General features: G+C 70.0%; 53 protein-coding genes and 1 pseudogene (2 of these 54 cut by a window edge). 26 read left to right on the top strand and 28 right to left on the bottom strand.

Annotation, left to right across the window (positions count from 1 at the left end):
- The 3 genes from ABZT74_RS24185 to ABZT74_RS24175 all read right to left on the bottom strand — a co-directional run.
- A protein-coding gene (locus ABZT74_RS24185; RefSeq protein ID WP_356438010.1) for a PhzF family phenazine biosynthesis protein crosses the window boundary here: on the bottom strand, positions 1-774 show its 5' portion. The gene continues 108 nt to the left of window position 1, outside the view; the window shows 774 of its 882 coding nt (coding positions 1-774); its start codon is at positions 772-774; its stop codon lies beyond the left edge, outside the window.
- Positions 774-2354 carry a hypothetical protein gene (locus ABZT74_RS24180; protein WP_356438008.1) on the bottom strand — a complete coding sequence of 527 codons (1581 nt, stop codon included), beginning with the start codon at positions 2352-2354 and terminating at the stop codon, positions 774-776. The genes ABZT74_RS24185 and ABZT74_RS24180 overlap by 1 nt, the downstream gene beginning before the upstream one ends.
- A 141-nt stretch (positions 2355-2495) precedes the next feature.
- Positions 2496-4100: an FAD-binding oxidoreductase gene (locus ABZT74_RS24175; RefSeq protein ID WP_356438006.1), complete on the bottom strand. Its 1605-nt coding sequence runs from the start codon at positions 4098-4100 to the stop codon at positions 2496-2498.
- A 68-nt stretch (positions 4101-4168) separates the two neighbouring features.
- On the opposite strand from ABZT74_RS24175, the gene ABZT74_RS24170 reads away from it, so the two are divergent.
- Positions 4169-4807, top strand: a complete 639-nt coding sequence (locus ABZT74_RS24170; RefSeq protein WP_356438004.1) for a TetR/AcrR family transcriptional regulator — start codon at positions 4169-4171, stop codon at positions 4805-4807.
- 229 nt (positions 4808-5036) lie between these two features.
- On the opposite strand, the gene ABZT74_RS24165 is transcribed toward ABZT74_RS24170, so the two are convergent.
- The gene (locus tag ABZT74_RS24165; RefSeq protein WP_356438001.1) at positions 5037-5966 is read right to left on the bottom strand and encodes an aldo/keto reductase; all 930 of its coding nucleotides are present in this window, start codon (positions 5964-5966) and stop codon (positions 5037-5039) included.
- 94 nt (positions 5967-6060) lie between these two features.
- Between ABZT74_RS24165 and ABZT74_RS24160 the strand changes: the two genes are divergently transcribed.
- On the top strand, positions 6061-6681 hold the full coding sequence (locus ABZT74_RS24160; protein WP_356175461.1) for a TetR/AcrR family transcriptional regulator: 621 nt from the start codon (positions 6061-6063) through the stop codon (positions 6679-6681).
- Between the two features lie 134 nt (positions 6682-6815).
- Here the strand turns inward: ABZT74_RS24160 and ABZT74_RS24155 are convergent, their stop codons facing one another.
- The 6 genes from ABZT74_RS24155 to ABZT74_RS24130 form a co-directional block, all read right to left on the bottom strand.
- The gene (locus tag ABZT74_RS24155) at positions 6816-8351 is read right to left on the bottom strand and encodes a carboxylesterase family protein (protein ID WP_356175459.1); all 1536 of its coding nucleotides are present in this window, start codon (positions 8349-8351) and stop codon (positions 6816-6818) included.
- Positions 8352-8592: 241 nt separating this feature from the next.
- A complete protein-coding gene (locus ABZT74_RS24150) occupies positions 8593-9237 on the bottom strand; it encodes a dihydrofolate reductase family protein (protein ID WP_356175456.1) in 645 nt (214 codons plus the stop codon).
- Between the two features lie 210 nt (positions 9238-9447).
- Positions 9448-9651, bottom strand: a complete 204-nt coding sequence (locus tag ABZT74_RS24145; RefSeq protein WP_081222374.1) for a cold-shock protein — start codon at positions 9649-9651, stop codon at positions 9448-9450.
- Positions 9652-9840: 189 nt separating this feature from the next.
- Entirely contained in the window at positions 9841-10428 is a 588-nt protein-coding gene (gene thpR, locus ABZT74_RS24140; protein WP_356175454.1) for an RNA 2',3'-cyclic phosphodiesterase, read from the bottom strand.
- Positions 10429-10513: 85 nt separating this feature from the next.
- Complete coding sequence (locus ABZT74_RS24135; RefSeq protein ID WP_356175451.1) at positions 10514-12226, bottom strand: aldehyde dehydrogenase family protein; 1713 nt, start codon at positions 12224-12226, stop codon at positions 10514-10516.
- A gap of 225 nt (positions 12227-12451) precedes the next feature.
- Entirely contained in the window at positions 12452-13969 is a 1518-nt protein-coding gene (locus tag ABZT74_RS24130; RefSeq protein ID WP_356175448.1) for a cryptochrome/photolyase family protein, read from the bottom strand.
- A 330-nt stretch (positions 13970-14299) separates the two neighbouring features.
- On the opposite strand from ABZT74_RS24130, the gene ABZT74_RS24125 reads away from it, so the two are divergent.
- Positions 14300-14776 (top strand): NUDIX hydrolase, encoded by a 477-nt coding sequence (locus tag ABZT74_RS24125; protein WP_356175444.1) that lies wholly within the window; start codon positions 14300-14302, stop codon positions 14774-14776.
- Positions 14777-14826: 50 nt separating this feature from the next.
- On the opposite strand, the gene ABZT74_RS24120 is transcribed toward ABZT74_RS24125, so the two are convergent.
- Positions 14827-15723: an NAD-dependent protein deacetylase gene (locus tag ABZT74_RS24120; protein ID WP_356175441.1), complete on the bottom strand. Its 897-nt coding sequence runs from the start codon at positions 15721-15723 to the stop codon at positions 14827-14829.
- 102 nt (positions 15724-15825) lie between these two features.
- Positions 15826-16437, bottom strand: a complete 612-nt coding sequence (locus ABZT74_RS24115) for a TetR/AcrR family transcriptional regulator C-terminal domain-containing protein (RefSeq protein WP_356175438.1) — start codon at positions 16435-16437, stop codon at positions 15826-15828.
- A 145-nt stretch (positions 16438-16582) separates the two neighbouring features.
- Between ABZT74_RS24115 and ABZT74_RS24110 the strand changes: the two genes are divergently transcribed.
- Positions 16583-18076 carry an APC family permease gene (locus ABZT74_RS24110; protein WP_356175435.1) on the top strand — a complete coding sequence of 498 codons (1494 nt, stop codon included), beginning with the start codon at positions 16583-16585 and terminating at the stop codon, positions 18074-18076.
- Positions 18077-18127: 51 nt separating this feature from the next.
- Complete coding sequence (locus ABZT74_RS24105; RefSeq protein WP_356175432.1) at positions 18128-19705, top strand: amidohydrolase; 1578 nt, start codon at positions 18128-18130, stop codon at positions 19703-19705.
- A 73-nt stretch (positions 19706-19778) separates the two neighbouring features.
- Here the strand turns inward: ABZT74_RS24105 and ABZT74_RS24100 are convergent, their stop codons facing one another.
- A complete protein-coding gene (locus ABZT74_RS24100; RefSeq protein ID WP_356175429.1) occupies positions 19779-20336 on the bottom strand; it encodes a GNAT family N-acetyltransferase in 558 nt (185 codons plus the stop codon).
- 171 nt (positions 20337-20507) lie between these two features.
- Complete coding sequence (locus ABZT74_RS24095; protein WP_356437998.1) at positions 20508-21722, bottom strand: glycoside hydrolase family 3 N-terminal domain-containing protein; 1215 nt, start codon at positions 21720-21722, stop codon at positions 20508-20510.
- Positions 21723-22235: 513 nt separating this feature from the next.
- Between ABZT74_RS24095 and ABZT74_RS24090 the strand changes: the two genes are divergently transcribed.
- Positions 22236-23003: an alpha/beta hydrolase gene (locus tag ABZT74_RS24090; protein WP_356437995.1), complete on the top strand. Its 768-nt coding sequence runs from the start codon at positions 22236-22238 to the stop codon at positions 23001-23003.
- Between the two features lie 101 nt (positions 23004-23104).
- Here ABZT74_RS24090 and ABZT74_RS24085 read toward each other — a convergent pair whose 3' ends face one another.
- Complete coding sequence (locus tag ABZT74_RS24085; protein WP_356175420.1) at positions 23105-23545, bottom strand: hypothetical protein; 441 nt, start codon at positions 23543-23545, stop codon at positions 23105-23107.
- A gap of 221 nt (positions 23546-23766) precedes the next feature.
- Between ABZT74_RS24085 and ABZT74_RS24080 the strand changes: the two genes are divergently transcribed.
- The 9 genes from ABZT74_RS24080 to ABZT74_RS24040 all read left to right on the top strand — a co-directional run bounded on the left by ABZT74_RS24080 (position 23767) and on the right by ABZT74_RS24040 (position 32817).
- Positions 23767-24237, top strand: coding sequence for a TrkA C-terminal domain-containing protein (locus ABZT74_RS24080; protein WP_356175417.1), 471 nt, complete (start codon positions 23767-23769; stop codon positions 24235-24237).
- A 6-nt stretch (positions 24238-24243) separates the two neighbouring features.
- Positions 24244-25494: a cation:proton antiporter gene (locus tag ABZT74_RS24075; RefSeq protein ID WP_356175414.1), complete on the top strand. Its 1251-nt coding sequence runs from the start codon at positions 24244-24246 to the stop codon at positions 25492-25494.
- Between the two features lie 237 nt (positions 25495-25731).
- Positions 25732-26718 carry a GlxA family transcriptional regulator gene (locus ABZT74_RS24070; RefSeq protein ID WP_356175411.1) on the top strand — a complete coding sequence of 329 codons (987 nt, stop codon included), beginning with the start codon at positions 25732-25734 and terminating at the stop codon, positions 26716-26718.
- A 119-nt stretch (positions 26719-26837) separates the two neighbouring features.
- Positions 26838-27476: an HD domain-containing protein gene (locus ABZT74_RS24065; RefSeq protein ID WP_356175408.1), complete on the top strand. Its 639-nt coding sequence runs from the start codon at positions 26838-26840 to the stop codon at positions 27474-27476.
- A 59-nt stretch (positions 27477-27535) separates the two neighbouring features.
- On the top strand, positions 27536-28174 hold the full coding sequence (locus tag ABZT74_RS24060; protein WP_356175624.1) for an HD domain-containing protein: 639 nt from the start codon (positions 27536-27538) through the stop codon (positions 28172-28174).
- A 22-nt stretch (positions 28175-28196) separates the two neighbouring features.
- On the top strand, positions 28197-29117 hold the full coding sequence (locus ABZT74_RS24055) for an NADP-dependent oxidoreductase (protein WP_356175405.1): 921 nt from the start codon (positions 28197-28199) through the stop codon (positions 29115-29117).
- 223 nt (positions 29118-29340) lie between these two features.
- The gene (locus ABZT74_RS24050) at positions 29341-30504 is read left to right on the top strand and encodes a 4-hydroxybenzoate 3-monooxygenase (RefSeq protein ID WP_356175621.1); all 1164 of its coding nucleotides are present in this window, start codon (positions 29341-29343) and stop codon (positions 30502-30504) included.
- A gap of 76 nt (positions 30505-30580) precedes the next feature.
- Entirely contained in the window at positions 30581-32281 is a 1701-nt protein-coding gene (locus ABZT74_RS24045) for a methyltransferase (protein WP_356437992.1), read from the top strand.
- A 248-nt stretch (positions 32282-32529) separates the two neighbouring features.
- Positions 32530-32817, top strand: a complete 288-nt coding sequence (locus ABZT74_RS24040; protein WP_356175618.1) for a hypothetical protein — start codon at positions 32530-32532, stop codon at positions 32815-32817.
- A 66-nt stretch (positions 32818-32883) separates the two neighbouring features.
- On the opposite strand, the gene ABZT74_RS24035 is transcribed toward ABZT74_RS24040, so the two are convergent.
- Positions 32884-34539 (bottom strand): SpoIIE family protein phosphatase, encoded by a 1656-nt coding sequence (locus tag ABZT74_RS24035; protein WP_356175616.1) that lies wholly within the window; start codon positions 34537-34539, stop codon positions 32884-32886.
- A 454-nt stretch (positions 34540-34993) separates the two neighbouring features.
- Here ABZT74_RS24035 and ABZT74_RS24030 point away from each other — a divergent pair.
- The 3 genes from ABZT74_RS24030 to ABZT74_RS24020 all read left to right on the top strand — a co-directional run bounded on the left by ABZT74_RS24030 (position 34994) and on the right by ABZT74_RS24020 (position 37150).
- Positions 34994-35802 (top strand): IS5 family transposase gene (locus ABZT74_RS24030; RefSeq protein ID WP_356437988.1). Its coding sequence is split into 2 segments (ribosomal slippage): positions 34994-35333 and positions 35333-35802, totalling 810 coding nucleotides; the frame shifts between segments, so codons are not numbered across the junction.
- A gap of 61 nt (positions 35803-35863) precedes the next feature.
- Positions 35864-36253, top strand: coding sequence for a DUF6086 family protein (locus ABZT74_RS24025; RefSeq protein ID WP_356437986.1), 390 nt, complete (start codon positions 35864-35866; stop codon positions 36251-36253).
- Between the two features lie 93 nt (positions 36254-36346).
- The gene (locus tag ABZT74_RS24020; protein WP_356437983.1) at positions 36347-37150 is read left to right on the top strand and encodes a DUF1963 domain-containing protein; all 804 of its coding nucleotides are present in this window, start codon (positions 36347-36349) and stop codon (positions 37148-37150) included.
- Positions 37151-37257: 107 nt separating this feature from the next.
- Here the strand turns inward: ABZT74_RS24020 and ABZT74_RS24015 are convergent, their stop codons facing one another.
- The 4 genes from ABZT74_RS24015 to ABZT74_RS24000 form a co-directional block, all read right to left on the bottom strand.
- A complete protein-coding gene (locus tag ABZT74_RS24015; RefSeq protein WP_356437980.1) occupies positions 37258-37659 on the bottom strand; it encodes a DUF1622 domain-containing protein in 402 nt (133 codons plus the stop codon).
- Between the two features lie 285 nt (positions 37660-37944).
- The gene (locus ABZT74_RS24010) at positions 37945-38661 is read right to left on the bottom strand and encodes an NAD(P)-binding domain-containing protein (RefSeq protein WP_356437977.1); all 717 of its coding nucleotides are present in this window, start codon (positions 38659-38661) and stop codon (positions 37945-37947) included.
- Between the two features lie 20 nt (positions 38662-38681).
- Complete coding sequence (locus ABZT74_RS24005; protein ID WP_356437974.1) at positions 38682-39713, bottom strand: LLM class flavin-dependent oxidoreductase; 1032 nt, start codon at positions 39711-39713, stop codon at positions 38682-38684.
- On the bottom strand, positions 39706-40755 hold the full coding sequence (locus tag ABZT74_RS24000; RefSeq protein WP_356437971.1) for an LLM class flavin-dependent oxidoreductase: 1050 nt from the start codon (positions 40753-40755) through the stop codon (positions 39706-39708). The genes ABZT74_RS24005 and ABZT74_RS24000 overlap by 8 nt, the downstream gene beginning before the upstream one ends.
- A gap of 117 nt (positions 40756-40872) precedes the next feature.
- On the opposite strand from ABZT74_RS24000, the gene ABZT74_RS23995 reads away from it, so the two are divergent.
- Positions 40873-41343: a MarR family transcriptional regulator gene (locus ABZT74_RS23995; RefSeq protein WP_356437968.1), complete on the top strand. Its 471-nt coding sequence runs from the start codon at positions 40873-40875 to the stop codon at positions 41341-41343.
- Positions 41344-41469: 126 nt separating this feature from the next.
- Here the strand turns inward: ABZT74_RS23995 and ABZT74_RS23990 are convergent, their stop codons facing one another.
- The 4 genes from ABZT74_RS23990 to ABZT74_RS23975 all read right to left on the bottom strand — a co-directional run bounded on the left by ABZT74_RS23990 (position 41470) and on the right by ABZT74_RS23975 (position 45648).
- Positions 41470-42030, bottom strand: coding sequence for a CGNR zinc finger domain-containing protein (locus tag ABZT74_RS23990; RefSeq protein WP_356437965.1), 561 nt, complete (start codon positions 42028-42030; stop codon positions 41470-41472).
- A 123-nt stretch (positions 42031-42153) separates the two neighbouring features.
- A complete protein-coding gene (locus ABZT74_RS23985; RefSeq protein ID WP_356175373.1) occupies positions 42154-42714 on the bottom strand; it encodes an NAD(P)H-dependent oxidoreductase in 561 nt (186 codons plus the stop codon).
- A gap of 436 nt (positions 42715-43150) precedes the next feature.
- Positions 43151-43606, bottom strand: a complete 456-nt coding sequence (locus ABZT74_RS23980; RefSeq protein ID WP_356437962.1) for a MarR family transcriptional regulator — start codon at positions 43604-43606, stop codon at positions 43151-43153.
- A gap of 113 nt (positions 43607-43719) precedes the next feature.
- Positions 43720-45648, bottom strand: a complete 1929-nt coding sequence (locus ABZT74_RS23975; protein WP_356437959.1) for an N-acetylmuramoyl-L-alanine amidase — start codon at positions 45646-45648, stop codon at positions 43720-43722.
- A 466-nt stretch (positions 45649-46114) separates the two neighbouring features.
- On the opposite strand from ABZT74_RS23975, the gene ABZT74_RS23970 reads away from it, so the two are divergent.
- On the top strand, positions 46115-46567 hold the full coding sequence (locus ABZT74_RS23970) for a hypothetical protein (protein WP_356437956.1): 453 nt from the start codon (positions 46115-46117) through the stop codon (positions 46565-46567).
- Between the two features lie 22 nt (positions 46568-46589).
- Here the strand turns inward: ABZT74_RS23970 and ABZT74_RS23965 are convergent, their stop codons facing one another.
- Both ABZT74_RS23965 and ABZT74_RS23960 read right to left on the bottom strand, forming a co-directional pair.
- A complete protein-coding gene (locus ABZT74_RS23965) occupies positions 46590-47045 on the bottom strand; it encodes a MarR family transcriptional regulator (RefSeq protein ID WP_356437954.1) in 456 nt (151 codons plus the stop codon).
- Positions 47046-47111: 66 nt separating this feature from the next.
- Positions 47112-47603 carry a hypothetical protein gene (locus tag ABZT74_RS23960; protein WP_356437951.1) on the bottom strand — a complete coding sequence of 164 codons (492 nt, stop codon included), beginning with the start codon at positions 47601-47603 and terminating at the stop codon, positions 47112-47114.
- A 207-nt stretch (positions 47604-47810) separates the two neighbouring features.
- Here ABZT74_RS23960 and ABZT74_RS23955 point away from each other — a divergent pair, with 207 nt between their 5' ends.
- A complete protein-coding gene (locus ABZT74_RS23955; RefSeq protein ID WP_356175360.1) occupies positions 47811-47987 on the top strand; it encodes a hypothetical protein in 177 nt (58 codons plus the stop codon).
- Positions 47988-48112: 125 nt separating this feature from the next.
- On the opposite strand, the pseudogene ABZT74_RS23950 reads toward ABZT74_RS23955, so the two are convergent.
- Positions 48113-49180 (bottom strand): annotated as a pseudogene (locus tag ABZT74_RS23950) (AI-2E family transporter); the annotation flags it as partial.
- A gap of 342 nt (positions 49181-49522) precedes the next feature.
- Between ABZT74_RS23950 and ABZT74_RS23945 the strand changes: the two are divergent.
- The 3 genes from ABZT74_RS23945 to ABZT74_RS23935 all read left to right on the top strand — a co-directional run bounded on the left by ABZT74_RS23945 (position 49523) and on the right by ABZT74_RS23935 (position 53194).
- Positions 49523-49984 carry a universal stress protein gene (locus ABZT74_RS23945; RefSeq protein ID WP_355880929.1) on the top strand — a complete coding sequence of 154 codons (462 nt, stop codon included), beginning with the start codon at positions 49523-49525 and terminating at the stop codon, positions 49982-49984.
- 130 nt (positions 49985-50114) lie between these two features.
- Positions 50115-50852, top strand: a complete 738-nt coding sequence (locus tag ABZT74_RS23940) for a beta-phosphoglucomutase family hydrolase (protein ID WP_356438083.1) — start codon at positions 50115-50117, stop codon at positions 50850-50852.
- A complete protein-coding gene (locus ABZT74_RS23935) occupies positions 50849-53194 on the top strand; it encodes a glycosyl hydrolase family 65 protein (RefSeq protein WP_356437948.1) in 2346 nt (781 codons plus the stop codon). Before ABZT74_RS23940 ends, ABZT74_RS23935 begins: the two co-directional genes overlap by 4 nt.
- A gap of 64 nt (positions 53195-53258) precedes the next feature.
- Here ABZT74_RS23935 and ABZT74_RS23930 read toward each other — a convergent pair whose 3' ends face one another.
- Positions 53259-54872 (bottom strand): glycerol-3-phosphate dehydrogenase/oxidase, encoded by a 1614-nt coding sequence (locus ABZT74_RS23930; protein ID WP_356437946.1) that lies wholly within the window; start codon positions 54870-54872, stop codon positions 53259-53261.
- Between the two features lie 293 nt (positions 54873-55165).
- On the opposite strand from ABZT74_RS23930, the gene ABZT74_RS23925 reads away from it, so the two are divergent.
- Complete coding sequence (locus ABZT74_RS23925) at positions 55166-55585, top strand: MarR family winged helix-turn-helix transcriptional regulator (RefSeq protein ID WP_356172797.1); 420 nt, start codon at positions 55166-55168, stop codon at positions 55583-55585.
- 106 nt (positions 55586-55691) lie between these two features.
- Positions 55692-56708, top strand: the 5' portion of a protein-coding gene (locus ABZT74_RS23920; RefSeq protein ID WP_356437943.1) for a DJ-1/PfpI family protein. Its footprint extends 45 nt past the window's final position; the window shows 1017 of its 1062 coding nt (coding positions 1-1017); it begins with the start codon at positions 55692-55694; its stop codon lies off the right edge, out of view.

Here is a 56708-nt window from a genome sequence, read left to right as displayed (position 1 = left end):
AGGACTGCCCAGGGAGTCCCCCATGTCGACGGCGATGTCGCTGTCGCCCCGGCGCGCCAGGTGAGCGGCGAGGCAGGCGGTGCTGTTGGCGTTGGCGATGTCTTCCTCGACGCCGATCGACGGGGCGAACATGCGTGCCGCGACGAGGCCGGCGGCGGTCGGTACCGAATAGACGTAGCAGCCCAGGAGACCGAGCCGGTCGCAGGCGGCACGGAGCCGTTCGAAGTCCGGGCCGAGGACGGCGAGGGCCGACCGCGTGGCAACGGGAACCAGCAGCCGCGACCGCCCCACCGAGGCGACGCACGCGCCGGGAGCGAGCGTGCCCGAGGTGACACCGAGTGCGGGCAGGACAAGGTCACACTCGATCGCCGTGGGCTCGCGCAGGTCGACGGGAACGGTGTCGAAGGCGGCATCCGCCTGGGTCGTCCCACGCACGGACCAGCCGGAGAAGACACGTCCTCCCGCGTGGATGGTGGCCCGGAACGTCCCACCGTCGGCGCGCCCGGTCAGGAAGGCAAGGGCGGCGACCGTCCCGTGTCCGCACGCGGGCAGCTCGCCCTCGGAGGTGAAGAAGCGAAGGGAGACCACGGAACCCCGGGGCCGGCCGGCGTGGACGGCGACGAAGACAGCGTGAGACGTGCCCGCCAGGGCCGGAACTCGACGACGCTCCTCGTCACTCAGCGGCACCTCGGGCAGCACCGCCGTGGGACTTCCGCCTCGGCCCTCGCGCAGACAGGCGTGCACGAGCGTCACGGCCAGACCGCGCCCGCCCATCAGCGGCTGTCCTCGTCCCGGCCGTCGGTGCGCGCCCCGCGGCGGACCGCCCTCGCGCGCAGCCCGAGAACCAGCGCGGCACCAGCGAGACACGCGCCGAGCGCCAGGGCCACGATGAAGGGGGAGCCGCCGTCGCCGGCGGACTCGCCGGCGGACTCGGCGTCGGAAGCGAGCGGTTCCGGGCTCGGTTCGGACGGCTCGACCAGGGGGCCGCCGGTGGAACGCACGGCGATGGGCGCCGTGTTGTCCGCCATCCGCGGGTCGTTCGCCGGGCGCTCCGGATCCGGCACCGCTTCGAGCAGCCCCTCGGCCCCGCGTACGCGCCGGTCGATGCGGAATTCGAGGGTCGTCCGCCAGGTGTCGCCGGGCTCCAAGGGGTTCGGAGGGGTGCATGTGTAGATGCGCTCGCGCGAGGCGACGCATTCCCACTGCCACTCCGACTCGTTGTCGGGGTCCGGCGGTGGCGTGGGCTCGACCACGCTCAGGCCTTCCGGGACGGTGACGCGCAGCACCGTGCCCGAGATGCGGCCCGGTCCGGCGTTGTCGAGACGGAACGTGGCCTTGGACGTGCTTCCCGTCGTGCCCACCACGGCGTCGGCGGTCACCCGCAGGTCGACCGTCTGTGAGGTGTGGAGCCGGACGTCGCCGAGGCTGTACTTGTCGCCGAACGCGCCGGCCTCGGCGTCGATGGGCCGCACCGTCAACTCGGTCCCGGTTCCCGGCCGCAGGTCAGGGGCGGTACCGGTGGCGCCCGGGTTCTCCTCCGCGTTTCCCGTCATGCCCTGGAGGTACGGGACATAGGTGAAGCTGCCGTTCACCAACGAGTCCGGTACGTCGACGGAGATGGGCCGGGTGAACTCGTAGGCCTGTCCGGGAGCGAGCTGTTGGTCGAACCAGCAGTCCGCGAAGAGCCCGGGCCCTTGGATCGCGTACCGGCAATTGCTGTACTGCGCCGGGAAGGAGACGCGCGGTGCGGCGAACCTCACGCCGAATCCCCGCGCCGGGAAGCTGCCCGCGTTCCGGATCCGTGGCGTGAAGCCGAAGCTCTCGCCCGCCGTGTCTCCCGTGCGGGGCTTCTCGACGCGCGCTCGGAGATCGGGTCCTTCGATCCGTACGTCCGTCTCGAAGACGGCGTCTTCGGTGCCGGGGGCACTGAAGGTGTAGCGGATCGTGCCGTGACTGCCACGGCGGACGCCCTCGACGGCTTCGATGTAGATCCCGTCCGGGTAGTTGTCCGTGCCGCGAGTGAGGGTGCCGAGCGTGCACTGGACGACCTCGCTCGTACCGAAGGGGTGGTCTCCGCAGTCACGGCGGGTGCGGAGGCGGGCGATGTTCTCCAGTTCCGACGCGTCGACCGTCAACGTCACGTCGGCCTGTGCCGCCCGGCCCGACCCCGGCTGCGGGGAGAGCCAGAGGCGGAAGCCTCCGGTGGGGCTGACGCCTCGCTTGGGCAGATACGCCGTGTCCGGCACCCTCAACTCGACTGCCGAGGCGGCGGCTTGGGCCGTCACCGTGGGCAGGGGAAACGCGGCGAGCAGGAGAACGATCAGAGCCGCGCCCCGGCGACGTATGCGATACACCTGCGGATCCTCTCAGGGACACGGTGGGTACGCGAGACGTCTCACCGGCACACGGGTGGCCGCCTTCTGGCGAAGGCGGCCGGTGTGCGCGGGAGTTCGGCCGCTGTGCCTCCCCGACCGCGCCCGTCCGGTGCCGCACGGTCAGTCGATCAGAACTCCCGGATTGAGGATGTGGTGCGGGTCCAACGCGGCTTTGGCGGCGCGGAGCACCTTCGCGAACGGCTCCGGGCGCTGGAGGTCGTAGGAGGGGCGGTGGTCGCGGCCGACGGCGTGATGGTGGGTGATGGTCGCGCGGTGGCGGTGCAGTACGTCGCCGGCGACCGCCTTGATGTCGTCCCAGACCTCGATCTCCTCGCCGGGCCGACCGGCGACGGCCACGGTGAAGTAGGGGGCCGCGCCATCCGGATAGACGTGGGTCAGACGGCAGTTGATGGTGGCGGGATGTCCGGTCGCCTTGAGGGCGACGGCGCCGACCTCGGTGCGGACGGCGTCGATCAGCGCGGGAATCCTGTCCCAGGTGGCCGCGGTCTCGAAGGTCTCGACGACGGCACCCATGCGGGCCAGCCCGTCGCGGAGGTACGGCATGCGCAGGAATGCCGACCGCCAGTGGCCCACAGCCGAAGCGGCCGTCGTGGCGCGGTCCGCGGTCGCTGTTCCGCCCCGGCCCCCGTGGGCGTGGGCCATGTCGAGAGCGGCGGCGAGCCGGTCGTGGACGGGAGCGGTCGCGGACTCGAAACCGAGGACGAGGACGGCCGAGCCGTCGTGCGACGCACCGGACAGGAGCGCCTCACCGGAGTCCAGCAGACGGCAGTTGGCCGGGGCGAGGTCGGACTGGGCGATGGCGCGTACCGCGTCCAGCGCCTGGTGGAACTCGGCGAAGGCCACAGAGGTCGAGGCCTTGTGCCGCGGCCGCTCCTGCAGCCTCATCCATGCCTCGGTGATGACACCGAGCGCACCCTCCGAGCCGAGGAACAGGCGGTCGGGCGACGGTCCCGCGCCGGACGCGGGCAGCCGCCACGAGGTGCTGACACCCGCGGGCGTGACGACGTTCATCGACTGCACGAAGTCGTCGATGTGGGTGCGGCCGGTGGCGTAGTGACCGCCCGCTCTGGTGGCCAGCCAGCCGCCGAGGGTGGAGAACTCGAAGCTCTGCGGGAAGTGCCGCAGAGTGAGCCCGTGCGGTCGCAACTGGCCTTCCAGTACGGGCCCGAGCGCGCCGGCCTGGATCCGCGCAGAGCGGCCCACGGTGTCGATCTCCAGGACCCGGTCCATCGAGGTCAGATCGAGCGAGAGCACAGCGGGATGGGTGTCGCCGCGGTACTCCACGCCGCCCACCACCGAGGAGCCGCCGCCGAAGGGGACGACGGCCACACCCCGCTCGCCGGCCCAGTCCAGCAGGTCGGCGACCTCCTGGTCGTCGGTCGGCCGGGCGACCAGGTCGGGGATCCTGCCGGGACGGCCGCGAAGGGCCCGGATGACGTCACGGTAGGCCTTGCCCATCGCGTGAGCGGCGCGTACGTCCGGATCGGCGCCGACCAGGTGCGCGAGCGAGGGTGGCGGCGTCACGGCGGGGCGGCCGATGGCAAGGTCGGCGACCCGCGGTATCGGGAGGGGGCGGGCCGCAGTGCCGGGGAGCAAGGCGCCCATGGCGACGCATTCGGCGTCGTCGGGGTGGGCGTCGGCGTAGCCCCAGCCCCACCAGGAGCGCGTGCGGGACGGACCGGGGTCGGACGGTGTGGCAGACATACGTGTGCTCCCAGCGAGGTCCAGGGAATTGACCCAACGGAAAATTACCCTAGGGTAATATCGAGACCATGACAACGCTCCCTGCGAGGGCCGGCACCAAGGGCGTGCCCCGCGCCGCTCGTGAACGCCAGGTCCTGGCCGCGGCCACCGAGGAGTTCGGCCTCCACGGGTACGAGGCCACCACCGTGGCGGCGGTCGCCGCCCGCGTGGGCGTCACCAAGCCGCTGCTGCACCACTACTTCGGGAGCAAGGAAGACCTCTATCTCGCGTGCCTGAACCCGGTCGGCGACGGTCTGCTGGACGCCGTCCGTGACGCGATGGCCGAACACGCCACGGATGCGGCACCCACCCCTTTGCGCGTCATGGGCGCCCTGTTCGCCGCTCTCGACGGGCGGCGCGAGGCGTGGTTCGTGCTGTACGACGGCACGCTGCCACCCGGCAGTGCCGCCGCCCGGCGCGCGGCGTACTACCGCGGAGCCATCGACGACCTCGCCGCGATCGGCACCGCCGACCTCCTCCAGGAGGCGGGGGCCGGAGATCCGCTCGACGCCGACGCGCTCAAGTACGCCTGGCGCGGCCTGTGTACGGCGTTGGTCCGCTGGTGGGCCAACCATCCGGAGCAGTCGCCCGAAGCGATGACGCGACGCTGCGCCCGGCTCTTCGCGGCGAGCCGCTCCATCCTCGCCGTGGACGACGGGAGCACGTAGGGGGACACGTTCCTCCTCCCTCATCGTGTCCGGCCCCGGGACACAACGGGGCCGTCAATGAGCGCTGTTCGGCGACCACGTCGCCAACTGACCGTCGAGGCAAGGTCATCGGGCGTCGCGAACGTCAGGAGTGACCGATGGGCGTCGCGGGGCGCGCACCGCACGCGAACCGCCCCCGTGCGGTCGTCCGCCCGGGGTCGGTTCGGTCGTGCGGCAGCCGGGAACCGGGTCAGCCCGCGGTGACGGCGTCGAGTGCGGCGAGGGCGGACGCGTCGAGCTCCACGGCGCCCGCGGCGACGTTGGCTTCGAGGTGGGAGGCGTCGGCGGTGCCGGGGATGAGGTGGGTGTTGGGGGTGTGGTGGAGGAGCCAGGCCAGCCCGACCTGGGCGGGGGTGGCGTCGAGGGACGCTGCGATGTCCTTGACCACGGGGTGTTCGGACACCTTGGGGAGGCCGGGGAACGCGCTGCCGAGAGGGAAGTAGGGCACCCAGGCGATGTCCTGGTCGGCACAGGCCCGCAGCAGGTCCTCGTCCTCGCGGGCCAGCAGGCTGTACGCGTTCTGCACGCAGGCGATCCCGGCGGGCAGGGCCCGGTTCAGATCGTCGAGGCCGACGGTGCTCAGACCGATGGCGCCGATCTTGCCCTCGTCCCGCAGTTCGGTCATCACGGCGAGCTGATCGTCGAGGTCGACGACCTGGTCGGGCGTGACCTTGAGGCCGAAGCCGCCGGTGGTCGGGCGGCGCAGGTTGACGAGGGGGATCGTGTCGAGCCCGAGGCTCTTGAGGTTGGCCTCGACGTCCGCGCGCAGTTCGTCGGGGTGCTGCGCGTACCGCAGGTGAATGTCGCCGCCGGAGTCGGGTGTGGCTCCCACCTTGCTGACCACGGTGACGCCGTCCTCGGGGCGGATCGCCTCGCGGATCAGGTCGTTGGCGTAGCCGTCGCCGTAGAACTGCGCGGTGTCGATGTGGTCGACGCCGAGCTCGACCACACGGCGCAGGATCGCGAGAGCGCCCGCGCGGTCGTCGCGCAGCCGCGGGAGCTGCATCGCTCCGAAGCCGACCCGGGAGACGACGCGGTCGCCGAGCCGGCCCGGGCCACCGGCCCGCGGAGCGCCGGTGGCCGTGGTGGGGGACGAGGGGATCGGGGCGGGAGAGGTCATGGGATGTCCGTCCTCGGAGAGGCGTGAGAGCATGGTCTAAGTGGAGGAATCCTCCGCCATATCGACCGTAACACATACGGAGGGATCCTCCACTTTGTCTGCGCACGCTTCTCCCGCCGACAGGAATCCCGGCACGCCGGAACCGAGGGCGCCTCGCGCACCCCGCGCCGACGCGCGCCGCAACCGCGACAAGATCATCGAGGCTGCCCGGGCCGTGTTCACGTCCGCGACGGAACCGGTGGCCCTGGAGACCGTCGCCAAGCAGGCGGGCGTGGGCATCGCCACGCTCTACCGCAACTTCCCCACCCGCGACGCACTGGTGGAGGCCGTCTACGCGAACGAACTCGACCAGGTCGCCGCCTGTGCGGCCCGGCTTCTGGAGGAACTGCCCCCACCGGCCGCGCTGCGGGCGTGGATGGACCGCTACATCGTCTTCGCCGCTACCAAGCACGCCATGTACCGCGACCCGCGCACCGGTCCCACGGCGGGGAGGATGCCCGTCATCCCCACCCGTGAACGCATCGTCGAAGCGGTGGAGACGTTGCTGCTGGCCGGCGCCCGGGACGGCTCACTCCGCGCCGACGTCACCCCCGACGACCTCACCACGCTGCTGCTGGGTGTCTCCCTGGCCGCCGTCTCGGGCATCCGGCCCGAACAGACGGCACGCCACCTCGACCTCATCGCCGACGGACTGCGAGCGGGGCCCCGCCCTTGAGCACCGGTCGATCCCGTCCTGGTCGATCCGGTCCCGGTCGAGGTCGGCGGGGCTCGATGCCTGCGGATGTGGCTCGCATGCCCGGCCGATGATCCGGCCGACCGTGCCGAGAGGATCCGGTCTCCCGGCAGGCCCTAGTCGCCCATGAGCGGCAGCGGCGAGAACGTGTGGTCCTGCCAGATCCGGCGGGAGGGCTCCTCCGGGTAGGCGCTGACGGTCGACTCCGTGTCGAAGCACTGGACGAGGCGCCGATCCGCGTCGTACGCAGGCCAGCCGGGATCGCCGTGGGCCGCGAACGAGGTCCACGCCGTGCGCATGCGCGCCGACAGGGCCTCGGCTTCGGGGGAGGGCGCTTCGCCCATCAGCAAGGCGGTCTGCCCCCGGTCCAGGTTGCCGAAGACGAGGGGCACGTCGAGGCCGTGGCAGGCACCGAGAGCGCCTCCCATGCCGGGAGCCGGCCAGGTCAACTCGTAGACGTGCGCCTGCCCGCCGGCCGTCGCTTGTGCCTCGGCGAGGTGGAGCGACGGCATGCGGAACAGCCAGTCGGAGTGGACCAGTTCGTACAGTTCGTCGGGGCGGGCCGTCGGGAAGGCTTCCCGATAGCGCTGTGCGCCGTCGGCTCCGGGGGCAAGGACGTCGAGGGCCTTCGCCGCCTCTTCCTCGCCCACCTCGCCGAGGAGACCGCTGATGGCGGTGAACAGGCGCTGCTCGTCACGGGTGTGGCCGACGAGGAGGTCGATATCGCGTCCGGCACTGTCCGCGAGTGCCTGCCACGGTGTGACGGTCAGGATCTCGCCGTCGATGACCGGTGAGAACGTGATCGACCGGTACGCCGCCCGGCCCCAGCGCGTGGCCCACCGGTCCATCGTGGCGCCGACCGCGTCGGCGGCGACGGACAGCCGGCGTGGGTCGACGGCGGACAGGTCGGCCGTGGTGGGCCGCAGCCCCAGCTCCGCCGCGCAGGCGGCGCTGATGTCGGCCGCGAGTTCGGGCGTGAAGAGGCTCCCCGTCGCGCTCTGCACCACGGCCCGGCGGAAGAGCCCTGCCGCGCGCTCCATCGCCAGCAGCGCGGCGACGGATCCCGCCCCCGCGGACTGACCGAAGACCGTGACCCGGTCCGGATCGCCGCCGAAGCCACGGATGTTGTCGCGTACCCATGCGAGCGCGGCGACCTGGTCGAGCAGCCCCCGGTTGGCGGGAGCCCCCTCGATCCGCGCGAAGCCCTCGAACCCCACGCGGTAGTTGAACGTCACGACGACGACGCCGTCCCGCGCGAGCAGGCCACCGTCGTACTCGGGGAGCCCGGACGTGCCGATCACGTAGCCGCCGCCGTGGATCCACACCATCACCGGCAGGCCCACGCCGGGGGCGGGATCGGGCGACCAGACGTTGACCGTCAGCCAGTCGTCGCCCGACGCGTCCCGCGCGGACGCGTCCCTGCCGAAGTGCCCGCCCTGCGGGGGCGGCGGACCGTACGCCAGTGCCTCGCGCACGCCGCTCCAGGACTGTACGGGTCGTGGAGCGGCGAAGCGCAGGCTGCCGACCGGAGGCTCGGCGAACGGGATGCCGCGAAAGACCGCCGCACCGGATTCCCGGACACCACGCAGCCTTCCCGCCACCACGCGGACCTCGGGCCGGGACTTGGATGCCTCCGGTTCGGCAACGGTCATCACGACCACCTGTCGCGCGAGGGGGAGCGCTCGCAGACGCACGGACCCTCGGGATCCTCCACGGCGGCGGGATGCCGCGCCAGCGATTTACGGCTGCCCCGCGGCCCGAACCGCCGTCCACCGTCCCGGCCACGCGGTGCTCGGACCTCCGGCGGCACACGTGCACGCGACGACCCGAAGAGTGGGACGGACGGAAGGCGAAGGACGAACGGAAGTGCGGCGGCTGCGGGCTCTTCCCGTGTCAGCGCCGCCAGAACAGGTGGTGCACGACCCCGCTCGGACTGGGCGCGACGTCGAGGTGGAACCGGTCGAGCAGGTCGTCGGGCGAATCCCAGAGGCGAAGGCCTGAGCCCAGCTTCACCGGCGAGACCGCCACGTGCAGGGTGTCGATGAGGCCGGCGTCGAGGAACTGCCGGACTGTGGTGACCCCGCCGCCGAGCCGGACGTCCTTGCCCTGTGCCGCTTCCCGTGCCCGTTCCAGGACGGTGACCGGGTCGCCGCCGACAAAGTGGAACGTGGTGTCGGAGAGCGTGATCGAAGGACGCTCGTGGTGGGTCATGACGAACACCGGGGTGTGGAACGGGGGCTCGTCACCCCACCAGCCCTGCCAGTCGTGGTCCTGCCAGGGCCCGCGCTGGGGGCCGAACTTGTTGCGGCCCATGATCTCGGCGCCGACGTTGTGCGCGAAGTCCCGCGTGAAGTAGTCGTCGAGGCCGCGGCTGCCTCCGGGGTCGGAGCGCATGGGCCAGCTCGCGGTGGCGCCGGCCCAGGCGAACAGTCTCTCGGGATGGGGGAGGCCGAACGGGCTCTCGAGAGTCTGATGCTCACCGGCACCGATTCCGTCACTCGAGACGTTGAAGTTCATGACTTTCAGCAGCTGATCCACGTGCTCTCCTCGTCAGATCCGGTCGCATCCTCGTGCGGCGGTGTGCCCCACATCAGGACGTCGAACGGAACATGCCCGGATCGACACGGGCCCCGTACTTTTTCCCAGGGACCGGCGGGGTCCCTGACCGCGCGAGGGCCACTCGCCCCCGACCGGCGGCGAGTGGCCCTCGTGTGCGTCGGGCTGGTGTGCCCGCTCGATACGGCGGTGTCAGACGGGCACCACTTGCTCAGCCTGCGGCCCCTTGGGGCCCTGATTGACGTCGTACTCGACCTTGGCGCCCTCGGCCAGCTCCTTGAAGCCGGTCGTCTGGATCGCGGAGAAGTGCACGAACACGTCGGGACCGCCGTCATCCTGCTGGATGAAGCCGAAGCCCTTCTCCGAGTTGAACCACTTCACGACACCTGTTGCCATCTGTGCATCCTCTGTGACTACGTGCAGATGGCCGCGCCTTGCACACGGCCTGATCGATCTTGCCCCGTGGAGGCGGAAAACTAACGCACCGCATCGGGTGAACGACGTACGGTGACGCGGCTTCGCGTGCGCGCGTCCGATGCCGAGCGCGGTGAGGAGGCCGAGACCGTCGTCGGCCATGTCCCGGGGCTACCCTTCCGTGCCGCCGAGAGGCCATGCCTCGATGTCCCGATAGTGGATCGGTCCGCTGCTGCGGCCCGCGTTGCTGCCGACCAGGTGGAGCCGCTCGGCAGGCCATCGGCGGCCGGTGAAGCCGGCGATCCCCCGGGCGACCTCGGCCGCCGAAGCGTGGTCGCCCCTGCGGGCACGGGCCAGCGTCAGGTGAGGGCGGAGCGGGCGCTCCTCGAAGGCGATCCCGCGGCTTCGTACGGCGCTACGGACATCGGCGGCGAGCTCGTGCAACTCGGTGAGGTCTCCGTCGATTCCGCTCCACAGCACGCGGTCGTCGAACGTGCCGCTGCCGCGCAGGGCCAGCGAGGGCGAGGGGCGTTTCGCCGCCAGTTCGGCGAGGGGTGGCCGCAGCAGGGGGACCGTGTCGGCGGGCAGTTCTCCCAGGAACGCCAGGGTGATGTGCCAGTCCTCGATACGGTTCCACCGCATCGCCGGGTACGACGCGTAGGCGGGGCCCAGCGCCGCGGCCAGCTCCTCTTTCGCCTGGTCGGGCGGGGCGAGCGCGATGAACACACGGACGGTCGAGGGCGGGGTCTGATCCTTCACTGCGTCTTCGTACCGCACCCGGGTCACGGAAGCGAAATGGCGTACGGGCGGGACCACGCCGGCGGGCCCCGCCCCGAGCCCTGGCTCAGCCGCGCAGTGCCGACGCGAAGATCGACGGCAGGCGGCTCCATCCGGGGTCCGTCGTGTAGGCGGTGAGGCGCTGCATGGTGGTGCGTCCGGTGCGGTTGGTGACGTAGTACGGCGGGCGAGGGGAGAGGGAGGGGGAGCCGGTGAACAGGCCGCGGGGCGCGGGGGCGAAGGGCGCGCGCAGCACGGTCTTCTCGATGTCCTCGAGCATGAACGTGTTGTGCACGAAGCCGATGCCGCTGCCGATGTCCCGAGGGGTGTGGCCGGGGTGGGCACCCCATGGGGTGTGGCCGAGGAGGAACCCGAAGGCCGACCAGCAGTTGATGCCGAGGGTGCCGTACCGCAGGGCGGTGACGGCGTCGTCCACCGCGGCGCGGTGCGCGCGCTCCGTCCTGGGGTGGACGAGGAGTGTGGCACCGAGGGTGCCCGGCAGCTTCTGGTTGGCGAACTCCGTTGCCGCCGCGAGGAATTCGGGAGCGTCGGCGCCGGGCAGGCGTACGACGCCCAGGGCGCTGGCGAACACCTCGTCCGTGAGCATCGGGTCGTCGGGGTCGGTGACGTCCGGGACCAGCACGCGGCAGGCGCCGTCGCCGTAGGTCTCGGCCTCCGGGTGGGCCTGCATGACGGCGCCGAGGCGGGTCTCGGCGCCCGGGTAGTAGTCGCCGCGCGGCGGGAGTTGGCCCAGGACCCGGCGGATCTCGGCCAGCAGGCGATCGGTGCCGTCCCAGTCGCGGGGGACGAGCAGTATCTGGCTGGCGACACAGTTGTGGCCGGAGTTGTTGAGCTTGCTGGTGACGATGTGCTCGGCCTGGAAGCGGAAGTCCGCCGCGCTCCAGGGTCCCGGCGTCACGATGCAGGGGCTGATGCCGCCCAACTCACTCGTGAACGGCTTGGTGTTGAGGGGGGTGTTCGCCCGCCGGCGTTCCGCTGCCCTCTCGTCGGTGCCCCAGACGATGGCGTCGTGGGTGCGTTCGCTGCCGGTGACGTGGATGGCGTCGATGCCGTCGTGCCGGGTCAGGTAGGCGCCCTCCGCCTGGCCTCCGTCGACGAAGCGGACCAGGCCTCGCTCCACGAACTCGCCGAACACCGCCTCGAAATGGGGGCGAAGGTAGGCGTTGACCGGGTTCATCTTGGCGATGACGACCTGCCCCTCCGCGTAGAGCTTGTGCAGGATGTCGAGCGGAGTGATGGCCGCTATGTTGCCGGCGCCGAGCACGAGGGCGACGGCGGGGCGACCGGGACGTCCGCGGTATTCGCCCGCGGCCCGCTCCAGGACCCTTTCACGGGAGGTGCCCGGCAGCGTCCACACATCGGCGGTGAACCCGTTGAGCAGAAGGCGGTCGCCGGCGGTGGCGGGGAACACACGCACCAGCGCGCGGTCTTCGTGCGTGCGAACCTGTCCGGCCGTGACCGGGGCCTTTCCGGCGTCCAGGCGCCGAAGCACGTGCAGGTAGGCGCTCACGGTCTGGGCGAGCGCCCAAGGGGCCGAGGCCCAGTCCTCGGTGGCCCATTCCGACCGGTCGTCGTAGCCCTTGGCGCGGGCCGCGGCGGCGACCATCCCCGAGGCCTCGTCACCGATGCGCGGCAACATCCGCTCCAGCAGGCCGATCCGTTCCGTGAGGGAGGTGGCCGTCCAGGAGCCGGCGTGCGCGCGCAGCTCGCCGACCGCGAGGTCGAGGTGGGCGCTGTCGAGAGCGGGTGCGGTGCTCACGGATGCAACTCCTTCGGTGGGGTGCGGGAACGGGTGCGACGGGATCGGCCGAAAGCCCGGTCAGTCGTTCATACGGGCAGTGTCCCGCACGGGGTCCACGAGCAGGAAGGCGCGACTGCGCCGAGTGCTCCTGGCGAGGCCGACCGTGCCCTCTCCCCGTGCCCTGGGCTGTTGTTGGTCGGCCGTACCGCATGCCTCCGTGGAGCACGCCCCCACCCTCGCCGGTCAGGGCGGCGCATCGCCACCGTCCCGTGCCTGCCGCAGCAGTTGGTCCAGGTCGCCGAGCCGGTCGAGCCCGCGGACCGCCTGGCTCATCCGGTTGTTGCCCGCCAGCCCCTGCCGATGCCGGTGCAGAAAGGCCCAGTACCCCGTCGTGAACGGACAGGCCCGTTCGCCCACGCGTTCCGTCGGACGGTAGGCGCAGCCCGTGCACAGGTCGCTCATGCGGTGCACGTACGCGCCGCCCGACGTGTAGGGCTTGGTGGTCATCCGCCCGCCGTCGGCGTACTGGGACATCCCGACGACGTTGGGCAGCATGACCCAGTCGTAGCCGTCGACGAAGCAGCGGTGGAACCAGTCCGTGACCGCCCGCGGATCCCAGCCGCGCTGGAGGGCGTAACTGCCGAGCAGCATCAGCCGCGGGATGTGGTGGGTCCAGCCGGTGTCGCGGACCTGGGCCAGGGTCGTACTCAGGCAACGGGCGGTGACGGCGTCCGCGTCGAGGTCGAGGAACCAGTCGGGGAGCGGCGCGTGGTGCCGCAGCGTGTTGCTGTGCCGGTAGTCGTCACCGAAGTACCAGTAGAGCTGCCAGACGTACTCGCGCCAGCCCGCGATCTGCCGGACGAATCCCTCCACGCTGTTGACCGGTGCCTGTCCGGACCGCCAGGCGTCCTCCGCGGCCTCGACGCACTCGGCGGGATGCAGCAGGCCGAGGTTCAGCGACGACGACAACAGGCTGTGGCTCATCACCGGATCCGCCGCCAGCATGCCGTCCTCGTACGCGCCGAAGCCTCCGAGGCGGTGCTCCACGAACCGCCGAAGCGCCGCGAGTGCCTCACGTCGGGAGGCGGGGAACATCCGCGGGCCGTCCCGTCCGACGAAGCTCACCTCTCCGTCGCGTTCCCACCGGTCCAGATCGCGCCGGACCTCCTCGTCGATCGCGCCCTCCCGGGGACGGTAGGGCGCCGGCGCGTCGAGGGTCCGGGTGTTCCGGGGAGGCGGCTCGCGGTTGTCGTGGTCGTGGTTCCAGCGGCCGCCGGCCGGCGTGTCACCGTCCATCAGCAGGTCGTGTCCGCGTCGCACCCACCGGTAGAAGTCCTCCTGCCGCAGTCGCCGGCCACCGAGGCCGTCCGCCCAGGCGCCGAAGTCCGCCTGAGGCACCAGGAACCCGCGGGCCGGCAGGACGGTGACGGCGTCGAGCGAGCGCACCAGTCGAAGGGCCGCGTGCGAGGTCGGGTGGTGCACCGTCACCGCGCCGTTGCCGCCGACGTCGCCGAGCGCCTCGTGGAGGCCCTCGCGGTAGGTGTCGGCGCGGATGTAGCGGGCCCTGTCGCCCAGTTCGGCGGCCCGGTGCCGCATCGCCGACAGGATCAGGTGGGCCTTCGCGCGATGGAAGCGGCGACGGCGGAACACCGAACGCGCCTCGATGATCAGAACCGGTGCGTCCCGGTCCGGCCCGCCCTCGCCGGGAGCGAGGAAGTGAGGGCCCAACTGGTCGCCGAAGAGCCAGTGGACAGTGGTCATAGGCGCGTTCGGCCTCCATCACCTCGGGCGGATGTTTCGGGAACTCGTACGGCCGACGCGATGACCGGCTGCTGCCGAAGCCCTCGCCGCCTCCGCACCGACGGCGGAAGGGCCCGTACGTGGTCCTCTCTACACGGCCGCCGGGCAACCGCTCCGCGTTCCGCACACGCGTCACCCCGTACCGACCCGGACGGGTGACGGCAGAGTCGATGGATCCGTCGGCAGGGGGCCCGATGCCCACCGGCCCAGGACTGCCGCATGTTGCCGCAGGCGGCATGCCCGGGCACGGCAGGGGCTTCCTGCCGCGCCGAGAGGGGAAGGGATCGGACCGTGACCGGCTCCGCGCACCCACCACTCGCGGTCGACGACCGTGGCACCGAGTTGCTCTCCTTCGCACCGGGAGAGGAGTCGGTGCCGCCGAACGACGCACCCGTGGCAGCCTCGTTGGTGACCCTCTGGCGCGAGGACCGGATCCTGTTGGTCTTCGACCGGTACCGGCAGTCCTGGGAACTTCCCGGCGGGGGCGTCGAAGAAGGTGAGTCCCTGCGGCAGGCCGCGGTTCGTGAGCTGCGGGAGGAGAGCGGGCAGGAACCCGACGGAGCGTTGCGGTTCACCGGCTTCGCGAAGTTCGTGGTGGCGCCCGACCGGCGAACGGAATACCTTGCGCTCTTCGCGGGCCACTGTGCCGAAGTCCGTGACTTCCGGGCCAACGAGGAGATCGCGGCGATCCGTTGGTGGGATCGCGTCGGGCCTCTCCCGGGCCGTGTTCAGACGCTGGACCTGTATCTCGCCGAACTGACCCGCTAGTTCGGCGGATCAGGCGGACGGGCGAGCGTTCGCGAAGGAACCCGTCCCGCTCAGGCGGCTGCTTCGTCGAGCGGGATCTCCAGCCGGGCGGCGACCGTGGTCAGGGCCGCGCCGAGGGGGAGTGCGATCCGGGCGAGGGCGTGCTGATCACCTCGGGTCGGGTCCCGGTTGACGATCAGGACCGGCTTCCCGGCCTGGGCGGCCTGGCGGACGAACCGCAGGCCGGACATCACCGTCAGCGACGAGCCCAGCACCAGCAGGGAGGTCGCCTCGCGGACCAGCCGCCGGCAGTCCTCGACGCGGAGCGGGGGGACGGATTCGCCGAAGAACACGACGTCCGGTTTGAGGATGCCGCCGCAGACCGTGCACGGCACGACGTGGAAGTCGCCGACCTGCTCGTCCGTGAGGTCGGCGTCACCGTCGGGGTTGATCGTGGCGGCCAACGGCTCGAAGCCCGGATTGGCCTCCTCCAGCCGCCGGGCGAGTTCGCGGCGCGGGCTGATGTCGTGGCAGGAGAGGCACACGACTCTGTCCAGTCCTCCGTGGAGTTCCACGACACCCTCGCTGCCGGCGGCCTGGTGCAGACCGTCGACGTTCTGGGTGATCAGACCCGAGAGCAGTCCGTGTCGCTCGAAGGCGGCGACGGCACGGTGTCCTTCGTTGGGGCGGGCCCGGCCGAAGGTCCGCCAGCCGAGGTGACTGCGCGCCCAGTACCGTCGTCGGGCCTGGGCGCTCCCGGCGAATTCCTGGTAGGTCATCGGGGTGTGCCGGCTCAGGCTCCCGTGTTCGCCCCGGTAGTCCGGGATGCCGGACTCCGTGGAGATGCCCGCCCCGCTGAGCACCAGCACCCCACCGGTGTCCAGGGCGTCGGTCACCGGCTCCAGATCCGTGGTTCCGGGCGGCAGGCCCTCGGTGGGGGTCCAGCTCAGTGTGGGGCGCATGCGCATGGTGCCAGGGTACGGACCCGGCCCCGCGGTCCGCCGGACAGCGCCGCCACCAGTGCCGGACGAGTTCGGAGGGAGCCCGGGCGAGGTGACGGCGTCCGGCCCTCACGGCAGAAGCAGGGAACGGGCGTGGGTCAGGAAGCCGGTCAGAGCCAGCTCGAAGGCCGCGTCGGCGCGGCCCTCGCCCATCGCCGCGAGTGCCGCGGCCAGGTGCGGTGTCGCCGTCTCGTCGGCCAGCTCCCACATCATCTCCGGCGCGGCCATGTCCAGGGCCGACCCCAGGACGACGTTCTCCAGGCCGATGATCAGCGGCATCACGTCCGGCAGGGAGAAGCCGGCGTCCAGCAGGAGCCCGGCCGCCAGGTCGTACTGCTCCAGAACGCGCGGGGCGCGCACGGGCGACGTGGTGAGCAGCGGAATCGCCTTGGGGTGGGCGGCGAAGGCCGCTCTGTAGGAACGAGCCCAGTCCGCCATCCGGCGGTCCCACGGCTGCGCGTCGTCCGTCAGCGGACCCGGGTCGATCGCGACGGCCACCCGCTCGCGCAGCAGCTCCACGATGCCGTCCCGGCCGTCCACGTGGTGATACACCGATCCCGTCTGCACGCCGAGCCGCCCGGCGATCTTCGGAACGCTGAAGTCGCCCTCCGTGTCGACGAGTTCGAGCGCGGTGGTGGTGATCCGCTCCCTGTCCAGCAGCGGCTTGCTCGGCCGGCCCATCGCGTTCTCCCGAAAATGTGGTCTTCCCGAATGCCCAGAGGGAGGCTACATTGCCGAAACCGAAAGCCTTTAGATTTAGCTTCCGTCCCCGGGACCGATGCCCCCGGGACCCCGTCCTCCCGCCGCCAGAAGGGCTTCCTTCCGCATGCCCGCAACCCCACCGCAGACCCAGCCCCACACCGACCGCGGCGCCGCACCCACCCTGCGCACCGGAACCCTGGGCACCGCCGACATCGCCTTCTTCGTCGTGTCCGCCGCCGCCCCGCTCACCGTCATGGCGGGAGTCGCGCCCTTCGCCATCGCGCTGGGCGGCATCGGCGCACCGGTCGGCTACCTCGTCGCAGGCGTGACACTCGCCGTGTTCGCCGTCGGATTCACCACCATGAGCCGCCACGTACGCAGCGCCGGAGCCTTCTACGCGTTCATCACCCGGGGCCTCGGCCGCTCCGTGGGCATCGGTGCCGCCCTGCTCGCCATGGTCGGCTACAACGGCATGGAGATCGGCGTCTACGGTCTGCTCGGCACGTCCACCGAGGACACCCTCCACGCGCTGTTCGGCGTCGACATCCCCTGGCTGCCGGTCTCCCTCGCCGGGCTCGTGCTCATCTGGTACGGCGGCTTCCGGTCCATCGACTTCGGGGCCAAACTCCTCGGCGTCCTGCTCTGCGCCGAGACCGGCATCCTCGTCCTGCTGGCGGGCGGCGTCCTGTTGAAGGGCGGCGCGCACGGTCTGTCCGCGGCGTCCTTCGCCCCTCACAACGTGTTCGTCCCCGGCACCGCCGCCGTGCTCGCCTTCGCGTTCGCGGCCTTCACCGGGTTCGAGTCGACCGTCATCTACCGTCGCGAGGCCCGCGACCCCGGGCGCACCGTTCGCCGCGCGACGTACATCGCGGTCGCCTTCCTCGGGCTGTTCTACGCGTTCACCGTCTGGATCGTCATCCAGGCGTTCGGCGACGCCGGAGTCGTGGCCGCGGCGGGCAGCGACCCGGCCGGCCTGTTCTTCTCGGCCATCAGCACCTTCGTCGGCGGCTGGGCGGCCGACCTGATGCACATCCTGATCGTGACCAGCGTCCTCGCCTCGCTCCTGGCCTTCCACAACGCGATCAACCGCTACGGTCTCGCACTCGCGGAGGAGGGCGTGGTGCCGAAGGCCTTCGGCCGCGTCCACGCCCGGCACCGGTCGCCGTACGTCGCCGGCATCGCGCAGACGGTGCTGGGCGCGGTCGTCGTGCTCGCCTTCTGGGCCGCGGGCGCCGACCCGTACGCCCAGCTGCTGCTGTGGGTCAACACCCCGGGCATGGTCGGCCTCATGCTGCTCCAGCTCCTCGCCGCGATCGCCGTTCCCTTCTACTTCCGCCGCATCACCCACCAGGAGGGTGTGCTGCGCACGGTCGTCGCCCCGGTCGTGGCCACCGTGCTCCTCGGAGTGGCGATCGTGCTCGTCTGCACCCACCTCGACCTGTTCACCGGAGCGTCCTCGCTGGTGAACACGATTCTTGCGTCCGTCGCCCCCGTGGTCTTCGTCCTCGGCCTGGCACTCGGCCGGCGACTGCGGCGCAGCAAGCCCGACGTCTTCGAACGCTTCGCGGCGGAGCCGGCCGAGCCGGACGCCGAGCACCCCGCAGCCGTACGGGCCTGACCCGACGCTTCGCCCGACCTCACCTCAGACACACCCGAACGGAGCTCACCCGTGTCCGAAGCCGACCTGCTGCTCACCGGCGCCCACGTCCGCACCCTCGACCCCGCCCTACCGGAGGCGACGGCGGTGGCCGTCCGGAACGGTCTGATCGCGGCCGTCGGCGCCACCGCGGACATCGTCCGCGACTGGAGCGGTCCGGCAACCGAGCGCGTCGACCTCACCGGAGCCACCCTCGTCCCCGGCCTGGTCGACGCGCACAGCCACCCGGTGTGGGGACTCGAGATGGCGACCGGCGCCGACCTGTCGGGCGTGCGCACCCTCGACGAACTCCGGGCGACCCTGCGTGACGCCCCACGGGTCGACGGCTGGGTCGTCGCCTGGGGACTCGACCACAACGTGTTCGCGGGCCGGCGGATCGACCGCGCCCTCGTCGAGGACGAACTGGGCGGCGCCCCCGCCTTCGTCCGCTTCTACGACGGGCACTCCGCTCTGGCCAGCGCGACCGCATTGAAGGCCGCGGGAATCACGGGCCCGCGCACCTTCGCCCAGCGCGCGGAGATCGTCTGCGACGCGGACGGCCGTCCCACCGGTCACCTGATCGAGCACGCCGCCATGGATCTCATGCTCGCGGCCGTCCCCAGGCCCTCCTTTCAGGAGCGCCGAACCGGACTGCTCGCGCTCCTGTCGCAGATGGCGGCCACGGGACTGACCGGCGCGCACGTCATGGACCTGGGGCACGGCGACGTACCGCAGCTGCTCGCATCGGTGGAGGACGAGGCGGTGCTGCCGCTGCGACTGCGCCTCGCGCCCTGGTGCATGCCGGGCATGGACAAGGACGGTCTGGACGAGCTGATCGCCCTCCAGAGCGAGGCCGGACGGCACTGGCGGGTCGGAGGGGTCAAGTTCTTCATGGACGGCACCGTCGAGGGTGGAACCGCGTGGCTCGAGCACGCCGACTGCCACGGGCAGGGCACGGACGCCTTCTGGCCCGACCCCCGGGCCTACTCCGACGCCGTACGCCACCTGCACGCGGCGGGCGTCGGAACCGCCACCCACGCCATCGGCGACGCGGCGGTACGCCACGTCCTGGACACGGTCGAGTCCCTCGGCGCGGGCGGTGCGGGCAGGCATCGGATCGAGCACATCGAGACGGTGCCCGACGACACGATCCCGCGCTTCGCGGCGCTCGGCGTCGCCGCGTCGATGCAGCCGCCCCACACCGCCTACACCCGAGGTGACCACGCGGACGAGTGGTCCAGGCGTCTCGGCTCCGACCGGGCGTCCCGGGCGTGGCGCATCCGCGACCTGCGGGACGCGGGCGCGGTGCTCGCGCTCGGTTCGGACTGGCCGATCGCGCACTACGACGTCCGCCGGGTCCTGTCCATGGCCCAGGCGCCCGAGGGCGCCGCAGGCTCCCGGCAGGGACTCACCGGACTGATGGCCCTGGAGGGCTGCACCTCGCACGCGGCACGCGCCGCCGGTGAGGACGCCGGACGGATCGCACCCGGACTGCGGGCGGACCTGACAGCCCTCGGCGCGGATCCCGTCCGCGCTCCCGCGGACGAGACCGCCGAGGCGCCGGTCCGCCTCACGGCCGTCGGCGGTCACATCACACACCGCGCGGACTGAGCACATCGTCGACGGCGGGGAGGGTTCTGGGCCAGGCCCCCGTGAACGTCGTGAGGTGATCCTTCGGTGACGGTCAGCGAGCGGCGCGCGGAGCCGGCAATGAGGCATCGGGCCAGGCGATGCGGAGCATGTGGGGCGATCCGTTGAGGCGAGAGGGAACACCGCCGGGAGCCGACACCGCCGCCTTCTCGACGCAGGTGCCGCCGAGAGCCCGGTAGAACCGCTGGGCCTGGGTGTTCTGCTCCAGCACCCACAGGTACATCGACGGGCCCGCCGCCCGCTCGGTGACAGCCTCGGCGGCCCGGGTGAGGAGCGCGGCACCCATGCCGGTGCGCTGACGGCCGTGGACCACGTGCAGGTTGTCGACCAGGCTGCCCCAGCGCTCGTCCGCGTCGAACACGACGTGCACGAATCCCGCCAGTTCGGTGTCGTACTCGGCGACGACCGTCAGGCTGTCGCCGGGTGCGGCGAGCCGCGACGACCAGACGGACCGGCGGTCGGAGACGACATCCCCGTCCAGGAACGAGTCTGCGTAGGCGCCGCGGTAGTGCCTGCGCCAACTGTCGGCATGCAGCGACGCCACCTTCGCGGCATCGTCCGCACCCCCCACACGGAACCGCAGCGACGTCATGCCGCCCCTCCCCGTCTCATGATCCACGGCTTCACGGGCCACAACGCGCACGCCCGCCTTCCCATGACGGGACGCTAAGGCCGTACGCCATCAGCCGTCCACGCGTTTCTCCTGTGCGGAGCGGGCCGTCGCAGCGGTCGCACGACGCGGAGCCGGAGGAGCACGCGCGGGTCAGCCGCAGGACAGCAGGCCCGCCTTCTGCTTGGCGTTCAGGACGCGGTGCACGCTCTGCTCCACCTGCGCGCGGAAGGCCGAGCTCTGTGTCATGCGACTCTGTACGGCCTTGGTCATGGCCGGGATCAGGTTCGGTTCCACCGTGAGGACCACGTCGCCGCCGGCCGACAGGAACTTGACCGCGCGGTCGCCCGGGGACACGGACTTCACCGCCACCGCGTTCCCGAGATCGTCCGATATGACCACGCCTTTGAAGCCCAGGTCCTTGCGGAGCAGTCCCTGGATCACCGTGGAGGAGAACGCGGCCCGGTTGTTCGGGTCGATCTTGCTGTAGGTGGCGGAGGAGATCATGACGAGCGGCGCCCCGGCCTTGATCCCGGAGTCGAAGGCCGTGATGCTCGCGCTGTTGCTCGTCGTCACGCTGTCCACCACTCCGGCCGTGGTGTCGGTGTTGCCCCGTACGTAGCCGAGTCCCGGGAAGTGCTTCAGTGTGGGCAGCACCCCGGACTGGGTGGAGCCCTCGAGGAACGCGTCACTGTGCGGGGCGACCGTCGCGGCGGTGTGGCCGAACTCGCGGTCGAACCGGCCGATCGGGGCGTTGGCCGTGCCCAGGCTCTCCGGCACAACGTCCGCGACGGGGGCGAGATTCAGGTTCACGCCGGCCGCCTTGAGTTCCTTGGCCCAGACCGCGGCTTCACCGCGCAGCTTCGACGTGGTCCAGGTGCCCTGCGTCAGCGCGGTCGGGATGGTCGAGAACCCGGGGCCGGACAGCACCTGTACGTGTCCGCCCTCCTGGTCGGTCGAGACCAGCAGGCCCACCCGATGGCCCGCCGCGGTGTCCGCCTTCGCCTGAAGAGGGTCGACGACGGCCTTGGTCGCCTTCGTCCCGGCCGTGCTCCGGCCGGCCAGGAACACCGAGCCGACGTGGTACTGCTGCATGAGGGCGATCCGCTTGGCGTCGGGAGCGGACGGCGTGACCGATCCCTTGAAGAGCTGACCGACCCGCTGTGGACCCGTCATCGCCCTGAAGGTCGTGTCGGCGCACGTGTTCGCCGCGAACTTGGAGGACTTCCCGGACGGGTCGATGATGGCGGCCTGCGAGATCTGCACGCCTGCCACTCCTGCCAACGCCAGCGCCATGGCCAGCGCGGACGCGAGCCGTACACGACGCTTGACGGGGGAGCGGTGGGCCGGCGACTGGTGGGATGCCATGAATACTCCGACGGTGCCTGCTGCGGGCCGCCCGGACGTCGAGCGGATAGACAGATGCCATGATCAGGGTATCAACGTGAGGATGTGCCGCCAGTGGGCGGGAACGCAGGCGGCCTGCGCATGGCGGCCTCCTGTATCTTCCCGTGCGCGCGAGCGCCCGCCGAGGGGTGGGGGGAGGCGCCCCGTGGCCGAAGGGGGGGCTTGTACCAAGGGAGTTGCCCGGCCTCAGGGTCGGCGTGCGGGCCGTCGCAATCGCGAGCCGGACCAGGCTCGACGACGGAAGTCCCGGGGCGTCGCGGCCGGCCCGGAGCTGTGACCACGCGACGCAAAAACGAGTGGGCGGGATCGCGGTCGAACTGTTAGCTTTCCGTCGACCGCGGCACCGTCCCGAGGAGGTGAGACCCATGAACGCTGTATCCATGTGGGTGCTCCCTCTCTCGTCACGGTCGGGCGATTGACACAGGTGTCGCCGGGAGCGCCTCGCCAACAAGGCACTCCCGAAAGGCACCACGTATGCATCCTCCGCGGTTCACCGCCGAGTCGTCGTCGAACGGCGTGCGCGAGCGCGACTTCACCGTGGGCGACGTCCCCGGAGTCCTCTGGTCGCCTGCCGCCGGCACGGCCGAGCCCGCGCCCCTGATCCTCATGGCTCACGGCGGCGGCAACCACAAGAAGCACCCGGCGATGTCCGACCGCGCGCACCGCGTCGTGACCGGTTGTGGCTTCCACGCCGCCGTCATCGACGCGCCCGGTCACGGCGACCGGCCGCGAACGGCACACGACGAGGCGGAAATCGCCGAGTTGTTCAGGGCGAGGGCGGCCGGCGAGCCGGAAGGCCCGATCGTCGTGCGCTACAACGAACACCTGGCGCGACTCGCCGTGCCCGAGTACCAGGCAACTCTGGACGCTCTCCAGGAACTTCCGGAGATCGGCACCGACGGCCCCGTCGGCTTCTGGGGCATCAACATGGGCACCGCGATCGGGGTGCCGCTGGTGGCGGTCGAACCCAGGATCACGGCCGCCGTGTTCGGGCAGCACTGGCCCGATGTCCTGGCCGAGAAGGCGAGACAGATCACCGTCCCGATCGAGTTCGACCTGCAGTGGGACGACGAACACATCTCGCGCGAGGAGGGCCTCGCGCTGTTCGACGCCTTCGCCTCGAAGGAGAAGTCGCTGCACGTGAACGCGGGCAGGCACAAGGAGTTGCCCCGGTTCGAGGCCGACAGCGCGGTCCGCTTCTTCGCCCGGCACTTCGGCGGAGCGGACCAGCTACCGGTCTGACCCGACTTCAGCGGTCGCGGCGCCCGGCCGGCCCGGCGCCGCGACCGCGTACACACCCGGACGAACGCAGCGGCCGGCGGGGCCCCGGCCGCGAGAGATGCTCAGGGGGTATGCGGCTCATCGCCGAGATCCGCCACCGCAGCGCCGGCCGCGGGGAGTCTGCGGTACGCGGCCCGGGCGTTGGCGAGGCGGGCCAGCGTCGTCCCGATGAGGGCGGCGGACAGCAGACAGGCGAGCCAGAAGGTGTCGCGCTGCCCGATCCAGCTGAACGTGCCCGCCGGCGGAACGGCGAAGCCGTTGAGGAACAGCCAGCACATCAAGGCCGTTCCGGGGGCCGCGGTGAAGCTGGCGGGAAAGCCGAGGACGACGGCGAACAGGGACAGCGCGGTGAGCGCGAGGCCGGGACGGCCGGGTCCCACAGTGGTGTTGAGCAGGGCCACCAGAACCAACGCGCCGACGAAGGCAGTTGCCCATACCCGCGACGTGGACACGGGCCGGGGCACGGGACGGCTGCCGTTGCTGAGGGACACCCACTCGATCATGGGCCAGCTCTCCTTCCGGTCCGCGCCGGCGCCGAGGGAAGGGGAACGCCGGTGGGTTCGACTGCTGCGGTGTGAGGCCCCCGAGGACGAATTGTTCCACTGGCGTTCCCCGGGGGCCGCGGGGGTCGGCCCCGGTGCTCGGTATGGTGACACCCAGTGGTTCGTAAAGGAACAGTCAAATGAGACAGACGGACAGGAGGGCAGCTGTGGGGGCTGCACGCATGAGCAGTACGCCGTTGCCGGGGATCGGGGTCCGCTACGACCTGAGTACACGGGAGCAGCGACGCCTGTCGGTCGTCGCGCACAGGGACGGCTCGCGGACGTTGAGCGCGTACCGCGACGACGACCCGGATGCCTGCGCGCTGTCGGTGCGGCTCTCCTCCGGAGAGGCGGAGGTGCTCATCGGCGCGTTGATGCCCGCCCACCACAGCCCGAGTCTGCTGTCCACCACCGAGCTGGGACTGGTCGCGGAGCGGAGCGAACTGTCCGCCACCTCGCACTGGAACGGCCGCCTGCTCGGTGAGACGCGCATGCGCACCGAGACCGGTGTGTCGATCGTGGCGGTGCTGCGCCGGGCAGAGGCGATCCCCTCACCCGGGCCGGACTTCCGTCTGGCCGGCGGGGACACGCTGATCGTGATCGGCACGCGCGAGGGCGTCGAGGCTGCCACCGCGATACTCGGACGGGAGTGAGGCGCGATGCACTCCTCCGCCACCTTTCTGATCGAGTTCGGTGCGATCATCCTCGGCCTCGGACTGTTGGGCCGATTCGCCGGCCGCTTCCAGTTCTCGCCCATCCCCCTGTACCTGCTGGCCGGGTTGGCCTTCGGCCAGGGCGGCCTGCTGCCGCTCGGTACCAGTGAGGAGTTCGTGGCGATCGGCGCCGAGATCGGCGTGATCCTGCTGCTCCTCATGCTCGGCCTGGAGTACACGGCCAGCGATCTGGTGTCCAACCTCAAGACCCAGTACGCGGCCGGTCTGGCCGACGCGGCGCTCAACGCCCTGCCCGGCGCCGCGATGGCCTTGCTGCTGGGCTGGGGTCCGGTGGCGGCGGTGGTCCTGGCCGGGGTGACCTGGATCTCCTCCTCCGGGGTCATCGCCAAGGTTCTCGGCGATCTCGGTCGGCTGGGCAACCGGGAGACGCCTGTGATCCTCAGCATCCTGGTCCTGGAAGACCTGTCCATGGCCGTCTACCTGCCGATCGTCACCGCCCTGCTGGCCGGGACGACGCTGGCGGCCGGCAGCGTCACGCTGGCGATCGCCCTCGGCGTGGCCGGACTGGTGCTGCTGGTCGCGGTGCGCTACGGCCGGCACATCTCACGCTTCGTCTCCAGCGACGATCCCGAGAAACTGCTGCTGGTGGTCCTGGGACTGACACTGCTGGTCGCCGGACTCGCGCAGGAGCTCCAGGTGTCGGCCGCCGTAGGGGCCTTCCTGGTCGGTATCGCCCTGTCCGGCGAGGTGGCCGAGGGCGCGCACAACCTGCTGGCTCCGCTCCGGGATCTGTTCGCGGCCGTGTTCTTCGTGTTCTTCGGCCTGCACACCGACCCGTCGAGCATTCCCCCGGTGTTCCTGCCCGCGCTCGCCCTCGCCGCCGTCACCGCGGGGACGAAGATCGCCACCGGCTACTGGGCCGCGAAGCGCGCCGGCGTCTCGGTCAAGGGGCGATGGCGCGCCGGCGGCACGCTGGTGGCCCGCGGCGAGTTCTCCATCGTGATCGCCGGCCTCGCGGTCACCGCCGGGATCGAGCCTTCACTGGGACCGCTGGCCACGGCGTACGTGCTGATCCTGGTGATCCTCGGACCGCTCACCGCCCGCTACACCGAACCCGTGGCGCGCCTGGTGGGCCGCCTGCGCAAGCCCGCTCCCGCAGCCCCCGCCGCGCCGGACGCACCGGTCACGGAGCGGCAGGACGCGGTGGACGAGCAGGACACCGTCGGCCGCGTGTGACGAGGACGGATCGGCACACCGCGAGGAAGGCCGCGACGACCGGCATCCGACCGGCCGCCATGCGACCGGCCGGCGTTCAACTGCCGCTGGAGAGACGGGCCCTACGCGCTGGGCACGCGGGCCCGCGCATGCGCCGGCCGGTCACACGCTGTCGCTCGGAAGCGTGCTTCCCGCCTCTTTCCTGGTAGACGTGACCAGTACGGCGGGGGAGCGGCTCGGCGAAGAGAACGAGGAACGATGGCATCGCGGACACACAGCGTGGGCGTCCTTGTGTTCGACGGCATGAAGATGCTGGACCTGTCCGGGCCTGCGGAGGTCTTCACCGAAGCCAACCGGTACGGAGCCCGGTACCGGCTGAGCATCGTCTCGGTGGGCGGAGCGCCGGTGCGGTCCTCCATCGGCATGAGCGTGCCCGTCGACGGCGAGGCCTCGGCCGCGGAACCCTTCGACACACTGCTCGTGGTGGGAGGCGACCTGCTCCCGGCCGGTCCTGTCGACCCGGAGCTGAGCGCCACGGCCAAGGCCCTGGCGGACCGGGCCGAGCGGGTCGCGTCGGTCTGCACCGGCGCGTTCGTGCTGGGTGCGGCGGGGCTGCTGGAGGGCAAGCGGGCGACCACGCACTGGCAGCACACCGCGGCGCTGGCCCGTAGCTGTCCGCTGACGCGGGTGGAGCCGGACGCGATCTTCGTCAGGGACGGCAGCACCTACACCTCCGCGGGCGTCACCGCCGGCATCGACCTCGCTCTCGCCCTGGTGGAGCAGGACCACGGACCGGATCTGCCGAGGAAGATCGCGCGCTCGCTGGTGGTGTACATGCAGCGGGCCGGCGGACAGTCCCAGTTCTCCGCCTCGCTCCAGGGCCCGGCACCCCGAACTCCCGTGCTGCGGATGGTCCAGGACGCGGTCCAGGCCGATCCGACAGCCGACCACGGCCTGGAGTCCCTCGCCGCGCGGGTCCGGGTGAGCCCACGGCACCTCACCCGCATGTTCCGCGCCGAACTGGACACCACGCCCATGAAGTACGTGGAACTGATCCGGTTCGACAGAGCCAAGGCCCTGCTCGACGCCGGACACAACGCGACGGAGGCGGCGTCACTCTCCGGCTTCCCCAGTTACGAGAGCCTGCGGCGCGCCTTCGCACGTCACCTCGGGCTTTCCCCCACTCAGTACCGGCACCGTTTCGCCACCACGACACCGACCCCGCGGGCACGCACCGCCAGGTGAGCCGGCCGGTCGGGCCATGGCCGTTTCCGAGGGCTTGTCGGCCGTCTCGACACGGACGCGGAGGCCCCGTACGGCGGAAGCTGGGGACAGGACACCCACCCCGCCCAGGGAAGGCAGCCATGACCGAGTACATCGCCGACGTCGCGATCCCCGACAGCAAGCTCGCGCAGGACGCCACCGACCTCATCCGCGACACGACCCCGGCTCTGATCTTCCACCACTCCCGCCGGGTCTACCTGTTCGGCAGCCTCCAGGCGGCCGCCCTGGGGCTCAGCCCCGACCCGGAACTGCTGTACGTGGCGGCACTGTTCCACGACACGGGCCTGGTACCGCCCTACCGCAGCGACGATCAGCGCTTCGAGATGGACGGGGCCGACCAGGCGCGCGCGTTCCTGCTGGCCCACGGTCTGTCCGAGGGCGACGCGCACACCGTCTGGACGGCCATCGCCCTGCACACCACGCCGGAGGTGCCGTACAAGATGGCGCCCGAGATCGCGGCGACCACCGCGGGCGTCGAGACCGACGTACTGGGCCTGCGCCTGGCCAACATCACGCGAGCGCAGATCGACGCCGTCACGGCTGCCCATCCGAGGCCGGACTTCAAGCGGCAGATCCTCGAAGCGTTCACCGACGGCTTCAGGCATCGCCCCGACACCACCTTCGGCACGGTGAACGCGGACGTTCTCGAACACTTCGTCCCGGGCTTTCGGCGCACCGACTTCGTCGACGTCATCGAGAACTCCGCCTGGCCGGAGTGACCGCACCGCAGGACCGAGACGAAGCCCTTGGCGCATCACACGGAAAGACACGAACATTCATGACCGAGACCATTTCCGGAGTGGAAATTCCTCAGACGGCGGCCATCGCGGCTGCCACCGAATTCATTCGAGAGACCACGAATCCGCTCATCTTCCATCACTCCCGCCGCGTCTTCCTCTTCGGTTCCCTGCACGCGCTCAGGCTCGGCCTCCGGCCCGATCCCGAGCTGCTGTACGTGTCCGCCATGTTCCACGACGCCGGACTGCTGTCTCCGTACTCCGACAACGAGCAGCGCTTCGAGCTCGACGGCGCCGACCACGCCCGCAGGTTCCTGCTCGACCACGGGTTCCCGCAGAGCGCCGCCGAGGTGGCCTGGATGGCGATCGCCCTGCACACGACGCCGGGGATCCCCGGACGCCTGGGCGCGGAGATCGCTGCCACGAACTACGGTGTACTGACCGACGCCATCGGATGGGGCCTCGAAGAACTGGACGACGGTCAGGCCGAAGAAATCGTCGCCGCCCATCCGCGCGGAGAATTCAAGAGAGATTTCCTGCAGGAATTCGTCGACGGTCTACGGAATCGCCCGGACACCACATACGGGACCGTCAACGCGGACGTACTGGAACACTTCATCCCAGGATTTCGGCGTACCAGCATGGTCGAGCGCATCACGGACGCGCCCTGGCCGAGCTGACGCGAACGAAGGAGGCAACGACATGCAGGCCATCACGGCCGGGGACCGCGACGCCGGCGTCAGCGGGCTGACCCTGACGGACCTCCCCCATCCCCACGCGGCGGAGAACGACGTCATCGTGCGGGTCCACGCCGCCGGGTTCACCCGGGGAGAACTCGACTGGCCCGCGACGTGGACCGATCGTGCGGGCCACGACCGCACGCCGAGCGTGCCCGGCCACGAGGTCTCGGGAGTCGTGGCGGAACTCGGCTACGGAACCACCGGCCTTACGGTCGGCCAGCGGGTCTTCGGACTGACCGACTGGACGCGTGACGGCTCGCTCGCCGAGTACGTCGCTGTGGAGGCGCGCAATCTCGCCCCGCTGCCCGCGGACGTCAGCCACACGGTGGCGGCCGCGCTGCCGGTCTCGGGACTGACCGCCTGGCAGGGCCTCTTCGATCACGCGCAGATCAGGACCGGCCAGACCATCCTCATCCACGGCGCCGCGGGGGCGGTCGGATCGATGGCGGTACAGCTCGCCGGGGAAGCCGGAGCCCGGGTCATCGGAACCGGCCGGGCAGCCGACCGGGACACGGCTCTGGAACTCGGCGCGCATACGTTCCTGGACCTGGAGAACGACCGGCTGGAGGACGCGGGAGAGGTCGACGCGGTGTTCGACGTGATCGGTGGTGACATCCTCGACCGCTCGGCAGTGCTCGTGCGCGCCGGTGGCACGCTCGTCACGATCGCCCGGCCACCCACCGTTCGGCCCAAGGACGGTCGAGCGCTGTTCTTCGTCGTCGAACCCGACCGCGCGCGTCTGACGCTCCTCGTACAACGGATCAGCGACGGGCGCCTCGACGCCCGGGTCGCCGCGGTGCGCCCCCTCGCCGAGGCAGCCGCCGCCTTCGGACCCGGTCCCCGCGTCTCCGGCAGGACGATCATTCAGGTCGCCGAGAAGTGACGGCGGCCGGTCGCCACCCGGTCCCGCGAAGGCTCACCGCTCGACGGACGGGGCGGTGAGCGCCGGAGCGCCCGACGCGGGCCCGTCGCGAGCGATGATCTCTGTTCCATTCGTACGGGGCATTCAGGTGATTTCGGTGTGATCAAGGATTTCACCTTCCTTAGTATCGATTTCCGTGACAGACGGAAAGAGTTGTCGGCAACCGGACGAGCACACGACCGATGTGCTCGTCCTCGGAGCCGGGCCGGCCGGGCTCGTACTCGGCAACGTCCTTGTCGACCGGGGAATCGACTGCGTCGTCCTGGAGCGGGCCGAGCGCGCGCACGTGCAGACGCGGGCACGTGCCGGGTTCCTGGCCGCCAACACCGTGCGCATCCTGGAACGGCACGGTCTCGCCGACGGACTGCACCGGCGTGGACAGACCCACAGCACCTGCGAGTTCCGTACCGAGGACGGCCGGTTCCGGCTGGACTACAGCGGGCTCGGGCAGGGTGAGCGGCACACCGTCTACCCCCAACAGGATCTGGTGACGGACCTGTTGACGCGGTTCCTGGAACGCGGCGGACAGATCCGCTTCGACACGGAGGCCATCACCGTGCGCGGCGCCGACAGCGAGCGGCCCGAGGTGTCGGTGCGCGAGGCCGACGGGCGGCCCGGCCTCTGGCGGGCGCGGTACGTGGCCGGCTGCGACGGACGACACGGCGCAGCCCGGCGTTCACTGCCGGCCGGAACGGTTCGCCACCATCGCGATCACGGTGTGACCTGGCTGGGTCTCCTCGCCGAGGCGCCGCCCAGTCTCGACGCCGTCGGATACGCGGTGCACGAGCACGGGTTCGCCGGCCACATGGCCCGCACCAGCGAGGTCACCCGCTACTACCTCCAGTGGGAGCGCGGAACCCCCGCCGACGGCTGGTCCGAGGAGCGGATCTGGGACGAGCTGGAACTGCGGATGCGCGCGCGGGAGTACGGCCCACTGAGCCGCGGGCCCATCGTGCAGCGGGCCATCGTCGACCTGGAGTCCGACGTGCTCGAACCGCTGCGCCACGGCGCGCTGTTCCTCGTGGGCGACGCCGCCGGCCTGATCAGCCCCTCGGCCGCCAAGGGCGCCAATCTCGCCGTCCTCGAAGCGGCGGTCCTGGCGCCCGCCCTCATCGATGACCTCACCGTCGGGAACTCCGAGGGCCTCGACGCCTACTCGGCGCGGTGTCTGACACACATCTGGCGGGCGCAGGAGTTCTCCCACTGGATGATCGGCCTGCTGCACGGCCCCTCCGGCGCGGACGGCGAGTCCCGGTTCCACAACTCCCTGCGCCGCTCCCGCCTCACCTCGCTGCGCACCTCGCGCAGCCATCAGGACTGGTTCGCCGAGCACTACGTCGGCGTGTAGGCCGCAGCCCTCGATCTCCGCACCCGCGTACACCGGTACGCGCACAACCGAACCCCGGAATGAGGAACCTCCCGCAATGATCACGGCATTGCCGGGCGACACGTCCCGCCTGCGCGCGACGGTCGACTTCGTCAAGGAACAGGACACCGCCACCCTGCTCCCGCTCCTGCTGCCCGGGCTCGACGGCCCGGAGCTGCGGACCCTGGCCGAGCGCTGCGACTTCTCACACGCGGCACTCCTCGTCTTCCCGCCCGACGCGCCGGCGCTGAACACCCTGCTCGCCGACTGCGGGCTCGTCACGGACGCGCCGCCGCGGCCGAGCGTCGTCGTCCGCGAACGCCTGGCCAACCGGCACAAGCGGTCCGCGGCGCACCTCGACGTCGGGATTCTGCGACCCGCGGTGGAGTGCCGGGACGGGATGCGGCGCATGGTCGAGGTGTTCGCGCTGACCGTCCCCCCGGGTTCCGACCTCGACACCGTCGCGGCGCACGAGAGGGAGCACCAGCACGAGGCCCATGTCGCCTTCGAGGTCGAGGCACCCGACCCGTTGGTGCTGCGCGGCCTGTGCGCGACCTTCGCACGGTACGGCGCCGTCCCAGGAGGCGGAGGCTACAACCCCCACGAGAACGGCACGGTCTTCTATTTCACCGCGCCCGCCGAGGCCAAGGCCGGCTACCGGCGCGTGGAACTGTACGTCCCCGGCGACCACCGGGACATCCTCGCCGCCCACCTCGACGAACACCGCAAACGGCAGCCCGCCGAGGCACTGCTGCGCCTGCTGACCGGGGCGTGGACGACCCAGGCCCTGGCCACGTTCGCACGGCTGGAGGTGGCCGACGCGATGCACGAGGAGCGCGCCGTCGGCGTGACCGAACTGGCAGAGGACGTCGGAGCCCTCGCCCCCAACCTGACCACCCTGCTGCGCTACCTCACCATGCTCGGCGTGGTGAGCGAAAGCCGCGACGGCTTCCGGCTCACGGACACCGGCACGCTGCTGCGCGCGGACACCGAAGGGTCGATGCGGCCCCTGGCGCTGATGTACGGCGGACCGTTCTACGAGTCCTTCGCCGGCCTGGGGCACACCGTACGCACCGGACAGGTGGCCTTCGAAGAGCGGTTCGGCGAGAACCACTTCGACCACTTCGCCCGCGATCCCGAACTCGCCGAACTCTTCGACCGGTCGATGGCCGCCGGTTCACGGATGTTCGACCCGCTGCCCGCTCACCCCGTACTCACCGCGGCCCCCGAAGGGGCCACCGTGGTCGACATCGCCGGCGGCAACGGCGAGCTGCTCGGCCGAATCCTTTCCGCACACCCCCGTCTGCACGGCCTCCTGCTGGAACGGCCGCACACCGTCGAGACCGCCCGCGGCCTCCTCGGCGCGGCAGGCCATGCGACACGGTGCACCTTCCGAGCGGGCGACTTCGCGGACGTCCCCGCGGGCGGCGACGTCTACGTCCTGTCCCGCGTCCTGCACGACTGGGACGACGACCGCTGCCTCGACATCCTGCGCCACTGCGCCCGCGCGATGCCCGACACCGCTGATCTGCTCGTCGTCGAACGCGTCCTGCCCACCGACGGATCGGCCTCGCTGGCCACGGCCTGGGACCTGCACATGATGTGCAACGTCGGCGGCCGCGAACGACGCGCCGACCACTACGCCCAGCTGTTCGCCGACGCGGGCCTCACCCTGGTGGGCCAGGCGCCCCTGCCCCTGGACGGCAGCGTGCTGCACGCCCGCAGAACCGGTACGGCGAACACCGCGTCCAGGCCCTAGGAATCCCCGACACATGGCACGCCCACCGACGGCCGACGAGCCTGCCGGTGGTCGTGCTCCATGGCCAAGGCAGTAGCAAATCGGCTTTCAGCAAGGCGTGTTGAGCACGAGAGCAGGCCCCTTTGAGTACGCGTACTCAGGGCACGAGAGGTCTCAGGCGGCGAGGGTGGGCGCATACCAAGAGACTGGAGACCACCGTGAACGTGACCCGGACGAACCGAACCGCCACCGCTTTCCGCGCCGGAAGGATGTCCGTCGCCGCCGCCCTCGCGTGCGTGGCCGCGGCCACGGTCCTCACCGGATGCGCCGGCCTCGGGTACCAGGAGAACATCTGCGGCAACGGCGAATACCCCGCCTTGTCGGTGGGCGGCACCGGATCGGCCTGCTTCTCGGACAAGGAGGAGCCTTCGGCGGGCTACGCGCGGTATCCGGCGGGCAAGGTGCCGCGGCAGGTCGACGACAAGTGGGACGTGTACTGGCGTACCCACACCCTCGACAAGGACGGAAAGATCATCGCTGCCCCGGACGCGGGCTGAACCGCAAAACCCGTATCGCTACCGGCGGACCCGCGACGAGGGCTGCCGAGCGTGATGCCCCGCGTCCTACGGTGTGCCGAGCGGGATCCGAACGGTGAGCAGGGCGACGTCGTCGTCGTTGTCGGTCGGACGGGTGCGTTCGAGCAGCTGGTCGGTGAAGGAGTGCAGGGGCCGGTGGGAGAGCGCTGCCGCGTTCCGTCGCAGGCGTTCCAGGCCGGTGTCCAGAAGCTCTCGGCGGGTCTCGATGAGTCCGTCCGTGTAGAAGACGAGCGTCGATCCCGGCGGCAGCGTCGCCTGGGCGTCGTGGCGCGGCCGGTCGGTACCGGTGCCGAGGAGCAGTCCGTTGCCCTCGTGGAGGTAGCGGGTCACTCCGTCGTGGTCGACGAGCAGGGGTGGCGGGTGGCCCGCGCTGGTCCAGCGCAGGATCCAGCGGCCGGAGGCGTCGCAGCCGAGACGGGCCAGGATGAGGGTGGCCATGCGGACATCGGTGATCTGCCTCATCGCCTGGTCGAGGTGCTGCACGGTGCGGTGCGGGGGGTTGTCCTGCGACCAGGTGTAGGCACGGAGCATGTTGCGTAGTTGTGCCATGCCCGCGGCCGCGTCCAGGTCGTGGCCGACCACGTCACCGATGACCAGGGCCGTGTCCCCGGCGGGCAGGGTGAAGGCGTCGTACCAGTCGCCGCCGACGTGCGAGGCGTCCGGGGCGGGCAGATAGCGGGTGGTCATCTCCACTCCCGACACCTGCGGGAGCTGGGGCAGCAGATAGCGCTGCATGGTGGCGGCGATCTGACGCTGACGCTGATAGTGGCGCGCGTTCTCCAGAGCGATACCGATCCGGCGCGCTATGTCCTCCACGAGGGCCAGGTCGCCCGTGGTGAACGCCTCGTCGCGACGGGTGCGCCCCAGGGTGAGGGCACCGACGACCTCGTGGGGGCCGCGGATGGGAGCGATGGCCGCCGTCTGGATCCCGGTCGCGTCGAACAGCTTGCGCTGTTCCACCGCGATCCCGGTATCGGGTGGCCCGTCGTAGGTCTCGGGGCTCGCGAGAGCCGATGCCGCCCCTCGCAGGGCCTTGGACAGGGGCATGGGGGAGGAGGCGGGAATCGGAGGCATGGGGCCCTGCAGATCCTCGCGGATCCGCAGCACGGAGTCCTGTGCCTGGACGACCAGAGATCGCGTGACCTCGTCGCCTTCGGCGATCAGGTCGATGACGGCCCAGTCCGCGAGCCGCGGCAGCATCAGTTCCACCACTCGGCGCAGGGCCCCGTGCACGTCGACGTTGGAGATCAACTGAGCGGTCGTGTCGGCCAGCAGGGCCAGACGCTCACCCTCCGACAGGGCGCGCGGCGACGCCGTGGGCCGGGCCACGTCCGGCTCGGGTGCCTCAGCGGGCTGGAAGGCCACGAGGGCGACCACGCCCTGCTCGTCGGCTTCGCAGGGCAGGGAGAACCATTGTCCTGGCAGAAGGGTCCCGTCGCCGCGGGGGTACCAGTTGCGCCCGGTCCGAATCCCCTGCTCAGCCGCCTGTCGACCTCCGCCGCTCTCCCTCGGGACCGGACGCCCGTGTGCGTCGCGGTGCAGCAGTTCGTGGGCATCGTGCCCGATGACGTCGTCGGCGCCAAGGATGAGGAGGTCGAGAGCGCGCGCGTTGACCCAGACGATCCGCCCCGAGTCGGCGACGGCGTAGACACCCGCACTGACGTGCCCGAGAGCGGCGGTCATGCTCAGCTGATCAACGACCGTCATCGGTGCGGTTGAGCGGTCCGTCATCATGGCTCCTCGCATGACAGGGGGTTTGCCCGCCCATCCGGTCGAGTCCCGGAATGGTCCTTGGCAGGCAGCGGGGTCAGGAGAAACCGCTCCGTGGCCGCCCCGACTCTCGTACCTCCCGACCACGTCGGAAGGGGCGAACAGTGCACGGGCTGCCGGAACGGATTCCCTGAGGAGGCTGCTCTTGTCCGAACCGCCGATCGACTTCGGCCCGAGAGCCGAAGCGCTCCTTTTCTAGCACGCGCTTACGGACTGGACGTGCCCGCAAACGAGCAAGTTGTGTCAGGGCCCAAGCCATGGCTCAGGTTCTGGCCGCGGGGGGAGCGGGGCGCCACCCCCCGCCTCCGTGCCCGCCCCTTCCTTAGACATCGTTTCTGATGGCTGTATCGCTCGTTGATTTGGCGTGATGAGTCTTGCCGAGCGTCTGGTGTCGGATGAGCTGTGGGAGGCGTTTCGACGGGTGGTGCCGCCGACGGAGGTGATACGTCCACAGGGCGGCGGCAAGCGTCGGGCCGGTGATCGTGAGGTGCTGACTGCGATCGTGTTCGTGGCTACGTCGGGGTGCACGTGGCGGCAGTTGCCGCCGGTCTTCGGCCCGTGCTGGCAGACGGTGTACCGGCGGTTCGCCCAGTGGAGCCGGAGGCGGGTCTGGGCCCGGCTCCACCGCGTTGTGCTTGATGAACTGGGTGCCCGCGGGGACCTGGACTGGTCACGCTGCGCGATCAACTCTGTCAGCGTGCGGGCGGCAAAGGGGGGCTACTGACCGGACCGAATCCGACTGACCGCGGCAAGTTGGGATCGAAGATCCACCTGATCACCGACCGGAACGGCCTTCCGTTGTCGCTTGGCATCTCGGGCGCCAACCTCCATGACAGCCAGGGCCTGGAGCCGCTGATCCGTGGCATTCCACCCATGCGCTCACGGCGCGGACCGCGTCGCCGCAAGGCGACCAAGCTCCACGGCGACAAGGGTTACGACTACGACCACCTGCGACGACGGCTCCGCAAGCGCGGCATCACACCCAGCATCGCCCGCAAAGGCGTCGAATCCTCGCACCGGCTGGGCCGACACCGCTGGTTTGTCGAACGCACCGTGTTCTGGCTGGCAGGGTGCCGACGCCTGCACCGCCGCTACGAACGCAAGCCTGAGCACTTCCTCGCTTTCGCGGGCATCGCCGCCACGCTCATCTGCCATCGCCGCCTCGTTCCTTCGTGAACCCGAGGCGGTTACCGCCGGCTGACTAGGCTGTGCCTGTGACCAGGAGAGAGATGGCCCGGTGAGCCAGTACTACGAGATGGCCGAGCAGACCCTGTGGAACCCGTCCAACGGCGCCTCTCGGCTGTTCCTGCGCCAAGTAGCCCTCTACGAAGCCGAACTGGGCCTGGTCTCCGGCATCGGACCGATGGAAGCCGACGAGTGCCAGATCGACCCCGCCGACTTCAAAGCATTCGTCGATGCCCTGCTGGTGCGGCACCGCGAGATCAACCACGCCGTCATGATCACCCTATCCGAGGGATTCGTCGCCACTGTGCTGGTCCTCGCAGAGAGGGCCGGCATCGCGGTGGACTGGAACTCGACCCCGAACCATCCACCTTCTGATCATGAGGCGTGGTCAGCCAACCTGCGCGGGAAGTCACACGATCTGGACCGATTCATGACTCGCTGAGCCGCGTCTGCCGGGCTCATGGAGCAAGCCATCAGAAACGACGTCTAAGGACGGACCGAGCCGGTGTCAGAGGGTCGTGACACGATCACCGGCATGGCATACGTCGACGAACGCAACGTGACCGGGCTGGCCGGGGAGCACGGTGTTCCCACGGACGTGGCAGGGGAGTTGGCGGGACTGCTGCGACCGTGTGTCCTGCTGGTGAGGCGGGCTGATCTGCCCGAGTCCGGCCGGGAGGATCTCCGTCCGGCGGGAAGGACCGGTGGGCATCCTCCCCTGCCGGAGGGTGACGAAGGGAGCCGACAGGCGGATCCCTTCGTGCTCGTCGTCGACTGCGCGGCCCTGCCCCGCGACCACCTCGACATCGAACTTCCACCGGACGGGCAACTGTTGTTCTTCACCACGTTCGAGTACGAGCCGGAGGACTCCGCCGTTCTTCACGTGCCGGCCGGTGTCCCGACCGCCGCACCCCGGCAGCGTGAAGACGCGGAGGGTTCGAAGACTCCTCCCTACGAACCGCACCTGCTGTACCCCATGCCGGGGCTGACCATCGACCACGACTGGCACAGATCTCCGCTGGTGCAGGCATTCCTGAACGACGGCGACGGCGACGGCGACGCCGACGACGACGGTCAGCACGCGGAGGCGTTGGACCGTTTTGTCGAGGCTCTGGTGAACAGGGTCCACGGCGGAACCGCCCCTCACTCCGTCGCGCAGGTCGGCGGATTCTCCGACCAGTGGCAGGTGCCGCCCGACCAGGACGGCACGGTGCTCCTCGCCCAGATATCCGGGAACGGCGTCGACCACGGCCTGTTCACTTTGAACCTGATCGTGGGTACCCGCCAGGACATCGCCGCCGGCCGCTGGGAGAACCTTCACTTCGAGCAGCAGTGCTGAGGTGCTCGGCGCCGTCGGCCTTCACCCTGCCGTCGTTGGAGGGTTCGACCCCGACCACACAGGGGTAACGGGGGGCAGTCCAGGTCGCGGGCGGCGGAGCATCGCTGTCACGAGTCTTTTCCGGAGTCCTCCGGCACCTTTTCGGCCGCAATCTGGGCCCGTTCTTCCTTGATCTCGCGACCGAGGAAATAGTTGAGCGCTGTTCGAATTGCCGCGATCGCGGCGAGCTGGCCGATCTCGCGAAAGGTCGGGGAGATGGCCGTCCGCAAAATATCGGACGCGAGCTGGAACTCCAGACCCAGGAGCAGGAAGCGCCCCAGAGTGAGACGCACGGAGACAAAGATCTCGGGGCGCCGTTCGCGCAGCCCCACCGTGATGAGGCGGGTGAAAGCGACGACCGCGCCGACGAAGATGATGATGGCACCGGCCGCCTCCACCAGGCGCACCAACAAATCGACTCCGGTACGCAGGTCGGACTCGGGCAGCAGGTCACCGATGCTGAAGATCACGGCTATCGACTCGTCCTCCCTGGTTCCTTTTCCAGGCTAGGCGCTCACTCTCTGACGTGCCCCGGCATGAACGGAGGACTGTGGAGCACCTTGACATCGACCCATCGCTTTGCGACAGCAAAATAACGGTCGGGCGGGTGCTCACACAACGGAGAAGTCCGCGAGAGCGACCCCTGATGCCGGCGGGTCGGACGGTGCGGCAGCGGGATCTCTCCTACTGGCGGCGAAGAGCCGGATGGGTGACCAGGTGCACGGCCCCGCTGTGGGATTCCCGGCGGCGTCGCCTCAGCGGGCCATGTCGAAGGACACCGTCTTCGCGGCCCGGGCTTCGAGCACCGCCCGCCCGTGCTCCGTCGTCGCGAACCGGTCCAGCATGGCCCGCAGCTCGAGGGCCGTTACGTTCGCGCCGAACGGTTCCGCGCCCGGTTGCAGTCGTACGCCCTCGACGAGTGGGCCGGCGTCCACGGGGTCGAAGCCGAGGGCGTTCACCAGGTGTGCGACGGTGGTCAGGTCGTGTGCGTCGTCGCCGGCGAGGGCTATCGCCTTGCGCCCGGGCAGCCCGGCCGGCAGGGCACCGTCCTCGAGGTCGTGGTAGCCCATGTGGTTGAACGCCTTGACCACGCGTGACTCGGGGAGGAAAGCCTGGACGATCTCGCTCGTGGAGACGGCAGGGTCGGCGAAGTCCTGCCGCAGACCATCGACTTCCCACCAGTAGTTCATCGCGTCGACGACCAGCTTTCCCCGCAGGGCTCCGACAGGCAGACGGCGATACTTCCCGAGCGGGAGCGCCAGGACCACGACGTCCGCTCCGGCCGCCGCCTCCTCCGCGGTGACAGCGACCGCACCGGGGGCGAGCACCTCGACGGTGAGAGCGATGTTCTCGACCGCGCCCGAGCCTGCGATCAGCACGTGGTAGTCGGCGGCGAGTGCCAGCCGGGCCAGTACGGTCCCTACTTTTCCGGCGCCCAGAATGCCGATCGTGGGCGCGTTCTCGATGCTCATGGTTTCTCCCTCTCCTTCGGTCAGTCGGCCAGGATGTCGCGGACCATGGGAACCACCTTCGTGCCGTACAGCTCCACGGCGCGCAGCCGGGCACTGATCGGCTGCGTCCCCGCGGTGTAGATGAGGTCGAAGCGGCCCACGCCGAGATCACCCACGGCGCGCGCGATCTTGCGCGCTACCGTCTCGGGCGACCCGATGTATAGGGAGCCGTGCTCGATCTCGGCGTCGAACTCCTCGCGGCGTATCGGTGGCCAGCCGCGTAGCGCGCCGATCCGGTCGCGGATGGTCCGGTAGCTGGGCCAGTACACCTCGCGGGCCTCTTCGTCGGTGTCGGCCACGAATCCCGGCGAGTGCATCCCCACGGGGTGTGCGGTGGTGCCGAACTGTGCCGTGGCCCGCTGGTAGAGGTCGATGTAGGGCGCGAAGCGCGCGGGGGAGCCGCCGATGACGGCGAGCATCAGGGGAAGGCCGTAGCGGGCGGTCCGGACGACCGACGGCGGCGACCCGCCGACGCCCACCCAGGTGGGCAGGTGACCGGATTCGGTGGGAGGGAAGACCTCGGCCTCGTCGAGGGGGGCCCGGACGCTGCCCTTCCACGTGATGGGCTTCTCGTCGAGCAGACGCACGAAGAGCTCGATCTTCTCTTCGAACAACTTGTCGTAGTCGCTGAGGTCGTAGCCGAAGAGGGGGAACGACTCCGTGAAGGACCCTCGCCCGAGGATCACCTCGGCTCGACCGTTGGAGAGGGCGTCGACGGTCGCGAAGCGCTGGAAGACCCGGACCGGGTCGTCGGAGCTGAGGACCGTCACGCCGGAGGACAGCCGCAGGCGCTTGGTGCGTGTGGCGATGCCGGCGAGCACGGTTTCCGGCGTGGAGACCGAGTACTCGGGGCGATGGTGCTCGCCCACCGCGAGGACGTCGATGCCGATGTCGTCGGCGAGAACGGCCTCGTCGACGAGTTGACGGATTGCCCTGGCATGGGAGACCCGCGTACCGGAGTCGTCCACCGGCACGTCGCCGAACGTGTCGAGGCCGAAGTCGAGATCAGACATGGCGGGACTCCTTCGTGAGCAACTCCCGCACGCGGGGCGCGACTTCGCGGCCCAGCAGTTCGATGCTGCGGGCGCGGGCCTCGCGAGGGAGGTGCATGATGTCGTACTTGAGGTCGAAGCGGCTCAGGCTCAGGTCGCGGGCGGCCGTGGCGATCTTGCGGGCGACGGTGTCCGGAGAGCCCACGTAGAGCGCGCCGTGGTCGATCTCGTCGAGGTAGACGTCCCAGGTCGGCGGGTAGAAACCGCGTTCCCGCGCGAGGTCGGTCACCACCGGCTTCCAGTACGTCCACCAGGTCTCGGCGGCTTCCTCGTCGGTGTCCGCCACGAAGCCCAGGGAGTGCTGGCCGATCGGCTGGGGCCCGTGTCCGGCCTGTTGGAGGGCGCGCCGGTAGAGATCGACATGGCGGGCGAAGCGCTCCGGGCGCCCGCCGATGATGGCCAGCATCAGGGGGAGGCCGTAACGGGCCGCCCTGAGTACGGAGTTGGGGCTGCCTCCCACGCCGATCCAGGTGGGGATTCCGCCCGGGCGCATCCGGGGACGCAGCCGCTGCTCGGACAGCGGTGCGCGAAAGGCACCGGACCAGGTCACCGAGTCCTCCCGCTGGAGCCGCATGAGGAGTTCGAGCTTTTCCTCGAAGAGCTCTTCGTAGTCGCTCATGTCATAGCCGAACAGCGGGAACGAGTCCGTCGCCGAGGCGCGTCCCACGACGAGCTGGGCGCGGCCGTTCGAGACCGCGTCGAGCGTGGAGAAGTCGTGGTACAGCCGCACGGGGTCGTTGGTGCTCAGCACGGTCACCGACGTCCCGAGACGGATGCGCTCGGTCGCGGTGGCGATGGCGGCGAGCAGCACTGGAGCAGCGGTGTCGACGTGACCGGGGCGGTAGTGCTCGCCGATGCTGAAGACATCCAGCCCCACGGCCTCGGCATGCCGAGCCTCCTCGACGAGCAGCCGAGCGGTCTCGGCATCGTCGAGGACGCGGTCGGCGTCCGTCGCGACCTCCCCGAACGAGTTCAGGCCGAATGCGAATGGCATGGCCGACATGGCGTCCTCCTCCGATGGTTCCCGGAGCGGGCCACCTGAAAGATGCGGGAGTATGATTTGCTTGATGCGGCAAGTATTACTCGACATGGTTGACACGTCAAACAAAAGGGGTCACCGGTGAGCGAACGGCGCAGCCTGTATCCCGATGCCGAGGAGCTACGGGTCTGGCGCGACTTCGTCGAAACCGCGCAGGCGCTCCATGACGAGCTGGCGGCCCGGTTGCAGCAGGACTCGGCCCTGTCGCCGGGCGACTACGCGGTACTGCTGGCGCTCAGTGAAGCCGCCGGTCGCACGCTGCGGTCATCGGAGCTGGCCGGCGCCGTTGGGTGGGAACGAAGCAGGTTGTCGCATCACCTGGGGCGGATGGAGCGCCGCGGGCTGATTCGCCGGGACCCATGTGTGACCGACAGCAGGGGCGCGGAGGTGGTGCTCACCGCCGAAGGCGCCCACGCTTTCCGGGCGGCCCTGCTGCCGCATCTGCGCGCCATCCGCGAGGTGTTCGTCGACTCGCTGAGTCCCGAGCGGATCGCGGCCGTCGGCGATGCGATGGCGGCGCTGCGCACCGCGAGGGGAATCCACCGGCACTGACAGGGAACGGGTCCGGCCGCGCCCGCAACGCAGTCGGGCGTGTGCCCCGGTCCCACCCGGGCGACGTGGTGACGTGGACGAACTCGAAACCGCCTCGGCGGCGGGTTCGATCGCCGCCCCGACCCTTCAGGCGGAGGCAGGTGTGGACTCCTTCTTGCGGGCGCGGTAGGCGGCCGCCTTGATCTTGTTGCCGCAGGACTCCATGCCGCACCACTGCCGGCGCATCCCCCGCGACCGGTCGATGTACGTGCGGGTGCACTCGCGGTTTCCGCACTCCTTGAGCAGCGGTACGTCCGGCCCGCTCAGCAGCTCGATCGCGAGCCTCGCCACCATGGACAGGGCCTCGTCCGGTGTCGCCGCGGTCCAGCGCCCGGAGGGGGTGAGCTGGGGCACCCCCGGCGATCTCCGCGCGGCGCTGTTGACCACGGCGAGGGCCCCGTGCCCGAAGTCCTCGCCGAGGCGACGCGCCGTCACCAACTCGTAGATCGCCTCACGCGCGGCCTTCGCCTGCTCCACGTCATCGCTCCGACAAGGCGAGACGGCGTCCACGATGCCGGATTCCGTGTACCAGGCGTCCAGTCTGTCCGGCGTGGCGAACATCTCGAACCGGACCGAGCGCCGGGCGCGCAGGGTCGCGGCGAAGTCGAGGGCCGGAGTCCCGCAGACGAAGACGTGGTCGAGATTCACGTCACTAGTCTGACAGGTGACTCTGGTGGCTGCCAAGGCATGCCTGTGGAGGCCGACGCGCGGGGACGCGCATCGGCCTCGCGGCTCACATCCGGTCAGCCGGCGGCCGGCCGTCCCGGTCGGTCAGGCGGTGCGCAGGGGGGCGAGGGCGTCGGCCCACGCCACGACCTGGTCCAGGGTGGTGGCGAGTGTGTCCCGCTGGATGTCGGCCGGCGTGAAGGTGGAGAAGTTCTCGAAGTCGGTGAACAGCGAGAGGGCCACCTGGGAGCGGACGTCGGCCAGCTGAAGCTCGCCCGCTATGCCGCGCAGGTGCTCCACGGCGCGGGTGCCGCCGACGCCGCCGTAGCTGACGAACCCGACGGACTTGTTGTTCCACTCGGCGTAGAGGAAGTCGATGGCGTTCTTCAGGGCGCCCGGCACCGTGCGGTTGTACTCGGGGGTGACGATGACGTACCCGTCGAAGGACGCGATCTTCTCGGCCCATGCCTGGGTGTGGGGCTGGGTGTAGTTGCCCATCGACGGCGGGTAGGCCTCGTCGAGAAGCGGCAGCTTGTAGTCCAGCAGGTCGACGAGCTCGAACTCGGCGTCGGAGCGCTCGGCGGCGACCTCGTGCACCCAGCGGGCGACGGCCTCGGCGTTACGGCCCGGCCGGGTGCTGCCGATGATGATTCCGATCTTGGTCACGGGAAGACCCTTTCGTGGAGCCGGCAGCGGCACATGGACACGCCGCGCGGTAAGTACTTGCTCAGCGAAGTATGCAGAGGAGTGATTGACGAGTCAAGTAAATGAGTGCGGCTGTGTCACATCGCATGGCAGGGGGAGCCCTCAGTCGTGCGGTTCCGGGTTCGTCGAGCTGGCCGCAAAGGGCCACCGGTCGCTCGTCGCGGGCTGCCGCCGCGAATACGGCCTGACCGGTTCGCGTACGCATCACCGGCCAAGCAGGTGAGGTTCTCTCATCCCTGTCCACCGCTTCGGGAGAGCAGGAGAGCGGGAGGGCCGGAGAGCGGGAGGGTCGGAGAGCGGGAGAGCGGGAGAAGCCTTGTCGTCCATCGGGCCAAGGGGCCCGCGGGGCCCGCGTTCCGTCCGTCCGGACAACGCCCCGTGGCTGGAGCCAAGTTGCCTACTGCGGCGCGATGCGCTGCAGCACCTCCGTGGCGGCGGCGATGTCGCAACCGTCGAGGTGTGAGAAGACGTGGCGTCGCACACTCGCGAGGTTGGTGGGCCACGCGGCCTTCAACTGCGTCCAGCCGGCCTCGGTGAGGGCGGCGAGCCAGGACCTGCCGTCGTCGGGGGACTTCTCGCGCGCGACCAGGGACCGGGCCTGCAGCCGGTTCACCACCCTCGTCATGCCACTCAGCGACATGCCGCACGTGTTGGCGAGTTCGCTCATCCGCAGCTGGTTGTGCGGGGCCTCCGAGAGATGCACCAGGACGAGGTACTCGGTGCTCGAAATGGGGTGCTCGTCCAGCATGTCGGCATCGACGACCCGGGGAAGCAGAGCCATCACTCGGCCCAGGGCCCGCAGGAACGCCTCCTCGTCGCGGTCGAGGGGTTCGATATGCATCACGTCTGGCATGGCCACAGTCTAAATCGCTCGTGCGAGGCCCCCGCCCGGCGCCCGTGATACGGCGAGGGGCCCGGCCGGGTGGGTTCCGGCCGGGCCCCTCGCTTCACCGCCTCGGCGGTCGGTCAGTTCCCGTCCTCCCAGTGGTGGGACACCGGGGTCGCCGTGACGTCGTTCGCGTAGACGAGGACGACACGGTGGTTGTACTGGATGGTGTACATCTTCTTGCCGCCGAGGACGACGGTCCCGCTGCTCTTGAAGTAGTCGTCGGTGACGGCCGGAGGCCGGGTCGCGACGTACGCCTGGTCGGCCGGGACGGTGTACATGCTGAGCGCGGACTGCGTCGACGGGCTCAGGCCGGCCGGGTACTCGGAGGCGTCCGGATAGCTCTGCCCGTACACGGCAACCGAGGTGGAGCCCGCGGGACGGATCAACTGCACGCCATAGGTGATCTTGGCGTTCTTGCCGTCCGGGTTGTAGAACCACACCTGGGCACCGCTGAACCAGACCGAGGTCCAGTCGCCCCGCACATCGGCGACGACGAACTGCTGCCCGGACTGGGCGGTGCTGCCCCAGTCGCTGATGCGGTTCGTGCCGTCGCCGCTCCCGTGGATCGCCTGGTCGCCGAAGAGCGGCGCGGTCGCGTCCGGGGCTTTGCGGAGATAGACGAAGTTCGACGCCTGCTGCTTGTCCGTGCAAGGGGCCGAGGGGTCCAGCGGATCGTCACCCGGGCAGACCCGCACGGTCTGGACGTTGTCGGCGAACGTCGGATCGACGGTCACGACCTGGCCCGTCTCGGGGACGCGGTGCGCGCCACTGTACGGGTGGCCGAGCTGCGTCATGAAGTGGTCCCAGTCCCAGGCGTTGCCCGGGTCCCAGTGCATGCCGGACACGTAGGCGTCGGCCGGACCGGCAACGTTGTCATGGCCGATGATGTGCTGCCGGTCCAGCGGGATGTCGAACCGCGCCGCCAGGTACGTGACCAGAGCGGCCGTGGACTCGTACTGGGCCTCGGTGTACCAGGTGGCGCCGTTCGCGGCGTACCCCTCGTGCTCGATGCCGAGAGAGTGCATGTTCGTGGAGTAGTTGCCCGCGTGGAAGGCGATGTCCTTGGTGGGGACCATCTGGGTCACGGCGCCGACGGACGACCGCATCACGTAGTGCGTCGCGGCGTTCTTCGTCGGGGAGGCCAGGTCCTTCACCCCGGCGTCGTAGGTCGACTCCAGGTCGTGGATGACGATGGTGTCGATCCGGATGCCGTTCGCGGGCCGGTTGGACACCTGGAGACCCACCGGGGAGCCGGGCACGAAGGTGCACACCACGCTCGGCGGGCACTCGGTGTCCGCCGTGTCGGCCGCCTTCAGGTGCAGACGGTCCACCTGTGCGGCCGAGGGGCGAACCGAGGGAGCGGCGCCGAGGTGGACACGCTGCCCATCCTGCGTCACGCGGGAGGCGCCCTTACGGAGCGTGCCGAAGACGCGGTCCGCGAAGACCACCGCGCTCTGTCGCTGCGTCGACTGGCTGTAACGGGCCACGGCGCCGTACCACTTGGTGGGGTCAGCGGGCGTGCCGCCGGCCACCGACTTCTCGTACGACGCGAGGAGGGCCGCGCCGCCACGGATGTTCGCCGCGGAGTCCGTGCGCAGGGCGTCCGGGGACAGTCCGGTCAGCTTCGCGGCGGCCTGCAGGGTGTGCAGAGCGGGCTTCGCGGCCAGGGCGGAAAGCTCCTTGCGACCGGCGGCGCCCGCGTCACCGCCGGCCATCATGGCAGGGGTCACGTCGGTGAGGTGCATGGGTCCAAAGCCACCGTCGGTGCTGTGCCGCGCGCCGTGGGAGTCCCATGCCGACTCCTGGTAGGCGACGCCGAGCAGAACGTCGACGGGGACGTCGTACTCCGCGGCGGCGGAGGCGAAGTCCTGCTGCCGACTGGTACCGGCGGAGTCGTCCGGGCTGTCGGCGAACGCGGTGAACTGCAGTGTGGCCAGGCCGCTTGCGGCCAGCGCGCCGGCCGCCATCAGGACGGGGAGCCGCAGCCGTCTGTTCCTCTTGTGCAAGACGAAGATCCTTACGTGGGGTTCCAGTGACAGGTCACTGGGAGAGCCGCAGCCGGATTGCCGAACGGTACGGCCGACAGGCCGAGTTGATCGATGCGAGGCCCGAGTGGCAGACCCGTCCGACTCGCTGAGGGGGTCGGGCAATGACCGGCCCGGTGTGTCCCCGCACCTCGCCTTAGCAGGCGCGGCGTTCCGCATTCGGCCTCCGGATTCACAGGTACCTTAAGCGAATCGGTCGGCACGGTCACACCCGCCCCGTGGTTCTGCCGGGGTAATGGGAGCCAACTGGCGGGCCCGTCCGCCATGGCACCGGGCAACTGGTCAAATCGCCCCGGAAGCACAGCAGATGTGGACCTGTCCGGCGTCTCCACTGATCTCCACCGGTCAGCGCCGGCGACGAGATGACGGGCGCCGGCCACGGCCGGTGACCACGATTTCGGCAACGACCAGGTGACTCGGGCCGCCAGTGAACAAGGCGCTGCTCAAGCGCTCGGCGCAGACCGTGGAGATCATGGAGATCGTCGAACTCGCCTCCTTCCCAGCCCGAGCGATCGGGCGTCGTGCATCACGGGTGCCGACTTCGCCGTGGGCGGCGCTGCAAGCTCCTGGCGATCCGGCGTGCGTCACCGTCTTGACAGGTGACGCGCCAGGGGACAGCCTTGTGGCTGTCCGGGACACCGAAGTGTTCGGGTCGTCGGCCGAACCGTGCGGCAGCAGGGGAGAGGGAGTCATCGTGGACACTGAGGGCGCAATGGATGCGGCGGCGGCGCGGCAGGCTCGATTCGGCAAGCTCCCTGAGCGCGTCGGCTTCGACCGGATGGTCCAGGAGCAGGCGGCGAACGGCCCGAGTGTCGCCTCCTACAACCCTGAGGCTTCCTGGAACCAGTTCTCCTGTCTCGCCCTGGACCTTGGTCTGTGACCTGAGCCAGCCAAGACCCTGATCAGGACGGTGCGATCCGCTCCAGGACCTTGGCGGCCGCGGCGATGTCGCAGCCTTCCAACCGGGAGAAGACGTGGCGGCGCGCGCTCGCCAGATTGGTGGGCCAGGCCCGCGTCAGTTGTGTCCACCCGGAGTCGGTGAGAACGGCGAGCCACGCTCGTCCGTCGGCCGGACATTTCTCCCGCAGGACGAGTGACTGTGTGGTGAGCCTGCCCACGACGCGGGTCATGCCGCTCAGGGACAGCCCGCACATGCCGGCGAGTTCGCTCATCCGCAGCTGTCTGCGGGGCGCCTCGGAGAGGTGCACCAGGACCATGTACTCGGTACTGGAAATCGGATGGTCCTCGAGCATGTCCGCGTCCACGGTGCGAGGCAGCAGCGCCATGACCCTGCCCAGAGCCCGGAGGAAGGCTTCCTCGTCACGATGGAGAGGCTCGATGTTCGTCACGTCTGCCATGGCCGCAGTCTAAATGTCGCTGACGGGCGTCGGTGAAACGTATGAACTCGGAACTCGGACCGCCGCTCAGCCGGAGTTTCTCGCTGCGGAGGAGGAGACGCGAATCTCCGGGCGCTTCGCGAGGCTGTACATCACCGCGCGCTGCTGCTTGTGCCGCTGTACGCGCCCCTTCGCCACCAGCGACTCCAGGGTGTTGCGCACGACTTGGGGCGTCGGGCTGCGGTCCGGATGCTTCGCCAGGAGTTCTTCCCGCACTTCTTTCGCCAGGCGCGGCTCGTCGTGGCCGGCGAGCAGTTCCAGCAGGACGCCTCCGAGCAGCGACCGACGCGACTTCGATCCGGGCGGCGCCGCGTGAGTCTGCTCGGGCACACGTGACGGATCCGGCAAGCCTTCGTACCGCTCGGCCAGACGCAGGATGTCCAGCAGCATCGCTTCTTCCTGCTGCAACTCCGAGATCCTGCTGGTCAGTTCCCTCTGGCGGCGGCGGTTCTCCTCCAGGTCCGACGCCGCCTGCTCGACGTACCGCGACCGGAGGGTGGCGGCTGGCTGGCTGGTCACAACCGGTCACTCCTTCGAACCGTCATGGATGACGCTGCGCATAGTACCCATGTATTCAACGCTTCGGAGAAACGTCTGGCTACGTCATTCTTCCCGCCGGCGATGTGCGGGAACCGCGCGCGTGGGGCCGGTACAACTTGCCTGAACAAGCACATCCTGGCATGGGACCCGAGTGGCGATCCGTGAGGGCGTGGCTAGGGTTGTCGTATGGCCAGGAACGATGGGAATCAGGGCGAGACGGACGGGTGGGAGGACCGGGTTCGCACAGCGTCCACGTCGTCCGACCCCGAGGTGGTCCGCAGCCTGGTGCGTGACGTCTACCGCACCGCGCAGGACGAACTGGACGCGCAGCGAGCCCAGGCGGAGTTCGAGCGCGAGGAGTGAACCGGTCCGAACGACGCAGACTGTGCGGGCCCGCCAAGTCGTGGGCGCGCAGGGGCTGATCCTGGGTGGATCGAGTCGAGGGTCTACTCCGGGGCTTCTTGGGGACTTTCGGTGTCGCGGTTCAGCAGGTGGCCTGCGACCGTGTTGGCCACGGCCACCAGAGGCACGGCCACCACCGCACCCCCGATGCCGGCGATGAGGCCCCCTGCGGCCACCGAGAGAATGACGCCGAGCGGGTGGACCCGCACTGCGCGGCCCAGGATGAACGGCTGCAGGACGTGACCCTCGAGTTGCTGTACGCCGAGGACGATGAGCAGCACCAGGAGGGCGGTGAACACGCCCTGGGTGACGAAGGCGACGATCACGGCCAAGGCTCCTGAGGCCACCGCACCGACCAGGGGGACGAACGCGGCAGCGAAGATGACGACCGCCAGCGGCAGCGCCAAGGGGACGTTGAGGATGTAGATCCCCAGCCCGATGCAGACGGCGTCGATGAAGGCGACGATCACGGTGCCGTGTACGTACGCGGTGAGTGTGTGCCAGGCGAGGGGGCCGGCCCCGTCGATCGCGGAACGGGCGGGAGCCGGGGCGAACTTGAGCGTCCACTTCCAGATGCGCGGTCCGTCGTAGAGCAGGAACAACGTCGAGAACACCGTCAGAAGGACGCCGGTCAGGAGCTCCGCGAGGACGGTGACGCCGTGGAGGCCGGCGGCCGTGAGCTGATCGCTGCTGGATCCGATGCTGTCGCCCAGCTTGTCGGAGAGGTGATTGAGCCGGGCCTCCGTGATGTGGAACGGACTCTTGAGAAGCCAGCGCTTGAGGTCGTCGACTCCGTTCTGGAGCTGAGCTGTGAGGTCGTCCAGGCTGTCCATCACCTGCCATACGACGAACCAGCCGACCAGGCCCAGGAGAACGAACCCGCACAGGGCCGTCGCCGCGGTCGCGAGCCCTTTCGGTACCCGATGCCGTTGCAGACGGGTCACGGTGGGCTGAAGAAGTGCGGTGATCAGGAGAGCTGCCGCGAAGGACAGCACGATCAGGTGCACGACGCTGATGACGCGGATCAGCACCCACAAGATGGCCGCAAGGACGAGCAGGCGCCATCCCACTTCCGCTCCGACCCGAATTCCCCACGGAACGACCGATACGGGCTCCGGGCGGCCGGATGCGGACGGCACGCCCACCGGAGGCGAAGAGGGCGCCGGGGGAGGGGCGGACGGCTGGTTGCCTGCCCTCTCCTGACCGGCGTCGGGGTTTTCCGGCCTCTTTCTGAACCGCACGGGCCGCACCTGTCTGTCGGAAGGGACACGGCATAGCCGCGGCAGTGCTGCCGCTGCGGGCCGAGTGCCGTGGCTGCGGGCACGGAGAGGAATTCAATACCAATGATCAGAAGAATCACTCCATCCCGGAGAGCGCAGGCCGTGGGATCACCTTGATGGGCCAAGTGCGCCGGCGTTGTCGTGGCACCCGATCGGATATGGCAGCCGGAGTACGCCGCAGCGCCTCCGGCAGCGGGAAGAGTTAGCCTTTCCTGTGTGACTGACGAGCATCAGGATGTGTTCGAGCGCGGCACCGACGGGCCGAGGGTCGTTCTCGCGGGCGTGGACGGATCCGAATCCTCATGGCGGGCCGCGGCCTATGCCGCGGGCCTCGCGCGCAGGCAGAACTCGACTCTCGCTCTCGTCTACATCCAGCCGTACATGGCGGCGAGTGTCGCCGCCGGTGTGAATGCCACGTTGTTGACCCAAGAACTGGCCGAAGAGGTCGCGAGCGAAATCAAGTCGGCGACCGCGAATCTGGAGGCTCTCGGAGGGGTTCGCTGGGCCTTCCACACGTTCCGGGACGATCCCTACAACGGACTCGTGGCGGCGGCGCGCGATCTCAAGGCCGACACGGTGGTGGTCGGCGCCTCCGAGTCCGCGGGGCACAGACTCATCGGTTCCATGGCCGTCCGCCTGGTAAAGCGTGGCCTCTGGCCCGTCACCGTGGTTCCGTGACATTCGACCACCTCGCGGTCTGAATTCCGCGGGGAAAGCCGCGTGGAGCCATCGGTCCCGTTCGCCGTCAGGCGGGTGAAGGCGGCTGCCGGTGGGCATGGAGGGCGACGGGCCGAGGAATGACCGCTTGGTGAACAACCTCGGCCTGCCCACCGAAATCCAGGCGTGCCTTTTTGATCTGGACGGTGTGATCACGCGTACTGCCGGTCTGCACGCCGCGGCGTGGAAGGACATGTTCGACGAATTCCTGAAAGCCCGGTCCGGCCAGGATTTCCGTCCCTTCGACCAGACCGACTACGACAGATACGTCGACGGCCGACCCCGAGCGGACGGTGTTCGCACCTTCCTCGCCTCGCGCGATGTGGAACTGCCCGAGGGCAGCCCGGGCGACCCGGCCGATCTGGACACGGTCCGGCGGCTCGCGGAACGCAAGAACGAGCTACTTCTCGAACGGATCCACGAGGACGGCGTCGAGGCCTACGAGGATTCCCTCGCCTACGTGGGGGCGGTCCGCACGGCCGCCCTGCGGACCGCGGTCGTCTCCTCCAGCAAGAACTGCCGCGCGATGCTGCGGGCGATCGGTGCGGAGGAACTGTTCGATGTACGCATCGACGGAGTGGTCGCCGAGGCTCGGGGCCTGCCGGGAAAACCCGCTCCCGACACCTTCCTGGCCGCTGCCCACGAGCTGGGGATCGCGCCCGCGGCCTGCGCGGTGTTCGAGGACGCGCTCGCGGGGATGGAGGCCGGTCGGTCGGGCCACTTCGGATACGTCGTCGGAGTCGACCGTGCCGGGCAGGCGGCCGCCCTGCGGTCGCACGGCGCCGACATCGTGGTCCAGGGACTCGGCGCCCTCCAGGAGGCGCGATGATCACCCACCCCGCGTACTCAGTCGATCCGTGGTCCCTCCACGAGAGCGGACTGCAGCTCGACATGCTCGCGCAGAGCGAGTCCGTCTTCGCCTTGTCGAACGGCCATATCGGATGGCGCGGCAATCTCGACGAAGGAGAGCCGCACGGCCTGCCCGGTTCCTATCTCAACGGGGTCCACGAGCTGCGGCCCCTGCCGTACGCGGAGGCCGGATACGGGTATCCGGAGTCCGGTCAGTCGGTCATCAACGTCACCAACGGAAAGATCATCCGCCTGCTGGTCGACGACGAACCCTTCGACCTGCGCTACGGCACCCTGCGCTCCCACGAGCGCACGCTCGACCTGCGCTCCGGACTGCTGAACCGTGTCTGCGAGTGGACCTCTCCATCGGGACACACGGTCCGGGTGAGATCCACGCGGCTGGTGGCCTTCTCCGAACGGGCCATCGCAGCCATCCGCTTCGAGGTGGAAGCCGTGGACGCCGACGTACGCCTCGTCGTCCAGTCCGAACTCGTGGCCAACGAGGCGCTGCCACAGGCCTCCGGCGACCCCCGGGCCACCGCGTCGATCACATCGCCACTCGTCTCGGAGGAGCACTTCGCCGCCGACATGCGGCTCCGCCTCATCCACACGACCGAGCGCAGCCGCCTGCGGGTTGGCGCCGCGGCCGACCACCTCGTCGAAGGCCCCACCGAGACGCAGACGTCGAGCGAGAGCGACGCCGACGTCAGCCGGCTCACCGTCACCTCGCAGGTCGCCCCCGGCCAGTCGCTGCGGCTGACGAAGTTCGTCTCCTACGGATGGTCGGCGGAGCGGTCCCTGCCGAGCGTGCGCGATCAGGTCGACGCCGCGCTCGCCGGAGCGCGGAGCACGGGCTGGGAGCAACTGCTCGTCCAACAGCGTTCGTACCTCGATGACTTCTGGGAACACGCGGACGTCGAGGTCGACGGTGACCCGCAGATTCAGCAAGCCGTCCGCTTCGGACTCTTCCACGCGCTCCAGGCGGGAGCCAGGGTCGAGGGCCGGGCCATCCCGGCGAAAGGCCTGACCGGATCCGGCTACGACGGGCACTGCTTCTGGGACACCGAGGCGTTCGTCCTGCCCGTGCTCACGTACACGCACCCCGAAGCCGTGGCCGACGTCCTGCGCTGGCGGCAGAACACCCTCCCCGCAGCGCGTGAACGCGCCCTTCAACTCGGCCTGAAAGGCGCCACGTTCCCCTGGCGGACCGTCACCGGCTCCGAGTGCTCGGCCTACTGGCCCGCCGGCACTGCCGCGTTCCACATCAACGCGGACATCGCCGACGCGGTGACCACCTACGTGTCCGCCACCGGTGACGAGGACTTCGCGCGCGGCACCGGAGTCGAGATCCTGGTGGAGACCGCCCGCCTGTGGTGCTCCCTCGGTCAGACCGACGCCCGCGGGAACTTCCACATCGACGGCGTGACCGGACCCGACGAGTACAGCGCCCTGGTCGACGACAACGTCTTCACCAACCTGATGGCACGCTCCAATCTGAGTACCGCCGTCGACGCCGTCCAGCGCTACCCGGAGCAGGCCGCCGCCCTCGGTGTCAGCGCGGAGGAGGCGACTTCCTGGCGTCTGGCAGCGGATCAGACGCACATCCCCTACAACGACGAACTCGGCGTCCACGAACAGCATGCCGGGTTCACCAGACACGAGAAGTGGGACTTCGCGGACACCGGGTCGGACCAGTACCCGCTCCTTCTGCACTATCCCTACTTCGATCTCTACCGCAAGCAAGTGGTGAAACAGGCGGACCTGGTCCTCGCCATGTACAAGTGCGGCGACCTCTTCAGTGCCGAGCAGAAGAGGCGCAACTTCGCGTACTACGAGGCGCTCACCGTCCGCGACTCGTCCCTCTCGGCCTGCTGCCAGGCGATCATGGCGGCCGAGGTGGGGCACATGGACCTCGCCTATGCCTATCTCGGCGAGGCGGCCCTCATGGATCTCGACGACCTCGAGAACAACACGCGCGACGGGCTGCACATCGCCTCGCTCGCCGGCTCCTGGCTCGCCCTGGTCGCCGGCTTCGGAGGCATGCGGCAGAAGGGGGCGACGCTGACCTTCGCGCCGCGCCTGCCCGGCCGGCTGAACCGTCTCGCGTTCAGGGTCCAGACACGAGGGCGCTGCCTTCGCGTGGAGATCGACTCCTCCGCCGTCACCTACACCCTCACGGCGGGGGAGCCGTTGACCATCGTCCACGACGGTACGCGGCTCACGGTCTCCACCACTCCCTCCCGGCCCATGCCGCTCTCGGCCCACGTCCCGGAGTCCGCCCCGGAGCAACCGCACGGCCGCCGGCCCGCGCAACGCCCATGACACCAGGATCAGTCGGCGCGACTTCGGGAAGGGGTCGCGCCGCGGCGGCAGCAGGCCGGCGCGGCTACTTCGCCTGCAGCAGGTCCTCCACCTGGCGGCGGATGTCGTCCGTGGCCAGACCGCGGATGGTCAGGGTCGTGCGGCGGCGCAGCACGTCGTCCGCCGTCTCGGCCCACTCGTTGTCGCGGGCGTAGACGACCTGGGCCCAGATCTCCGGGGCGTCCGGGTGCATGCGCTCGGCGAGTTCGGGGTTCTCGTTGGCCAGGCGGGCGATGTCGAAGGCCAGCGAGCCGTAGTGGGTGGACAGGTGCCGGGCGGTGTCGGCCGCCATCCGCGGACCGGGCGCGGGGTTGTCGATGAGCAGACGGTGTGCGACCGCGCGCGGGTTGGCGATGCCGGGGAGCGGCATCTTCTTCGGCAGCTCGGAGATCGGCTCGATGTCCTCACCGAGCGGGTGGCCGGGGAGTGTCTCCAGCTTCTTCAGCACGGTACGGCCGATGTGCCGGAAGGTGGTCCACTTGCCGCCCGCGACGGACAGCATGCCGCCGCGGCCCTCGGTGACGACCGTCTCGCGCTTGGCCTTGGAGGTGTCGCCGGGACCGCCGGGCAGCACCCGCAGACCGGCGTAGGAGTACGTGATGAGGTCGCGGGACAGTTGCTGATCCCGCACCGACAGAGCCGCTTCGTCCAGGATCTGAGCCGTGTCCTTGTCGGTCACGCCGACCTCGCCCGGGTCGCCCTCGTACTCCTCGTCGGTGGTGCCGAGCAGGAGCATGTCCTCCCAGGGGAGGGCGAAGGTGATGCGGTACTTGTCGATCGGCGTGGCCAGGGCGGCCTTCCACGGAGCCGTGCGCTTGAGGACCAGATGTGCGCCCTTGGAAAGGCGCACCGACGGGGCCGCGTTCGGGTCCTCCAGCCGGCGCAGGTGGTCGACCCACGGCCCGGTCGCGTTCAGCACCAGACGGGCGTCCACGCCGAACTCGTCACCGGAGCGCTGGTCTCTGAGTTCGGCTCCCGTCACTCGCCCGTTCGTGAAACGCAGGCCGGTGACCTCGGCGTAGTTGAGGACCGCGGCACCCGACTCGACGGCCGCGCGGAGGGTCATCAGAGCGAGCCGGGAGTCGTTCATCTGGTCGTCGCCGTAGACGGCGACGGCCTTGAGGTTGTCGGTGCGCAGCTCCGGCACGCTCTCCGCGGCCTTGGCGGGGCTGAGCAGGTGGCCGACGCCGTCGCCGAAGGCGGACAGGGCGGAGTAGGCGAAGACGCCCGCTCCGAGCTTCGCCGCGCCGTGCGGCCCGCCCTTGTACACGGGGAGGTAGAACGTGAGCGGATTCGCCAGGTGGGGGGCCACCTGACGGGAGACCGCACGGCGCTCGAAGTGGTTCTCCGCCACCAGCTTCACCGCGCCGGTCTGCAGGTAGCGCAGGCCGCCGTGCAGAAGCTTGGAGGAGGCGGAGGAGGTGGCGCCGGCGAAGTCACCGGCGTCGACCAGAGCCACCCGCAACCCGGACTGCGCGGCATGCCAGGCGGTCGAGATGCCCAGGATGCCACCACCGATCACGAGAAGGTCGTACGTCGCCTTGGAAAGCTGCTCCCGGGTCTCGGCACGGCTCGGATTGGGGGCGTAGGTCAGGTGTGTCCCCAGGGCGGGCAGACGTGCTTCGGACGCGTCGTTCACCGATATCTCCTTCTGCCGCTTGGCACCCACAATTGCTGGGAGACGCCTATGAGAAAACGAGATGTCGAAATCAGCCGAAAGAAATCCGCTGTTCAAGATTCATTGTAATTGGACCTTCACACGGCTGCCTGTACAGGAAGGTTCCCTCCGGTCCGCAAGGTGGGCGGCTGAGCGGCTGTGTCCTGATCCGAGGGCTTCCCGTCCACCGGGACGGCGATCGCCACGGCAGGTGAAGGGGTTACGGCTTCGGGTCGCGGTTCGGCGACCGACGAGCCGACTCCTGGGAACGCCTGATGACCGACTGGACTTCGCCGGATATCACGAGGCGGGACAACTCCCGCACACTCTGGACCCTGGGGCATCTGCACGGCGAGTTGCGGACACGGCACGGTCTGTCGCTCCTCGACCACCTCACGCTCGGCTTCCTCGCCGAGGAAGCCGGCGGGTCCGCGCCGGTGGCCGAGCTGAAACTCTTCCTCGGAGAGTCGGGGGACCGGGTCTCTTACCTCCTGAGAGGTCTGCAACGCCTGGGTCTGGTCGAACGCAGTCGACGCGACCTGGATCGACGGACGGTGCGGGTCACCTTGACTCCGGCCGGACGGGCCAGGTTCGCGGAGGCGGAGAGTACGGCGAACTCGATCGTCCGTAGACATCTGGTCGCGGGCCCGGCGACGGCCCGTCGGGCGGCGTCGGATCCCGATGACGTCGGCTGAGAGGTCCTGCCTACCAGCAGGTAGCAAACCGGTCGTGGTCGCGGTCCGGGTCACGGGCGCATAGTTGGTGTGTGTGTTCACGCCGCGGACTGCCAGGAGGCATTCGATGCACCGCAAGCGCCCTGGAGCGGATCCGATCACGGTGACGGTGTTCGTGTTTCCGGGGGTGCGGCTGCTCGACGTCACGGGCCCCATAGAGGTGTTCACGACGGCCAATGAGTTCGGTGGGCGCTATCGGGTCCGGATCGCCTCGGAGGACGGATCGGCGGTGATGACGTCCGCCGGGACCCGCCTCGGCGCCGACCTCTCCGTCGACGACGTCCGCGAGCCTCTGGATGTGCTGGTCGTGCCGGGCGGTCCGGAATGGGAATCGCTGGTCAAGGACGACGCGGTGCTCGACGTCGTCCGGCGGCTGAACGAGAAGAGCCACTGCACGGCTTCGGTGTGCACGGGAGCGTTCCTGCTGGCCGCCGCCGGGCTGTTGAACGGCCGTCGCGCCGCGACGCACTGGCGGTATTCGCGGCAGTTGGCGACTCGCTACCCGTCCGTCCGGGTCGACCCGGACGCCATCTTCGTGCGGGACGGCAAGATGATGTCGTCGGCCGGGGTCAGCGCCGGTATCGACCTGTCCTTGGCACTCGTCGAAGAGCACTACGGGGCGGAGGTTGCTCGGTCGGTCGCCAAGGACCTGGTCGTCTTCATGCAACGGCCCGGCGGGCAGTCTCAGTTCAGCGTCCGCTCTCGAACCTCGCACACCACCCAGGACGTGCTCCGCAGGCTCCTGGACGCCGTCGCTGAGAATCCGGGGGCCAATCACACGCTGGCGGCCATGGCGTCCAGGGCGGGCATCAGCGTCCGCCACGTCACCAGGCTCTTCCACGACGAGGTCGGAACCACCCCGGCGCGCTATGTCGAACAGGTCAGACTCGAAGCGGCCCAGGCGCTGGTGGAGACGAGTGACGACTCGATGCCGGTCATAGCCCGGCGCACGGGGTTCGGCTCACCCGAGTCGCTTCGCAGGGCGTTCGTGCGCAACCTGGGTGTGACGCCCGCTGCGTTCAGGGCCGGTTTCCGGACGACCCACGCGGCGGAGAAGGATCTGGTGCCTGCCGTGCTGCCCCCG

Origin of the sequence: Streptomyces sp. NPDC005302 (assembly GCF_040607345.1) — a bacterium.
Classification (GTDB): Bacteria; Actinomycetota; Actinomycetes; order Streptomycetales; family Streptomycetaceae; genus Streptomyces.
This window is presented reverse-complemented; position numbering and strand designations above follow the sequence as displayed.

Excerpts from the sequence above, each read along its gene's own strand:
- ABZT74_RS24170 (WP_356438004.1), top strand. The coding sequence starts at position 4,169 with ATGACAACGCTCCCTGCGAGGGCCGGCACCAAGGGCGTGCCCCGCGCC.
- ABZT74_RS24100 (WP_356175429.1), bottom strand. The coding sequence starts at position 20,336 with ATGACGTCGCTGCGGTTCCGTGTGGGGGGTGCGGACGATGCCGCGAAG.
- ABZT74_RS24130 (WP_356175448.1), bottom strand. The coding sequence starts at position 13,969 with ATGACCACTGTCCACTGGCTCTTCGGCGACCAGTTGGGCCCTCACTTC.
- ABZT74_RS24120 (WP_356175441.1), bottom strand. The coding sequence starts at position 15,723 with ATGCGCATGCGCCCCACACTGAGCTGGACCCCCACCGAGGGCCTGCCG.
- ABZT74_RS24045 (WP_356437992.1), top strand. The coding sequence starts at position 30,581 with ATGATCACGGCATTGCCGGGCGACACGTCCCGCCTGCGCGCGACGGTC.
- ABZT74_RS24090 (WP_356437995.1), top strand. The coding sequence starts at position 22,236 with ATGCATCCTCCGCGGTTCACCGCCGAGTCGTCGTCGAACGGCGTGCGC.
- ABZT74_RS23965 (WP_356437954.1), bottom strand. The coding sequence starts at position 47,045 with ATGGCAGACGTGACGAACATCGAGCCTCTCCATCGTGACGAGGAAGCC.
- ABZT74_RS23925 (WP_356172797.1), top strand. The coding sequence starts at position 55,166 with ATGACCGACTGGACTTCGCCGGATATCACGAGGCGGGACAACTCCCGC.
- ABZT74_RS24020 (WP_356437983.1), top strand. The coding sequence starts at position 36,347 with ATGGCATACGTCGACGAACGCAACGTGACCGGGCTGGCCGGGGAGCAC.
- ABZT74_RS24085 (WP_356175420.1), bottom strand. The coding sequence starts at position 23,545 with ATGATCGAGTGGGTGTCCCTCAGCAACGGCAGCCGTCCCGTGCCCCGG.
- ABZT74_RS24055 (WP_356175405.1), top strand. The coding sequence starts at position 28,197 with ATGCAGGCCATCACGGCCGGGGACCGCGACGCCGGCGTCAGCGGGCTG.
- ABZT74_RS23955 (WP_356175360.1), top strand. The coding sequence starts at position 47,811 with ATGGCCAGGAACGATGGGAATCAGGGCGAGACGGACGGGTGGGAGGAC.
- ABZT74_RS24145 (WP_081222374.1), bottom strand. The coding sequence starts at position 9,651 with ATGGCAACAGGTGTCGTGAAGTGGTTCAACTCGGAGAAGGGCTTCGGC.
- ABZT74_RS24005 (WP_356437974.1), bottom strand. The coding sequence starts at position 39,713 with ATGTCTGATCTCGACTTCGGCCTCGACACGTTCGGCGACGTGCCGGTG.
- ABZT74_RS24075 (WP_356175414.1), top strand. The coding sequence starts at position 24,244 with ATGCACTCCTCCGCCACCTTTCTGATCGAGTTCGGTGCGATCATCCTC.
- ABZT74_RS24060 (WP_356175624.1), top strand. The coding sequence starts at position 27,536 with ATGACCGAGACCATTTCCGGAGTGGAAATTCCTCAGACGGCGGCCATC.
- ABZT74_RS24010 (WP_356437977.1), bottom strand. The coding sequence starts at position 38,661 with ATGAGCATCGAGAACGCGCCCACGATCGGCATTCTGGGCGCCGGAAAA.
- ABZT74_RS24035 (WP_356175616.1), bottom strand. The coding sequence starts at position 34,539 with ATGACCGCCGCTCTCGGGCACGTCAGTGCGGGTGTCTACGCCGTCGCC.
- ABZT74_RS24040 (WP_356175618.1), top strand. The coding sequence starts at position 32,530 with ATGTCCGTCGCCGCCGCCCTCGCGTGCGTGGCCGCGGCCACGGTCCTC.
- ABZT74_RS24065 (WP_356175408.1), top strand. The coding sequence starts at position 26,838 with ATGACCGAGTACATCGCCGACGTCGCGATCCCCGACAGCAAGCTCGCG.
- ABZT74_RS24070 (WP_356175411.1), top strand. The coding sequence starts at position 25,732 with ATGGCATCGCGGACACACAGCGTGGGCGTCCTTGTGTTCGACGGCATG.
- ABZT74_RS24155 (WP_356175459.1), bottom strand. The coding sequence starts at position 8,351 with ATGACCGTTGCCGAACCGGAGGCATCCAAGTCCCGGCCCGAGGTCCGC.
- ABZT74_RS23980 (WP_356437962.1), bottom strand. The coding sequence starts at position 43,606 with ATGCCAGACGTGATGCATATCGAACCCCTCGACCGCGACGAGGAGGCG.
- ABZT74_RS24115 (WP_356175438.1), bottom strand. The coding sequence starts at position 16,437 with ATGGGCCGGCCGAGCAAGCCGCTGCTGGACAGGGAGCGGATCACCACC.
- ABZT74_RS24095 (WP_356437998.1), bottom strand. The coding sequence starts at position 21,722 with ATGGCATCCCACCAGTCGCCGGCCCACCGCTCCCCCGTCAAGCGTCGT.
- ABZT74_RS24165 (WP_356438001.1), bottom strand. The coding sequence starts at position 5,966 with ATGACCTCTCCCGCCCCGATCCCCTCGTCCCCCACCACGGCCACCGGC.
- ABZT74_RS24000 (WP_356437971.1), bottom strand. The coding sequence starts at position 40,755 with ATGTCGGCCATGCCATTCGCATTCGGCCTGAACTCGTTCGGGGAGGTC.
- ABZT74_RS24110 (WP_356175435.1), top strand. The coding sequence starts at position 16,583 with ATGCCCGCAACCCCACCGCAGACCCAGCCCCACACCGACCGCGGCGCC.
- ABZT74_RS23935 (WP_356437948.1), top strand. The coding sequence starts at position 50,849 with ATGATCACCCACCCCGCGTACTCAGTCGATCCGTGGTCCCTCCACGAG.
- ABZT74_RS24175 (WP_356438006.1), bottom strand. The coding sequence starts at position 4,100 with ATGTCTGCCACACCGTCCGACCCCGGTCCGTCCCGCACGCGCTCCTGG.
- ABZT74_RS24080 (WP_356175417.1), top strand. The coding sequence starts at position 23,767 with ATGAGCAGTACGCCGTTGCCGGGGATCGGGGTCCGCTACGACCTGAGT.